General features: G+C 62.5%; 56 protein-coding genes and 2 pseudogenes (2 of these 58 cut by a window edge). 34 read left to right on the top strand and 24 right to left on the bottom strand.

Going from position 1 to position 56,045, the window contains the following annotated elements; genetic code table 11:
• The 3 genes from G6N82_RS10780 to G6N82_RS10770 form a co-directional block, all read left to right on the top strand.
• Window positions 1-1,038: the 3' portion of a VOC family protein gene (locus G6N82_RS10780; protein WP_241255078.1), read on the top strand. The gene continues 90 nt to the left of window position 1, outside the view; 1,038 of the gene's 1,128 nt are visible here — the last part of the coding sequence; its start codon lies off the left edge, out of view; it ends in the stop codon at window positions 1,036-1,038.
• The gene (locus G6N82_RS10775; RefSeq protein WP_165196355.1) at window positions 1,035-1,955 is read left to right on the top strand and encodes a fumarylacetoacetate hydrolase family protein; all 921 of its coding nucleotides are present in this window, start codon (window positions 1,035-1,037) and stop codon (window positions 1,953-1,955) included. Before G6N82_RS10780 ends, G6N82_RS10775 begins: the two co-directional genes overlap by 4 nt.
• A gap of 272 nt (window positions 1,956-2,227) precedes the next feature.
• Window positions 2,228-3,055 carry an FAD-dependent oxidoreductase gene (locus G6N82_RS10770; RefSeq protein WP_165196353.1) on the top strand — a complete coding sequence of 276 codons (828 nt, stop codon included), beginning with the start codon at window positions 2,228-2,230 and terminating at the stop codon, window positions 3,053-3,055.
• Window positions 3,056-3,178: 123 nt separating this feature from the next.
• Here the strand turns inward: G6N82_RS10770 and G6N82_RS10765 are convergent.
• A pseudogene (locus G6N82_RS10765) lies at window positions 3,179-3,972 on the bottom strand (IS5 family transposase).
• Between the two features lie 99 nt (window positions 3,973-4,071).
• Between G6N82_RS10765 and G6N82_RS10760 the strand changes: the two are divergent.
• Both G6N82_RS10760 and G6N82_RS10755 read left to right on the top strand, forming a co-directional pair.
• Entirely contained in the window at window positions 4,072-4,446 is a 375-nt protein-coding gene (locus G6N82_RS10760) for a nuclear transport factor 2 family protein (RefSeq protein WP_165196351.1), read from the top strand.
• Between the two features lie 39 nt (window positions 4,447-4,485).
• The gene (locus tag G6N82_RS10755) at window positions 4,486-5,214 is read left to right on the top strand and encodes an SDR family NAD(P)-dependent oxidoreductase (protein ID WP_241255077.1); all 729 of its coding nucleotides are present in this window, start codon (window positions 4,486-4,488) and stop codon (window positions 5,212-5,214) included.
• Between the two features lie 77 nt (window positions 5,215-5,291).
• Here G6N82_RS10755 and G6N82_RS10750 read toward each other — a convergent pair whose 3' ends face one another.
• Together G6N82_RS10750 and G6N82_RS10745 are read right to left on the bottom strand one after the other, a co-directional pair.
• Window positions 5,292-5,702: a GFA family protein gene (locus tag G6N82_RS10750; RefSeq protein ID WP_165196349.1), complete on the bottom strand. Its 411-nt coding sequence runs from the start codon at window positions 5,700-5,702 to the stop codon at window positions 5,292-5,294.
• Between the two features lie 51 nt (window positions 5,703-5,753).
• A pseudogene (locus G6N82_RS10745) lies at window positions 5,754-7,767 on the bottom strand (3-hydroxyacyl-CoA dehydrogenase NAD-binding domain-containing protein).
• A gap of 214 nt (window positions 7,768-7,981) precedes the next feature.
• Here G6N82_RS10745 and G6N82_RS10740 point away from each other — a divergent pair.
• The 6 genes from G6N82_RS10740 (at window position 7,982) to G6N82_RS10715 (ending at window position 14,084) form a co-directional block, all read left to right on the top strand.
• Entirely contained in the window at window positions 7,982-9,580 is a 1,599-nt protein-coding gene (locus G6N82_RS10740; RefSeq protein WP_241255076.1) for an acyl-CoA synthetase, read from the top strand.
• A gap of 56 nt (window positions 9,581-9,636) precedes the next feature.
• Entirely contained in the window at window positions 9,637-10,419 is a 783-nt protein-coding gene (locus G6N82_RS10735) for an SDR family oxidoreductase (RefSeq protein WP_165196347.1), read from the top strand.
• Window positions 10,420-10,421: 2 nt separating this feature from the next.
• Complete coding sequence (locus G6N82_RS10730) at window positions 10,422-11,774, top strand: MFS transporter (protein ID WP_241255075.1); 1,353 nt, start codon at window positions 10,422-10,424, stop codon at window positions 11,772-11,774.
• A 147-nt stretch (window positions 11,775-11,921) separates the two neighbouring features.
• Window positions 11,922-12,827: a kinase gene (locus G6N82_RS10725; protein WP_165196345.1), complete on the top strand. Its 906-nt coding sequence runs from the start codon at window positions 11,922-11,924 to the stop codon at window positions 12,825-12,827.
• Window positions 12,824-13,168 carry an alcohol dehydrogenase catalytic domain-containing protein gene (locus G6N82_RS10720; protein ID WP_165196343.1) on the top strand — a complete coding sequence of 115 codons (345 nt, stop codon included), beginning with the start codon at window positions 12,824-12,826 and terminating at the stop codon, window positions 13,166-13,168. The genes G6N82_RS10725 and G6N82_RS10720 overlap by 4 nt, the downstream gene beginning before the upstream one ends.
• A 31-nt stretch (window positions 13,169-13,199) precedes the next feature.
• Window positions 13,200-14,084, top strand: coding sequence for a 2-hydroxy-3-oxopropionate reductase (locus G6N82_RS10715; protein WP_165196341.1), 885 nt, complete (start codon window positions 13,200-13,202; stop codon window positions 14,082-14,084).
• 29 nt (window positions 14,085-14,113) lie between these two features.
• Here G6N82_RS10715 and G6N82_RS15200 read toward each other — a convergent pair whose 3' ends face one another.
• The 5 genes from G6N82_RS15200 to G6N82_RS10690 all read right to left on the bottom strand — a co-directional run bounded on the left by G6N82_RS15200 (window position 14,114) and on the right by G6N82_RS10690 (window position 17,278).
• Complete coding sequence (locus G6N82_RS15200) at window positions 14,114-14,248, bottom strand: hypothetical protein (RefSeq protein WP_277601942.1); 135 nt, start codon at window positions 14,246-14,248, stop codon at window positions 14,114-14,116.
• Window positions 14,206-15,249, bottom strand: coding sequence for an MmgE/PrpD family protein (locus tag G6N82_RS10710; protein ID WP_165196339.1), 1,044 nt, complete (start codon window positions 15,247-15,249; stop codon window positions 14,206-14,208). Before G6N82_RS10710 ends, G6N82_RS15200 begins: the two co-directional genes overlap by 43 nt.
• 145 nt (window positions 15,250-15,394) lie before the next feature.
• Window positions 15,395-15,610, bottom strand: coding sequence for a tautomerase family protein (locus tag G6N82_RS10705; protein ID WP_165196337.1), 216 nt, complete (start codon window positions 15,608-15,610; stop codon window positions 15,395-15,397).
• 676 nt (window positions 15,611-16,286) lie between these two features.
• Window positions 16,287-16,625: a metalloregulator ArsR/SmtB family transcription factor gene (locus G6N82_RS10695; protein ID WP_165196333.1), complete on the bottom strand. Its 339-nt coding sequence runs from the start codon at window positions 16,623-16,625 to the stop codon at window positions 16,287-16,289.
• Complete coding sequence (locus tag G6N82_RS10690) at window positions 16,622-17,278, bottom strand: peroxiredoxin (protein ID WP_165196331.1); 657 nt, start codon at window positions 17,276-17,278, stop codon at window positions 16,622-16,624. The genes G6N82_RS10695 and G6N82_RS10690 overlap by 4 nt, the downstream gene beginning before the upstream one ends.
• 75 nt (window positions 17,279-17,353) lie before the next feature.
• Between G6N82_RS10690 and G6N82_RS10685 the strand changes: the two genes are divergently transcribed.
• Genes G6N82_RS10685 through sulP form a run of 6 tightly spaced genes read left to right on the top strand, consistent with a single transcriptional unit; the run spans window position 17,354 to window position 22,589 of the window.
• The gene (locus G6N82_RS10685) at window positions 17,354-18,286 is read left to right on the top strand and encodes an MBL fold metallo-hydrolase (RefSeq protein WP_165196329.1); all 933 of its coding nucleotides are present in this window, start codon (window positions 17,354-17,356) and stop codon (window positions 18,284-18,286) included.
• On the top strand, window positions 18,283-18,732 hold the full coding sequence (locus tag G6N82_RS10680) for a YeeE/YedE family protein (protein ID WP_165196327.1): 450 nt from the start codon (window positions 18,283-18,285) through the stop codon (window positions 18,730-18,732). The genes G6N82_RS10685 and G6N82_RS10680 overlap by 4 nt, the downstream gene beginning before the upstream one ends.
• The gene (locus G6N82_RS10675; protein WP_165196325.1) at window positions 18,729-19,148 is read left to right on the top strand and encodes a DUF6691 family protein; all 420 of its coding nucleotides are present in this window, start codon (window positions 18,729-18,731) and stop codon (window positions 19,146-19,148) included. Before G6N82_RS10680 ends, G6N82_RS10675 begins: the two co-directional genes overlap by 4 nt.
• The gene (locus tag G6N82_RS15025) at window positions 19,145-19,561 is read left to right on the top strand and encodes a TIGR01244 family sulfur transferase (protein ID WP_241255074.1); all 417 of its coding nucleotides are present in this window, start codon (window positions 19,145-19,147) and stop codon (window positions 19,559-19,561) included. The genes G6N82_RS10675 and G6N82_RS15025 overlap by 4 nt, the downstream gene beginning before the upstream one ends.
• 24 nt (window positions 19,562-19,585) lie before the next feature.
• Window positions 19,586-20,815, top strand: a complete 1,230-nt coding sequence (locus G6N82_RS10670; protein ID WP_241255073.1) for an FAD/NAD(P)-binding oxidoreductase — start codon at window positions 19,586-19,588, stop codon at window positions 20,813-20,815.
• 10 nt (window positions 20,816-20,825) lie between these two features.
• Complete coding sequence (gene sulP, locus G6N82_RS10665) at window positions 20,826-22,589, top strand: sulfate permease (RefSeq protein WP_165196323.1); 1,764 nt, start codon at window positions 20,826-20,828, stop codon at window positions 22,587-22,589.
• A 22-nt stretch (window positions 22,590-22,611) separates the two neighbouring features.
• On the opposite strand, the gene G6N82_RS10660 is transcribed toward sulP, so the two are convergent.
• Window positions 22,612-28,149: a putative Ig domain-containing protein gene (locus G6N82_RS10660; protein ID WP_277601974.1), complete on the bottom strand. Its 5,538-nt coding sequence runs from the start codon at window positions 28,147-28,149 to the stop codon at window positions 22,612-22,614.
• Window positions 28,150-28,339: 190 nt separating this feature from the next.
• On the opposite strand from G6N82_RS10660, the gene G6N82_RS15195 reads away from it, so the two are divergent.
• On the top strand, window positions 28,340-28,462 hold the full coding sequence (locus G6N82_RS15195; protein WP_277601941.1) for a hypothetical protein: 123 nt from the start codon (window positions 28,340-28,342) through the stop codon (window positions 28,460-28,462).
• Window positions 28,463-28,558: 96 nt separating this feature from the next.
• On the opposite strand, the gene G6N82_RS10655 is transcribed toward G6N82_RS15195, so the two are convergent.
• A complete protein-coding gene (locus G6N82_RS10655; protein WP_206520170.1) occupies window positions 28,559-29,101 on the bottom strand; it encodes a hypothetical protein in 543 nt (180 codons plus the stop codon).
• Between the two features lie 142 nt (window positions 29,102-29,243).
• Window positions 29,244-29,648, bottom strand: a complete 405-nt coding sequence (locus G6N82_RS10650) for a hypothetical protein (protein ID WP_165196317.1) — start codon at window positions 29,646-29,648, stop codon at window positions 29,244-29,246.
• A 114-nt stretch (window positions 29,649-29,762) separates the two neighbouring features.
• On the opposite strand from G6N82_RS10650, the gene G6N82_RS10645 reads away from it, so the two are divergent.
• Both G6N82_RS10645 and G6N82_RS10640 read left to right on the top strand, forming a co-directional pair.
• Window positions 29,763-30,635: a hypothetical protein gene (locus tag G6N82_RS10645; RefSeq protein ID WP_165196315.1), complete on the top strand. Its 873-nt coding sequence runs from the start codon at window positions 29,763-29,765 to the stop codon at window positions 30,633-30,635.
• A 40-nt stretch (window positions 30,636-30,675) separates the two neighbouring features.
• Complete coding sequence (locus G6N82_RS10640) at window positions 30,676-30,957, top strand: hypothetical protein (protein WP_165196313.1); 282 nt, start codon at window positions 30,676-30,678, stop codon at window positions 30,955-30,957.
• On the opposite strand, the gene G6N82_RS10635 is transcribed toward G6N82_RS10640, so the two are convergent.
• On the bottom strand, window positions 30,929-32,617 hold the full coding sequence (locus G6N82_RS10635; protein WP_165196311.1) for a hybrid sensor histidine kinase/response regulator: 1,689 nt from the start codon (window positions 32,615-32,617) through the stop codon (window positions 30,929-30,931). The two genes, G6N82_RS10640 and G6N82_RS10635, sit on opposite strands and share 29 nt — an antisense overlap.
• Window positions 32,618-32,762: 145 nt before the next feature.
• Here G6N82_RS10635 and G6N82_RS10630 point away from each other — a divergent pair, with 145 nt between their 5' ends.
• Entirely contained in the window at window positions 32,763-33,596 is an 834-nt protein-coding gene (locus G6N82_RS10630; protein ID WP_165196309.1) for a hypothetical protein, read from the top strand.
• On the opposite strand, the gene G6N82_RS10625 is transcribed toward G6N82_RS10630, so the two are convergent.
• The 5 genes from G6N82_RS10625 to G6N82_RS10605 form a co-directional block, all read right to left on the bottom strand.
• Window positions 33,597-35,279, bottom strand: a complete 1,683-nt coding sequence (locus G6N82_RS10625; RefSeq protein WP_165196307.1) for a hybrid sensor histidine kinase/response regulator — start codon at window positions 35,277-35,279, stop codon at window positions 33,597-33,599.
• 100 nt (window positions 35,280-35,379) lie between these two features.
• Window positions 35,380-35,880 (bottom strand): hypothetical protein, encoded by a 501-nt coding sequence (locus G6N82_RS10620; protein ID WP_165196305.1) that lies wholly within the window; start codon window positions 35,878-35,880, stop codon window positions 35,380-35,382.
• 32 nt (window positions 35,881-35,912) lie between these two features.
• Window positions 35,913-36,698 (bottom strand): DUF4189 domain-containing protein, encoded by a 786-nt coding sequence (locus G6N82_RS10615; RefSeq protein ID WP_165196303.1) that lies wholly within the window; start codon window positions 36,696-36,698, stop codon window positions 35,913-35,915.
• Window positions 36,698-37,369, bottom strand: a complete 672-nt coding sequence (locus G6N82_RS10610) for a hypothetical protein (protein ID WP_165196301.1) — start codon at window positions 37,367-37,369, stop codon at window positions 36,698-36,700. The genes G6N82_RS10615 and G6N82_RS10610 overlap by 1 nt, the downstream gene beginning before the upstream one ends.
• A 4-nt stretch (window positions 37,370-37,373) precedes the next feature.
• Complete coding sequence (locus G6N82_RS10605) at window positions 37,374-37,919, bottom strand: DUF4189 domain-containing protein (protein ID WP_165196299.1); 546 nt, start codon at window positions 37,917-37,919, stop codon at window positions 37,374-37,376.
• A gap of 163 nt (window positions 37,920-38,082) precedes the next feature.
• On the opposite strand from G6N82_RS10605, the gene G6N82_RS10600 reads away from it, so the two are divergent.
• Complete coding sequence (locus tag G6N82_RS10600; RefSeq protein ID WP_165196297.1) at window positions 38,083-38,526, top strand: lysozyme inhibitor LprI family protein; 444 nt, start codon at window positions 38,083-38,085, stop codon at window positions 38,524-38,526.
• Here the strand turns inward: G6N82_RS10600 and G6N82_RS10595 are convergent.
• Window positions 38,523-39,185 (bottom strand): response regulator transcription factor, encoded by a 663-nt coding sequence (locus tag G6N82_RS10595; RefSeq protein WP_165196295.1) that lies wholly within the window; start codon window positions 39,183-39,185, stop codon window positions 38,523-38,525. The genes G6N82_RS10600 and G6N82_RS10595 overlap by 4 nt on opposite strands.
• 321 nt (window positions 39,186-39,506) lie before the next feature.
• Here G6N82_RS10595 and G6N82_RS10590 point away from each other — a divergent pair, with 321 nt between their 5' ends.
• On the top strand, window positions 39,507-40,211 hold the full coding sequence (locus G6N82_RS10590) for a Crp/Fnr family transcriptional regulator (RefSeq protein WP_165196293.1): 705 nt from the start codon (window positions 39,507-39,509) through the stop codon (window positions 40,209-40,211).
• Window positions 40,212-40,229: 18 nt separating this feature from the next.
• Here G6N82_RS10590 and G6N82_RS10585 read toward each other — a convergent pair whose 3' ends face one another.
• Window positions 40,230-40,904 (bottom strand): OmpW family outer membrane protein, encoded by a 675-nt coding sequence (locus tag G6N82_RS10585; protein ID WP_165196291.1) that lies wholly within the window; start codon window positions 40,902-40,904, stop codon window positions 40,230-40,232.
• Window positions 40,905-41,189: 285 nt separating this feature from the next.
• On the opposite strand from G6N82_RS10585, the gene G6N82_RS10580 reads away from it, so the two are divergent.
• From G6N82_RS10580 to hemN, 11 genes are read left to right on the top strand one after another with little or no spacing between them, the layout of a single operon-like run.
• Window positions 41,190-41,828: a Crp/Fnr family transcriptional regulator gene (locus G6N82_RS10580; protein WP_206520168.1), complete on the top strand. Its 639-nt coding sequence runs from the start codon at window positions 41,190-41,192 to the stop codon at window positions 41,826-41,828.
• A gap of 11 nt (window positions 41,829-41,839) precedes the next feature.
• Window positions 41,840-43,495, top strand: a complete 1,656-nt coding sequence (ccoN, locus tag G6N82_RS10575) for a cytochrome-c oxidase, cbb3-type subunit I (protein WP_165196287.1) — start codon at window positions 41,840-41,842, stop codon at window positions 43,493-43,495.
• A gap of 11 nt (window positions 43,496-43,506) precedes the next feature.
• Window positions 43,507-44,268 carry a cytochrome-c oxidase, cbb3-type subunit II gene (gene ccoO, locus G6N82_RS10570; RefSeq protein WP_165196285.1) on the top strand — a complete coding sequence of 254 codons (762 nt, stop codon included), beginning with the start codon at window positions 43,507-43,509 and terminating at the stop codon, window positions 44,266-44,268.
• Entirely contained in the window at window positions 44,265-44,429 is a 165-nt protein-coding gene (locus tag G6N82_RS10565) for a cbb3-type cytochrome c oxidase subunit 3 (RefSeq protein WP_165196283.1), read from the top strand. The genes ccoO and G6N82_RS10565 overlap by 4 nt, the downstream gene beginning before the upstream one ends.
• The gene (gene ccoP, locus G6N82_RS10560; protein WP_165196281.1) at window positions 44,419-45,351 is read left to right on the top strand and encodes a cytochrome-c oxidase, cbb3-type subunit III; all 933 of its coding nucleotides are present in this window, start codon (window positions 44,419-44,421) and stop codon (window positions 45,349-45,351) included. The genes G6N82_RS10565 and ccoP overlap by 11 nt, the downstream gene beginning before the upstream one ends.
• Window positions 45,338-46,783 carry a cytochrome c oxidase accessory protein CcoG gene (gene ccoG / locus G6N82_RS10555; RefSeq protein ID WP_165196279.1) on the top strand — a complete coding sequence of 482 codons (1,446 nt, stop codon included), beginning with the start codon at window positions 45,338-45,340 and terminating at the stop codon, window positions 46,781-46,783. The genes ccoP and ccoG overlap by 14 nt, the downstream gene beginning before the upstream one ends.
• Entirely contained in the window at window positions 46,783-47,244 is a 462-nt protein-coding gene (locus G6N82_RS10550) for a FixH family protein (protein ID WP_241255071.1), read from the top strand. Before ccoG ends, G6N82_RS10550 begins: the two co-directional genes overlap by 1 nt.
• Entirely contained in the window at window positions 47,241-49,364 is a 2,124-nt protein-coding gene (locus tag G6N82_RS10545) for a heavy metal translocating P-type ATPase (RefSeq protein WP_165196275.1), read from the top strand. Before G6N82_RS10550 ends, G6N82_RS10545 begins: the two co-directional genes overlap by 4 nt.
• The gene (ccoS, locus tag G6N82_RS10540) at window positions 49,361-49,513 is read left to right on the top strand and encodes a cbb3-type cytochrome oxidase assembly protein CcoS (protein WP_165196273.1); all 153 of its coding nucleotides are present in this window, start codon (window positions 49,361-49,363) and stop codon (window positions 49,511-49,513) included. Before G6N82_RS10545 ends, ccoS begins: the two co-directional genes overlap by 4 nt.
• Window positions 49,510-49,722, top strand: coding sequence for a hypothetical protein (locus G6N82_RS10535; RefSeq protein WP_241255070.1), 213 nt, complete (start codon window positions 49,510-49,512; stop codon window positions 49,720-49,722). Before ccoS ends, G6N82_RS10535 begins: the two co-directional genes overlap by 4 nt.
• 31 nt (window positions 49,723-49,753) lie before the next feature.
• The gene (gene hemN, locus G6N82_RS10530) at window positions 49,754-51,067 is read left to right on the top strand and encodes an oxygen-independent coproporphyrinogen III oxidase (protein WP_165198171.1); all 1,314 of its coding nucleotides are present in this window, start codon (window positions 49,754-49,756) and stop codon (window positions 51,065-51,067) included.
• 2 nt (window positions 51,068-51,069) lie between these two features.
• On the opposite strand, the gene G6N82_RS10525 is transcribed toward hemN, so the two are convergent.
• The 5 genes from G6N82_RS10525 to G6N82_RS10505 form a co-directional block, all read right to left on the bottom strand.
• Window positions 51,070-52,239, bottom strand: coding sequence for a hypothetical protein (locus tag G6N82_RS10525; protein WP_165196271.1), 1,170 nt, complete (start codon window positions 52,237-52,239; stop codon window positions 51,070-51,072).
• A 90-nt stretch (window positions 52,240-52,329) separates the two neighbouring features.
• Window positions 52,330-52,896: a VOC family protein gene (locus G6N82_RS10520; protein WP_165196269.1), complete on the bottom strand. Its 567-nt coding sequence runs from the start codon at window positions 52,894-52,896 to the stop codon at window positions 52,330-52,332.
• Window positions 52,893-54,011: a 4-hydroxyphenylpyruvate dioxygenase gene (gene hppD, locus G6N82_RS10515; protein ID WP_165196267.1), complete on the bottom strand. Its 1,119-nt coding sequence runs from the start codon at window positions 54,009-54,011 to the stop codon at window positions 52,893-52,895. The genes G6N82_RS10520 and hppD overlap by 4 nt, the downstream gene beginning before the upstream one ends.
• Window positions 54,012-54,392: 381 nt before the next feature.
• Window positions 54,393-55,919 (bottom strand): acetyl-CoA acetyltransferase, encoded by a 1,527-nt coding sequence (locus G6N82_RS10510; protein WP_165196265.1) that lies wholly within the window; start codon window positions 55,917-55,919, stop codon window positions 54,393-54,395.
• Between the two features lie 13 nt (window positions 55,920-55,932).
• Window positions 55,933-56,045: the end of an acetyl-CoA C-acetyltransferase gene (locus tag G6N82_RS10505; RefSeq protein WP_165196263.1), read on the bottom strand. It continues 1,156 nt past the right edge of the window; only the last 113 of its 1,269 coding nucleotides appear in the window; the start codon falls outside the window, past its right edge — the gene reads right to left on this strand; its stop codon occupies window positions 55,933-55,935.

The raw sequence follows: 56,045 nt of genomic DNA, 5'->3' as shown, positions 1-56,045 counted from the left end.
CTGATCCGAGAGGATCCAGGAGAATTGACGATGTCTGTTATCAAGGTACAGGATATAGCGCACGTCCGGTATGCGGCGCCGGACCTTGCTGCCATGCGAATGTTCCTCGAAGATTTCGGCATGAAGTGCTTCGAGGCGGGTGGCCGACTTTATGGCAAGGGCACCGATGGCAGGCCCTTTTTTCACGTGACCGAACCGGGCAAGGCAGAGTTCCTCGCCGTTGGCTTCTTCGCCCGATCAATCGAGGATCTGGAAATTCTCGCGACGCACGATGGTGTTGCGGTTGAGGATTCAACCGAACCGGGCGGTGGCAAAATCGTGCGCCTGATCGATCCCGACGGGTACAGGGTCGAGATCGTGGCCGGACAGGAGTGCGCAGAGCCCTCGATCCCGACGATCCGCGATCCAATCAATACGCCAGAGGAGAAGCCCAGGCTGAACCGCCCGGTCCGGATGAAGGCCGGGCCTTCGCACCCGCACCGCATCGGGCACACCGGGCTTGCGGTCAGAGACTTTCGTGTGAGCGAGAAATGGTACAAGGACCGCTTCGGCTTGCTGACCACTAATGAATTCGAGATTGCCAAGGATGTAAGGTCTGGCGCGTTTTTGCGTGTAGACCTTGGCGATCAGCCCGCAGATCACCACGCGCTGGCACTGCTTCAGTTACCGGGCGGACGCCGCAACTTGCATGCCGCATTCGAAGTCCCAAACATCGACGACCTGATGTTGGGGCACAACCATCTCAAGGCAAAGAAGCACAAGGCTTTCTGGAGCCTTGGGAAGCACATTCTGGGCAGCCAGGTTTTCGACTACTGGAAAGACCCGTTCGGCAATGAGCTGGAACATTGGACCGATGGCGATGTCTACACTGCTGACGATCCGCCCACCGTCGAGACCTTGCAAGCCCTGGTCGGTGCCCAGTGGGGCCCATCCTTGCCAACCGGCGTGGTTCCTGTTGGCGCCGCCGGCTGGCTACTTTCAACGTCCGTTCGTCTGCAACGCTTTTTCTCTCGCCAATCCGAAGGACAAAACGCATGAAACTTTGCACTTACACCGCCAATGGCCAGACCCGCACTGGTATTGTTGTCGGAGACTCGGTTGTCGACACCGGCGTTCCCGGCACCATGATCGATCTCATCCGCGACTGGGACAGCCTCAAGGCCGGCCTTGAAGCGAAGGCTGCTGCGGGTGGCGGTGTGCCGCTTTCGTCTGTGAAGCTCGAGGCACCGATCCAGCGCCCCGGAAAGATTTTTGGCGCGACCCTGAACTACCATTCGCATATCGAGGAAGGCAGGAAATTCGGCGCCGACACCCAAGTTCCGAGCCGCCCCGGATTCTTCACCAAGGCCCAGACAAGCATCAACGGCCCCTATGACCCGATCCTGATCCCCAAGGGAACCAAGGTTCCCGCCGAGCATGTCAGCCACTTTCCTGACAAGATCAAAGGGATCTTCGCTATCGCCGAATCCAGCACGGACCACGAGGTTGAACTTGTCGCAGTGATCGGCAAGGGCGGCAAGCATATCGCCGGGACAGATGCGCTTGGTGCTGTCTTCGGCTACTGCGTGGGCAACGAGGTAACCGAACGCACCTGGCAGATTGCCAGCCCGCAATGGTCGCTCGGCAAGAGCTTCGACACACACGCGCCGATCGGCCCCTGGATCGTGACCGCTGATGAGGTGGGCGATCCGCAGGCACTGGGTCTGCGCTGTTACGTCAATGGCGAACTGCGCCAAGACAACAGCACCAGCGACATGGTCTTCCCCGTCGCCACACAGGTGGAGCATCTGTCCGTCGGCATGACCCTGGAACCGGGCGACCTCATCTTTACCGGTACGCCCGCCGGCGTCGGTGTCGCCAACATGCCGCCCAAGTTCCTCAAACCCGGCGATGTGGTGCGCTGCGAGATCGACAAGCTGGGCCATATCGAAGGCACCATGGTGGCTGAAGCGTAAATCATGGGCACAAACAATCCATACCGGGTCGCAATTGTGGGCGGCGGCTATGCGGGATTTTCCCTGGCGCGCCGCCTGGACCCTCATGTCGATGTGACGCTGATCGAGGCGCGCGAGGCTTTCGTCATGATCCCGGCCACATTGCGCGCTGTTGTGGAAACACAGTGGCTTGACGAGATTGTAATTCCCTATGACCGCCTGCTGAAACGTGGACGGGTAGTTCGCGGGCGCGTTGTCGCAATCGACCAGGGGGGGTATCGCTCGCCGATGGTGTGCGGATCGAGGCGGATGCCATCGTCGTCGCCACGGGATCGAACTACGCCGCGCCGTTCAAGCCCCAGGATGATAGTATCGCTACCTTCAAAAAGACGCTGATTGACACCGCGAGTCAGATCGCCGCGTCAGACAGTGTCGTTATCGTGGGCACCGGCGCGGCGGGCGTGGAATTGGCCGGCGAAATCAAGGTGGCTTATCCCGGCAAGTCAGTGACGCTGGTTGGCGATCAGGCGCGACTGTTCCCGATGTATGCCGAAAAGCTGCACAAGGAATTGTCTGGGCGGCTTGAAACGCTTGGGGTGAGAGTCCGCCTCAATTCTCCGGTGAGCGGTCTCAGGCAAACCAATGCGCCCTATGACGGTGAGATCACACTGGTTGATGGAACCAAACTGTCCGGCCTGATTGTCCCGGCGATCGGCGCGCGCCCAGCTGACAGCCCTGCGCATGAACTTCCCGGTGCCCGGCGCGAACCCAACGGGCAATTGGCGGTCGATGCCTGGCTGCGCCCGTCGAGCCTGCCCAATGTCTTTGTCGCGGGGGATCTTGCGGCAACCGGCGATGGCATGACCATCGTCACCATTGGCAAGCATGTGCCCTGGTTGAAGCGCACCCTGCTCAAGCTCTCTGAAGGACAAGCGTTGGAGAATCTCGCGCCCTACAAGGGCTGGCGCATTCCGCCGATCCTCGTTCCATTGGGCCCTGAACTGGGCGTCAGCCTCGTTCCTTTGGGCAAGAATGGGACGACTCTTGGAGATTGGTTCACCAGCAAGCTCAAGGGCAAGAATCATTTCGCTCCGCGCTACCACAAGGAATTCAACCGATAGCGCATTTCGGCAGGCCCCGACTGGCCTGTGGGCAGACGAAGCCTGGCGCCACAACTCAGCATTGGTAAGGAATGGTATGCTGAATGATCTGGAGCACCCGGCCAGGAAGGAATCTACCCTAGGTCACCGACTCATAAAGCGCATCCAGATTCTTGCGGCGGCGAGTTTGATGAGGGCGATGTAGTTTTCGGGATGCTTTTCGTATCGCGTGGCGATGGCGCGGTAGTGTTTGATTTTGCTGAAGAAGCGTTCGACGGCGTTGCGTAGTTTGTAGAGCGGGGCGCTGAAGGTGGGGTGGCGGACCCGGCCCGGCATAGGCTTGATGTTTGCCATGACGCCGCGCTCTTGCATTGCGGCGCGCAGGGCGTCGGAGTCGTAAGCCCGGTCGGCGAGCAGGACATCGCCGGCCTCCAGGCTGTCGAACATGTCGGCAGCGCTGCGCCCGTCATTGGCTTGGCCCGGCGTGATCTTGAGCAAGATCGGCAAACCGTTGGCATCGACCAGCGCATGGATCTTGGTCGTCAGCCCGCCTCTTGAGCGCCCCATGCATCGGGGGTCAGCTGTGTCCCCGGTCTCGGTTTGCGGACCCCCTTTTTACTGTTCGCGGCGTGCTGGTGAACCCGGATCGACGAACTGTCGATCATCTGCACGTCGCCTTCATAAGCAGCCGCAACCGCCGCAAACAGCCGGTCCCACACCCCCTCTTTGCGCCAGCGCACGAACCGGTTGTAGCAAGTCATCGCCGGGCCATAACGCTCGGGAATATCCGCCCAGGGCGAACCCGTGCGCAGCCGCCAGTAAATCCCGTTCAATACCCGCCGGTCATCGACCCGCGGAACCCCGCGCGGCTTGTTCGGAAGCAGTGGCTCGATGATCGACCACTCAAAATCGCTCAGCTCATATCGACGTGAACTCATCCCCAATCTCCTCTCGGAAACTGAATCAGATCACGACGGCTATGGGAATCCCATTTATGAGTTTATGACCTAGAGTATTTTCGCCTTGTTGACGCGGGGATGCCTGTTTTTCACCTGTTTACCGAAGACTTCCAGTTCTACTTTCCCAAGTTCGGCATTGGCCGCGGCGTCGAAGAGTTCATGGAACTCGCGATCGGCGCCCAAACGTCCATCGGCAAGATCGCGCACCGGATCGACAATCTTCTGGCGCCTAGCGGCAGCAACTTAGTGGTTGCAGAAGGTGTAACCACAGGGTCTGACGGCCAAGGCAAGGAATGGAGCGGTGGTGAAACCCCTGGCGGTCGGTTCTGCAGTGTCTTCTCTTTCAATGCAGACGGCCAAATTGATCGAATGCATGTCTACCTCGACCCTGACTACACTGGAGAGCATCAGGAGGGCTTCCGTTGGCCAAATCGCAAGCGGCAGGAATGGTAGCACTGGGGAGGACGCTAAGGGACAATAGCCAACCGGAGAGTGACGGATTTGGAAACGCTGGAGGGCAAGGTTGCCATCATCACTGGGGCCGCGAGCGGAATGGGCGCGGCGAAGGCGAAACTGTTTGCCGCCCGCGGCGCGCAGGTCGTCGCCACCGACATCGCCGCGTTTGCATCCGAACCTTCAGACAGCGAGGCACTTGTCGTCGAAACGCTGCACCATGATGTCGGAGATGAAGCCAGCTGGGATAGCGTAGTCAGGTATGCGCTGGACCATTTCGGACGGATCGATGTGCTGGTGAACAACGCGGGAATCTACAAGCCCTTAAGCCTTGTCGATACCGACCTCGCGAACTGGGATGCCCACTACCGGGTCAACCAGCTGAGCGTGTTCCTGGGGATGCGCGCCTGCATGGCGCACATGCCGTCCGGCAGTTCGATCATCAATGTTTCGTCGGTGGCGGCGATGGGCGGAAGCCCCGGTTCGTTTGCCTATGGTTCGAGCAAATGGGCAGTCCGCGGGATGACCAAGCTTGCGGCATCCGAGCTCGCGCCGCGCGGCATCAGGGTAAACTCGGTGCACCCCGGTCTGATTGACACGCCGATGATCGCGGTGAACGGCGAGGAAATCAATCGCATGGTCTCGGCACAGATTCCACTTGGCCGGTTGGGCTCACCCGTAGACGTTGCGCGATTGGCGCTGTTCCTCGCGTCAGACGCATCAAGTTACATCACGGGTGCTGAAGTTGTTATAGGTGGCGGGATCTGATCCCATCGTCTGTCAACCACTGGGACGCGCCGGCAACATTCTTTTCGAATTTGGGCAAACAAGAAGAGCAGTGCCTGCTACTGGCGTTCCATCATCACCGCATCATCGGGAAAGTTAAACCATTCCTGCGCACTGCTGGTCCACCAATGGCTGGTGGGAGAAGCACCTGAGGTATCATCAAGCGTGCCTGTCTTGATGAACAGGAATGCCGCCGATTGCCCCTGTGGGATTTCCGAGATCAGCGGCGAGCCGCACTTGGCGCAGAAACGCCGGATGACAGAGCCGCCGCTTTCAGCCGTATCGTGAAAATCGGTCAGGACGCCCGTCATCTTCAACGCTTCGCGCGGCACACGGGCGATGACAGAGAGCGCCGATCCTGACTGCTTCTGGCAATGGGTGCAATGGCAGGCGCTCACGCCCAGCGGTGGCCATGCGACCTCGTACCGCACCGCGCCGCACAGGCATCCCCCTGATCTCGTCTCGCTCATGCTAGGTTCCTCACTAACTGGGCTGATATTGATCCGAAAGCAGCGGCACCCCTAACCTGCCATCGCCTTCAAACTTGCCGCGACCGGGATGCCCTGCCTCTCCAGCGCTGCAACAATCTTGCCCGAACCCTCCAGTTCACCCCAGAACATCGGGCCGCCGCGATAGGCGGGCCAGCCATAGCCATGGACCCAGACCACATCGATGTCGGACGCGCGCTGGGCTATTCCTTCTTCGAGGATTCGGTGGCCTTCGTTGACCATCGGGTAGAGCGTGCGCTCGACGATTTCCTGGTCGCCAATGTCCCGCTTGGGCAGGTTCGATCGTGGAACGGAAGGCCTCGATGATCGCGAGGGCTTCGGGCGAGGGTGTACCGTTACGCCGTTCGTCGTAGTCGTAGAACCCCTTCCTGTTTTTCTGACCAAGCCGACCCGCAGCACAAAGCGCATCGCGGATCGTTTCGACCCGCGAAGGATCGCGGTGCCAGCCCACATCGAGCCCCGCCAGATCGCTCATCTGGAATGGCCCCATCGGCATGCCGAAGGCGAAATGGACCTGGTCGATCTGCTCGGGTGAGGCGCCTTCAAGCAGCAGTTGCAGCGCCGCCTGCTGGCGCTGGGCAAGCATGCGGTTGCCGATGAATCCGTGGCACACGCCTGCCACAACCGCGATCTTGCCGATCCGCTTGGCCAAGGCCATCACGGTCGCGAGCGCATCGTCCGAAGTCTTGTCGCCGCGCACCACTTCGAGCAGCTTCATCACGTTGGCGGGCGAGAAGAAATGCATTCCCAGCACGTCCTGCGGCCGCGATGTCGCCGAAGCAATCTGGTTCACGTCAAGGTAGCTGGTGTTGGTGGCAAGGATTGCGCCTGGCTTGCAGATCCGGTCGAGTTTGGCGAACACCTCTTGCTTGAGGTCCATCGCTTCATAGACGGCCTCGATCACCAGATCGCAGTCGGAAAGATCTTCGAGAGCGAGCGACGGGCTCAAGAGGCCCATGATCTGCTCGACCTGCGCCGAGGTGAAACGGCCCTTGCCAGCCGAAGCTTCGAAGCTCCTGCGGATCACCCCGACACCACGGTCGAGGTTGTCCTGCGCCTGCTCGACAATTGTGACCGGAATGCCCTTTTGCAGGAAGTTCATGGCAATGCTGCCGCCCATGGTTCCCGCGCCAACCACGCCGACATGCTTGATCTCGCGCAGTGGGATGTCCTTGGCCAGACCTTCGATCTTGGCCGCCTGGCGCTCGCCAAAGAACATGTGCCTCTGCGCCTTGGTCTGTGTTCCCTCTCGCAGGCGCACGAACTCCTCACGTTCGAAACGCAGTCCATCCTCTGGATCCTGCACCTTGGCCGCAACCTCGATGCATTGGAGCGCCGAATAGGGAGCGTCAAAGCCCCTCCATTTCCTGGCATTCTCAACCTTGAGCCTATCGATGGAGGCAAGGTCGCCACTGACCGGCAGGCTACGGGCCGAACGCGGGCCCTTGGCTATACATTCGCGGGCAAAGGCGATCGCGTCGGCCTTGAGGCTGGCTTCGCCAGCCAGCCTGTCGATCAGCCCCCTTGCATGCCCTTCGACTGCCGAGATCGGTTCGCCAAGCGACACCATGATCGCCGCCTGCTCGATCCCGACGATGCGCGGCAAGCGCTGCGTGCCGCCGGCACCCGGCACCAGGCCAAGCTTGACCTCCGGCAATCCTAGCTGGGCTGAAGGCACCGCGATGCGGTAATGGCAGACCAAAGCCAACTCCAATCCGCCGCCCAGCGCGGAGCCGTGAATTGCAGCCACGATCGGCTTCGCCGCATATTCGAAGGTGTCGAACACTTCGAGAAAGGTGAGGCCGCTCGGAATATTGGGGTTGCCCATTTCCGATATGTCGGCGCCGGCAATGAAGGTGCGGCCAGCGCAGATCAGCACGATCGCCTTGACGCTCTCGTCCGTTACCGCCTTACCAATCTCTTCGCCGATCCCGTTGCGGACATGCCAGCTCAAAGCGTTAACGGGCGGGTTGTCGACCGTGAGGATCAGAACTTCGCCATCACGCGTTGAAGTCACTGATTGCATTTGCGCCCTCCAATCTCGTTCGCTCAAATCGTCTGCGCATTCCCACAACGACCTGCACTTGACAAGAAAAACTTACCCGTTAGTTTCATATCAAAGATGGCGGGACTGAGGCTGCGCGGCGCTTGAGAAATAGTGAAGGGTTTCCCGTTGCGATGCCCAACTCGACACTGCCTGCTATCGTTGATTGCTGGCTGGCAGCAGGTCGTCATCATTCATGGATCGGCACCTGAAGCTGCGCCAGCTGAAAGACCGTTTCACCTTCGGAGGTTCAATGCATCCGTCTGTCTACGCCAAGTCTCACCCGGATAGAGCCGCGTATGTCATGGCAACCTCTGGCGAGGTGGTCACGTATCGCGACCTTGATGAGCGCTCGAACCAGGCCGCGCATCTACTGCAGTCGTTTGGACTCAAGACCGGTGACGTGGTTGCCGTGTGCATGGACAACAACCCTCGCTTCTTCGAGGTCGTCTGGGGCGCGCAGCGTTCAGGTCTCTATTATGCCTGCATCTCGTCCAAGCTCTCGGCGGGGGAAATTAACTACATCGTGCGGGATTGCGGTGCTCGGGCCTTGGTAGTTTCACCCGGCATCGGTGCTGCTGCAGACGAGCTGCCCGGTGTCTTGCCCGGTGATGTCAAGCTGTTCATGACCGGTGCGGGCAGCGCTCCTTATACCAGTTGGGAAAAAGCGCGGGATGTGTTTCCGACAATCGCCGTGCCCGACGGGACCGCTGGCGGATCGATCCTCTATTCCTCCGGAACGACCGGAAAGCCCAAGGGAATCAAGCGCCCACTGACAGGCGGCTCGATCCTCGACAAGACTTTCCTCGATCACCTTATGCAGGGGCCTTTCGCTATAGGCGAAGCGTGCACCTACCTTTCACCGGCTCCGCTCTACCACGCTGCACCCCTTGGATGGGCACTTGGAATTCACCGCCTGGGCGGCACGGTAATCGTGATGGAGAAGTTCGATCCCCAGCATGTCCTACAACTGATCGAACGCTACCAGATCGAAGTCGCCCAATTCGTGCCGACCCATTTCGTGCGGATGCTCAAGCTTCCCCCCGGAACAGCCGAGAAATACGATATCTCAAGCTTGGTGTCTGTCATTCATGCCGCCGCGCCATGCCCGGTTCCCGTCAAGGAGCAGATGATCGAATGGTTCGGACCGATCATCCACGAATACTACTCCGGCTCCGAAGGCATCGGATTCTGCCATCTCACTTCCGAAGAATGGCTGGGGCACAAGGGTTCGGTTGGCCGGGCGATAGTCGGCAAGATCCAGATCTGCGACGAAGATGGGGAGCCGCTGCCGCCGCGCAGCGAAGGGGTTGTCCACTTCTCCGATGGACCGCCGCTGAGCTACCACAACGCCCCTGAGAAGGTGGCCGAGAACAGCAACAAATATGGCTGGACCACATTGGGTGATGTGGGTTGGGTGGACGAGGAAGGCTACCTCTACCTTACTGACCGCAGGAGCTTCATGATCATTTCGGGCGGGGTCAACATCTACCCCCAGGAGATCGAAAACCTCCTGATCATGCACCCCAAGGTTGCCGATGCAGCCGTTGTCGGCGCACCGAACGAAGACATGGGCGAGGAAGTGGCTGCCGTGATCCAGCCGCAGGACTGGAACGACGCAGGGCCCACTTTGCGGGACGAACTGCTCGCCTATGCCCGGGCGAACCTCTCGCACGTCAAGACGCCGCGCCGGCTGGATTTCATGGAGGAGCTCCCCCGCCACCCGAACGGCAAGCTTTACAAGCGGCTCCTACGCGACAGCTACTGGGGCAAGGGTCAGACGACAATCGTCTGAAGCGCCGGCCCGCCCAATCGAGATTCGGACAGAAACAAGGAAGGCAGACAAGAACCATGAAGCTAAACAATTCGATCTCCGCAGTCGTCACCGGCGGGGCCTCGGGGCTTGGGCAGGCAGCGGCCGAAGCGCTTGCAGCCCAAGGCGTGAAGGTTGCCATCTTCGACATCAACGAGGAACGCGGCGAGGCGGTTGCCAAGGCGATCGGTGGCATCTTCTGCAACGTCAATATCATGAGCGAGGAAAACGCGGTCGCAGGATTCGCCAACGCACGTGCGGCGCATGGCCAGGAACGCATCCTGGTCCATTGTGCAATGGCATCACGGCGCGGCAAGACTCTGGCTTTCGACAAGGAAACCGGTAAGTTCAAGCGGACGTCCACCGAAGACTATGAATTCGGGGTCCAGGGCATCCTCGTCGCGTCTTACCGCATGGCATCGCTCTCGGCGCTTGGCATGAGCGAGCTCGAGCCGCTCGAGGATGGCGAACGGGGCTGCATTACCCTGACCGCTTCGGTCGCCGCCCAGGACGCGCAGATCGGTCAGGTCATCTACGGCTCGGCCAAGGCCGGCGTGAACGGACTGGTTCTGCCGATCGCCCGAGACCTGATGGACCTCGGCATACGCTGCAATTCGATCATGCCGGGAATTTTCGCAACGCCGCTGGTCAGCAACATGCCGCAGAACGTCATCGATGCCCTGGGCGCTGCAGTTCCTTTCCCCAAGCGCCTTGGCAAACCCGAAGAATTCGGCAGCCTCGTGACAGAGCTCAATCGCAACACCTATTTCAATGGCCAAAGCATCCGCCTCGACGGTGCGATCCGTATGGCACCGAAATAAGCGTGGAGCGGATCTCGCACCCCACTGCGGACCAGTCTCCATTCGGCGCTCCAGAGTTTGTTTACCCGCCTGAATGGCAGGGCTGGTTCACCGTCGGGATTCTCACGACCTTGATGACCCTGTCGGTGCTCGACCGCAATCTGCTTTCGCTGCTGGTCATACCGATTCAGGCCGATCTGGGTTTCAGCGAAATCCAGATGGGAGCACTGATGGGGCTCGCCTTCGGCCTGTTCTTCTGCCTTGGCGCTTTGCCGATCGGCTGGGCTCTTGACCGATATAGCCGCCCCTTCGTGATCTGGGCGGGGGTAACAGTCTGGAGCATCGGCACCATGGCCTGCGGCATGGCGCAGAATTTCTGGTCGTTTTTTGCGGCACGAGCCACGATCGGCACCGGCGAAGCCGTGCTGGGTCCGGGATCACAATCGCTCCTGTCCGACTTCTTCCCGCCCAAACGGCTGGCACTTCCGATGGCGGTCTATTCAACAGGCATCAAGATCGGGGCAGGAGTTTCCCTCGCGATCGGTGGGGCGTTGACCCTCCTCATTACACCGGGCGCAACTTATAACCTTCTTGGGCTGGTGACTTTACGAGGCTGGCAGGCGATCTTTCTGATCGTCGGGGCACCCGGCCTTCTTGTGGCCTTCCTTGCCTTTACCATCCGAGACCCCCGCATCAGTCAGCGCCGGGCAGTCCCGAAAGTGGGCTACGCCGATTACGCACGGGTGGTAATGGCCAATTGGCGGTTTGTCGTGCCGCATCATCTTGGTCTGGTGCTGGTGGGTATCGTTGCCGTGGGCCTCCAAGCTTGGATGCCGACTTTCTTTGAGCGCGTACACGGTCTCTCCACCGCCCAGATCGGTCCATCGCTGGGGCTGGCAATTACAGTTGGGACGGTCATCGGGCTTCCCTTGCATGGCAAACTGGTCGATCATTGGTTCTCGCGGGGTGTCACAGATGCACATCTGCGTTATGTTGCGGCAACCACGCTGATCGCAACGCCCGTCGCCATTGCGATCTTTACGGTTTCGGACCCAGGCCACGCGTTGGCCCTAGTCGGGGTCTATTTCCTTATTGTCTCGGGATACCTCAGCCTTCCTTTGACGATCTTGCCGATCGTTATGCCTGCAGAGATGCGCGGCAAGGCAGCATCGGTCGTCGTCGCGATCAATGGCGTTCTGGCACTTGGGGCCGCCCCGCTGCTAGTGGCGGCTGTCACCGAAGCACTGGGCGGCGGCCAGGCGGTCGGACAGTCACTGATGCTGTGTTCGCTCGTGATACTACCGCTCAGTGCATTGCTTTTCTGGCTCGCCTTGCCTTCGGTTCGATCGATCATGGCGTCCCGGACCGAGACCTGATCATCATGAAGCGCGATACCCAGAACGCCAGATCCCTACGCTACGCTTCAGGCCGCCCAGCAGGGTGACCACAACCGCCGGGACTCTAACTTAACCGGTGGACCACCCTAATGGGGCAGGTCATGATCCTGACAGAGATGGTATTCAATGCTTTTAGTCAATAATCCCGAGCCAGCGCAACTGCTCTCCCAAGCGCAAGGTCGCGTGCCCGCGAATGAATCATCCTGCGCCCTGTCCCTGGCCTGCCTCGATCTGGTGGACAGCGGGGAGCCCCGCCATGGCTTCCCGCCGTTGCTCGGCATTTGCGGCGCGCAGGGCTCGGGCAAGTCCACCCTTTGCGAACTGATCGCGCTGGCCATGGCCGAATGGGGCACACGCCCGGTGGTCGTCCTCTCGCTCGACGATTTCTACCGGACGCGGGCCGAGCGTCAGGCCCTGGCCGCCACAATCCACCCGCTCTGCGCGACCCGCGGCGTCCCCGGAACCCATGACGTCGCCCTGCTCGACGAATGCCTCTCGCGCCTGCTCGGAGCCGGCGATGACGAGATCATCGCGATCCCCCGCTTTGACAAGCTCGCGGATGACCGCCTGCCGCGCGAGAAATGGGCCGAGTTCAGAGGCCGCCCGGGCTTTATCGTCATCGAAGGCTGGTGCATCGGCATCACCGCAGACCGGCTGCCGCCATGGCAGGGTCCGCTCAACGCGCTCGAGAGGGAATGCGATCCACAGGGTGAATGGCTCGCCTGGTCCCGCGAAGAATTGAAGCGGGGCTACGCCACCTTGTGGAAGATGCTCGACGGCCTCGTCGGCATCCGCCAGCCTGACATGGAAAGCGTGATCGCCTCGCGCATCAGACAGGAAGAAGGACTGCGCGCCGCCCGCGGCCCCGGCGCCAAGGCGATGAGCCCCGCCAATGTGCGTCGCTTCGTCGAGCACTACGAACGTTACACCCTGGCGCTCGCCTCCGCCCTTCCGGCCATCGCCGACCTGCTGGTCGAGCGCGATGCCGATTTCAACTACCACATCCAGACAGCGCAAGGCCACATCCGATGATAATTCCCGTGTCGCAGACCTGTCGCATCGCCGTCAAGACCGCACCCGAGGCCACCGAGGTCCTCGAATTCCCGATCCCGCCCATCGGCGAGACCGAGGGCCTGCTGCGGATCGAGGCCTGCGGCGTCGGCGGGGCCGAGCCGGAGCACTACCGGTCGCCGCGCCGGGTGCCGATCGCAATGGGCCACCAGATCGTTGGGACGATCGTCGCCCTTGGGGCCAAGGCCGGGCGCATGTGGAACGTGGAACTGGGCGAGCGGGTAGCCCCGCTGGATTCTGCTGCGCGCGAAGCGATCCTCGGAGGGAATGCGGCGCGTATTTTCTTCGGACAAACGGTCTGACACCTGACCTCAAGAAACGGAGACGATCACCATGAAGACTGGATTCATCGGCCTTGGCATCATGGGCCGCCCCATGGCCCTAAACCTGCTGGCCGCCGGACACGAACTGTTCGTCCTTGCCTCCAGCGGCGCTGCCGAGGAACTGGCTGGGGCCGGCGCCAGACTCTGCGCCGATGCCGCCGAAGTGGCTGCCCTGTCCGAGGTGGTAATCATGATCGTGCCCGATACGCCGCAGGTCGAAGAAGTGCTGTTCGCCTCGCGCGGCGTGGTCGAGGGGCTTGGCGCGGGGAAGCTGGTTATCGACATGAGCTCGATCTCGCCGATCGCCACCAAGGACTTCGCCGCGCGCGTGGCCGAGGCCGGCGCAGGCTATCTCGATGCCCCGGTTTCGGGCGGCGAGGTCGGGGCCAAGGCCGCCAGCCTGACGATCATGGTCGGCGGCAGCGAGGCGGACTTCGCGCGCGCACGGCCCCTGTTCGAGGCCATTGGCAAGAATATCACCCATGTCGGCCCCGTTGGCGACGGGCAGACCACCAAGGTCGCCAACCAGATCATCGTCGCGCTGAACATTGCCGCCGTGGGCGAGGCCCTGCTGTTCGCCCGCAAGGCCGGCGCGGACCCGGCTCGCGTGCGCGAGGCGCTGCTCGGCGGCTTCGCCAGTTCGCGGGTGCTGGAGGTCCACGGTCAGCGCATGATTGAGCGCACATTTGCCCCCGGATTCCGCATCGACCTGCACCACAAGGACCTCGCCCTCGCGCTCGACGGCGGCAACCGGTTGGGCATGCCCCTGCCGCAGACGGCCTTCTGCCAGCAGCTGCTCAACATCGCGCGCGGCGCGGGTAATGGCGGCCTGGACCATTCCGGCATCGTAACCGCGCTCGAGCAGATCGCCGGAAGCAGCCTGCAACGGGATTGAGGCCCGCCGGCACGCGCGGGCAGGGCCGTTCAGCCCGAGACCCGCGCCTCCAGCCCGGCCTCGTTGCCGGGCTCGCCCGCGGGAACCACGCTGAAATAGCCTGTCGCGCGCAGCTTAACGTTTACCGGCTCATCGGACTGGTTCTGGAAATACCAGCCGTGCATGCCCTTGAAGGCCGCCGAAAATGATCCGCCATCGCGGGCCCCCATGCCTTCCCGGTAGCTCGTGGCGGAAACCGGGGCATTGCCCTTGGCAACCGTATGGCCATGAAAGTCGGTATAGAAGGCATCTCCATAGCGGGAAAGTCCCTGCCGAGCCCGTCGAACATGAGGGCGCGGGAATAGTTGCCCTTGTGGTACTGCTGCCACCAACCCTTCTTCCCCTCGAGCACCCCGGCCGGGCCGGAAACGCCCTTCGCCGCGAGTCGTGCCGCAAGGACCCCGGCGGACGAGGCAAAGCCCGGGCCCAGCCGCTTGGTCAGCGCACTGTCAATATGGGACTGCGAATTCCCGGCCGCCTGGTGATAGGCAATGCCGACGGCATTGATCGTCTGCTCGTCGCTGAGCTTCATCAACCGCGCGGCCAGGAGGGCCGTCGACAGATAGCCGATCATAGTCGTGTTGTGCCAACCCGCGGTAAATCCATCCACGCCGGGCTGCGATGCAATTGACAGACGGCAGGCGACGTCGATCGCCGCCGTCGACGCGGCCAGGAACTCGCGGCCGCTGATCCCGCCCACCATGTCGTCGACAGCAAAGGCCGCCGGGAACGTGATGGCCGAGGGGTGAAGGAAACCGCACCCGAACGTATCGTCGAACTCAAGCGAGTGAACCATCGCGGCGTTGATGCGCACGGCATCATGGGCGGGCACCCTCAGGGGCGAGCCCCATATTACCGCCTCACCCTTGCCCCCCAGTTCAGAGGCCAGCTCGCGCAGTTGGCGCATGCCGTCTTCGTTCCTGCCGCCCAGACCGACACTGACCGCACCGAACAGTTCAGTTCGGGTAACCTGCAGGACGGCACTCGAGATGGCCTCGTAGCGCAGGCCCAGCATGTAATCGGCGACCGCCACGATGGCGTCAGATGCCGGCGGCGGCGGCGCACCGGCACCAGCGGCCGTGCCGCCTGTCGCGGGTGAGGTGGCCGGGGCAGGATTTGCCAGCAAGGCACCGCCACTCGCGGCAACTGCGCCAAGAAAATGACGTCAATCCAGCATTGCCTATCCCTCATGATCTGCGCGCTGCAACACGCGCGCTTCATCTACCCGGCACATGGCTGGCCCTCGGGACAACTCCTTGGGCAAGCGGCATTTAGCCGGGATCGCGGACGGTCAGGGCCGGAGCACGCTCGCTATAAGGGATGCCGCCCTTCGACTTGAACTCGGGCGATGTCTCGATGATCTGGACCGTCACAAGGTCAGGCACCACGCCGGTATTCGCGACGACAGCCGACGTGACATCCCGCAGCAGACCCTTTTTCTGTTCTGGGGTACGGCCAGCGGCCAGATAGATCGTAACTTCGGGCATTGCCCAATCTCCTTTGACGCAGCGCGTTCGAATCGAGCTCTGATCCGAAAGATTTTGCCTACAATACAGTAGTCGCACAAGCCCATAGCCCGCACTTGACCATCGATCGGGCACACTTGGGATCAAATGTCTTTCTCCGGGCATCCCCGGCCCAGGTGGCAAATCCATGGCAATTGCGCTTCATTATGCATTTAATTTGTTATAGCGAATTCAAGGCTGCAGTCGCACTGACCTGCCCCCAAGAAAGTGGTCCGTTTTGAGAGTTAGAGAACCGGCTATTTACGGCTTGAAAGGAGCTGCTGAATGGCACGGAAAAGATATACGCCAGAACAGATTATCGGGATGCTGCGATAGGCCGAGGTTCGGCTGTCGCAAGGAGAGAACGTTGGCGAAATCAGCCGATCGATGGGGATCTCGGAGCAGAGCTATTATCGCTGGCGCAAGGAATATGGCGGGCGACCAAGAGCGGGCGCGCTCCTCGCTTACCTGAGATTGTCCCAACACTCCAAGTCGTCGCGCTGACTTGGCTTGAGCAACCAGATTCGTTCTTGTGGGGCAATTGAGGGGGCAGAAGACCATAAGCCTGAGAATGGGTTTATCGATCAGGTCATTATGCGAAAACTCTTGTCACCTCCGTCTCCGCCATTTTGCTTTTCGCCGCGCCAGGTAGCGAAATTCAGGAGATTCGCGCGAAATTGGCCACGCCTGGTGCAGGAGTCCGGGCCGCGGGCTGCAGCGCCGGCTTTCGCTCCCGCCCCGATCCGATCAGGCTGGCAAGCGCATCAAGCTGCGGTTCGACCCGGCGATAAAAGACCAGCTTTGCTTCCTTGCGGGTTTCTACAAGGCCTGCCTTCCGCAATACGCCGAGCTGTTGCGACAGCGCGGGCTGGCCGATACCCGATGCCTGCTCGATATCGCCGACATTGAATTCGCCCGCGCGCAAAACCTCGAGGATCTGCAGCCGCAACGGATGCGCAACCGCCTTCAACTTGTCGATGGTCGCTTCGTCGCTCATTTCCGCCTGGCCTTTCCGGCTTCGCCCAGGAACCATGCCGAAGCATCCCTGGCGGCATAGACATCGTCCAGCTTTTGCGATGGCGGCTTGAGCAGCGGATCGCCGGGCTGCCAGTTCGCCGGTGCAAGCCCGTGCTGGGCATCGACAGCCTGGAGCGCGTCGAGCATCCGCAGCATTTCGGGAATCGAGCGGCCCATATTGGCGGGATAGCAGGTCATCGCCCGGATCGTTCCCGCAGGATCAATGAAGAAGGTGGTGCGCACCGTGGCGCTGTCGCTGTCTTGCGGAGCGACCATGCCGAAGGCGCGCCCGATCACTAGCGTCGGGTCCTCGACTATCGGGAAACGCACTTCCACGCCAAACCGGTCCCGGATCATGCGCAGCCAGGCGAAATGCGAAAACAGGCTATCGACCGATAGCGCCATCAGCGCACAGTCGCGCCGCTCGAATTCTGCCGCCATGCGCGCCAGCTCGACGAATTCGGTGGTGCAGACTGGGGTAAAATCCGCCGGATGCGAAAACAGGATCAGCCACCGGCCCCGGAAATCCGACAGCCTGACGTCGCCAGTGGTGCTGCGCGCGGCGAAATCTGGCGCATGATCGCCAATGCGCAAGCCGTGAATTGAGGCGGAAGTAGCTTCGTTTTGGTCCATGCAAACGGCTTTAGCACTTGACAGAATGAAATCAAGTCATATACACATTTTATGTAAATAAATGGAGAATATGTGATGGCAAGCCATGACGCAGGCCTCGCCGCAGCGACCGCCCAAGTCGAGCAGGCCTTGGCCGATCCGGCAAAGCGCCCGGTAATCAAGGGCTTCTTCGACCATGACACCTTCACCGTAACCTACGTCGTGCATGACCCGGCAACGCTGGAGGCAGCGGTGATCGATTCGGTGCTCGATTTCGATCCGGCATCCGGCCGCACCAGCCACACCTCAGCCGATGAGGTTATAGCATACATTACTTCTCATAATCTGAAAGTGACGTGGCTGCTGGAAACACATGCCCATGCCGATCATTTGTCGGCGGCGCCCTATCTCCAGCAGCAGCTCGGCGGCAAGATCGCGATCGGCGAGCATATCACCACGGTGCAACAGGTGTTCGGCAAGCTGTTCAACGCGGGCAGTGAATTCCAGCGGGACGGTTCCGACTTTGATGCACTCTTTGCCGACGGGGCCACGTTCCAGATCGGCAGTCTGCCGGTCACCGTGCTGCATGTCCCGGGGCATACGCCGGCCTGCATCGCCTATGTGATCGGCGACGCGGTGTTCACCGGCGACACGATGTTCATGCCCGACTATGGCACGGCCCGGGCCGATTTCCCCGGTGGTGACGCGCGCACGCTGTTCCGTTCGCTGCGCCGGATCCTTTCGCTGCCACCGCAAACGCGGCTGTTCATGTGCCATGACTACCTGCCCAAGGGGCGCAGCGAATATGTCTGGGAGACGACCGTCCAGGCCGAGCGTGAAGGCAATATCCATGCGCATGACGGGGTAACCGAGGACGAATTCGTCGCCATGCGCGAAGCGCGCGACGCCACGCTCGACATGCCGCGCCTGATCCTGCCCTCGGTGCAGGTCAACATGCGCGCGGGGCACATGCCGCCCCCGGATGAAAATGGCGTCATTTACCTCAAGCTGCCGGTGAACGCTGTATGATGCTGCCAGGCTTCCCTGACGCCGCCCCGCTGGCTGGGCTTGGAGGAGGAGTCCTGATCGGCTTTGCTGCAGCGCTGATGTTGCTGGGCGCGGGCCGTATCGCGGGAGTTTCCGGCATTGCTGCCCGCGCGACAGGCATTGCGGACAGCGGGATCTCGCGCGACGGTGCCTGGGCATTCCTGATCGGATTGCCGCTGGGCGCATGGATCGTCGCCTTGGCATCAGGCGGGGTCGAAGCCAGCTTTGCGAGCCCCGGCTTCCTGATCGGCGCGGGCTTGCTGGTCGGCATCGGCACGCGATTGGGCAGCGGCTGCACCAGCGGCCACGGGGTTTGCGGGGTCAGCCGCCTGTCGCAGCGCTCGATTGTCGCGACGCTCACCTTCATGGCCGCCGGAATTGCTACAGTCGCCCTGATGAACACGCTCGGGATTGAGGTACTGCTATGATCAGTCGCATCCTTCCCCCATTGGTATCGGGCACCTTGTTCGGAGCCGGGCTGACGCTGGGCGGGATGACCGATCCGGCGCGCGTTCGCGGCTTCCTGGATCTGTTCGGCGCATGGGACCCAACTCTGGCCTTCGTTATGGGCGGTGCAGTGATCGTGATGGCGATCGCCTGGCGTTTCGTGCCGCGCATGGCCCATCCCCTGTTCGCAGAGAAATTCGCCCTGCCCACCCGCACCGACCTGACCCCGCGCCTGGTTGGGGGTTCCGCGCTGTTCGGCATTGGCTGGGGCATTGCCGGGCTGTGCCCGGGACCAGGTGTAGCCGCGCTGGTAATCGAGCCGTTCTCTGCCGCCATATTCGTGGTCGCGATGCTGGCTGGCATGGGTCTGGTCCGCCTTGTGGAAGGAGCGGGATGATGGATATCCGTGAAGTGTCAGGACACATCGCCGTCGCGCCACAACCGCAGCCGGGCGAGCTGGCGGATCTGGCGAGCCGGGGCTTTACCGCAGTGATCTGCAACCGCCCGGACGGCGAGGAACCGGGCCAGCCGAGCGTGGCGGAGATGCGCGCGGCTGCCGAAGCGGCGGGGCTGGCATTCCACCACATCCCAGTCAGCGGCGGCAACTTTCCTGCCCCGACCGTCGCTGCCTTTCGCGCGGTGCGCCGCGGGACCGAAGGCAAGGTGCTGGCCTATTGCCGCACCGGCACACGCTCGATCACGCTGGAAACGCTCGCCAATCCGGACGGGCTGAGCGCGGCGCAGCGCCTCGCAGCGGCCCATACTGCCGGATACGATCTATCCGCGCTGGCTGACCGGCTCGGCGCGTAGCATGCCCTTTCAGGAGACCAGACGATGAGCCAGCCAACTTCGCATCAGGTCGTCATCATTGGCGGCGGGGCAGCGGGCATCGCCACGGCGGCGTCCATGCTCAAACGCCAGCCGACACTCGACATCGCCATCGTCGAACCCGCCGATGCGCATTACTACCAGCCGGGCTGGACCATGGTCGGCGGCGGGGTTTTCCAGCCCGAAGTGACCCGGCGGACCATGGCCAGCGTCATGCCCAGGGGCGTGACCTGGCTGAAAACCGCCGCAAAGAGCTTCCAGCCAGACAGCAATGAGGTGACGCTCGAGGATGGCTCGACCGTCCGCTATGACGTCCTCATTGTCGCGCCGGGCATCCGCTTGGCGTGGGAGAAGATCGACGGCCTCGAGGCTACACTCGGCAGCAACGGCGTTACATCCAATTATCGCTATGACCTTGCGCCCTACACTTGGGAACTGGTCCAGCAGCTGAAATCCGGTCGCGCGATTTTCACCCAGCCGCCAATGCCGATCAAATGCGCCGGCGCCCCGCAGAAGTCGATGTATCTGTCATGCGACCATTGGCTCCACGCCGGAGTACTGGGGGACATAGAGGTCGAGTTCCGCAATGCCGGCGGCGTGCTGTTCGGTGTGGCCGACTATGTCCCGGCACTGATGGACTATGTCGGGAAATACCACATCGCGCTCAAGCTCGGCAGCAATCTGGTCGCAGTCGATGGCCCGGCACAAACCGCGACGTTCAAGACCGAGGAAGGCGAAGTGACGCAGCAGTTCGACATGCTCCATGTCGTCCCGCCGCAAGTCGCACCGCAATTCCTCGCCGACAGTCCGCTGTCGAATGAGGCTGGCTGGACTGATGTCGACCAGCATACGCTGCAGCATGTGCGCTATCCCAATGTCTTCGGCCTGGGCGATGCCGGATCGATGCCCAACGCCAAGACCGCCGCCGCCGCCCGCAAGCAGGCGCCGGTGGTGACAGTCAACGCGCTGCGCCAGCTCGCAGGCAAGGGGCCGACCGCCGGGTACGATGGCTACGGTTCATGTCCGCTGACAGTCGAACGCGGCAAGATCGTGCTCGCCGAATTCGGCTATGGCGGCAAGCTCGCCCCCAGTTTCCCGAGCTGGCTGATCGACGGGACCAAGGCGCAGCGGCTACCCTGGCTGCTCAAGGCGGACTTCCTGCCGTGGCTCTACTGGAACGGCATGCTCAAGGGCCGCGAATGGCTGGCGGGGCCCGGCAACATGATTGCGCAATAGGCCCAGGCCGGTGCCAGCGCTTGCCCGCTATTTCCCGATCCTCGAATGGGGGCGCAGCTATAACCGATCGGTGCTGACCAATGATCTGATGGCGGCGGTGATCGTCACCATCATGCTGATCCCGCAAAGCCTGGCCTATGCCTTGCTAGCGGGCTTGCCGCCGGTGGTGGGGCTTTACGCTTCGATCATGCCGCTGGTGCTCTATGCCATCTTCGGCACCAGCCGCACGCTGGCGGTTGGGCCGGTTGCGGTGGTTTCCCTGATGACGGCGAGTGCAGCAGGCGCCATCGCGGCGCAGGGCACGGCAGAATATCTCGAAGCGGCGATCACGCTGGCGATGCTGTCTGGCGTGATGCTGGCGGCGCTCGGCCTGCTGCGGGCGGGATTCCTCGCCAACCTGCTATCACACCCGGTAATCAGCGGCTTCATCACCGCCAGCGGGATCCTGATCGCAACCAGCCAATTGAAGCATATCCTGGGGGTGAAGGCAGGCGGCGACAACTGGCCAGACATGCTGGGTTCGCTGGCGCAAACGATCGGCGACACCAACCCCTGGACGCTGGCCATCGGCATTCCTGCCACGCTGTTCCTGTTTTGGGTGCGCAAGGGGGCCAAGCGCGCGCTGCAACTGGCAGGCATGCCGCCCCGTGCTGCCGATATGGCGGCGAAGGCCGGGCCAGTGGCGGCCGTAGCCCTGACGATCGTCGCCGTGCTCGCCTTCGATCTTGCTGCCAAGGGTGTGAACCTGGTCGGCGCGATCCCGCAGGGCCTGCCGCCCTTCGCCCTGCCCTCGACCGACATTGCGCTGATCCAGCAGCTGTGGGTGCCCGCGCTGCTGATCTCGATCATCGGTTTTGTCGAGAGCGTCTCGGTGGCGCAGACGCTGGCGGCCAAGCGGCGCCAGCGCATTGCCCCCAATCAGGAACTCATCGGGCTTGGCGCAGCGAATGTCGCCAGCGCCTTTTCCGGCGGCTATCCGGTGACTGGCGGCTTCGCGCGTTCAGTCGTGAATTTCGATGCAGGCGCCGAAACCCCGGCGGCGGGTGCCTTCACCGCGGTGGGGATTGCGCTCGCTTCCCTGTTCCTCACCCCGCTGCTGTTCAACCTGCCCATCGCCACGCTCGCCGCCACTATCATCGTTGCAGTGCTGAGCCTGGTGGACCTGAAGACCCCGGGTCAGCTGTGGCGCTATTCCAAGGCCGATTTCGCCGCGCATGTGGCGACCATCGGCATCACCCTGCTGGCAGGCGTGGAACTGGGCGTGATCGCGGGCGTGGCAGTGGGCCTGTTGCTGTATCTGTGGCGCGCCAGTCGCCCACACGCCGCTGTGGTGGGCCGCGTGCCTGAGACCGAGCATTTCCGCAATGTCGAGCGGCACAAGGTAATCACTGTGCCGCATGTCCTTTCGATCCGGATCGACGAAAGCCTGACCTATCTCAACGCGCGCTGGCTGGAGGAATATGTGCTGGAACGCGTCGCCGAGCGGCCCGAACTGCGCCATGTCATCCTGATGTGCAGCGCGGTGAACGAAATCGACGCGTCCGGGCTGGAAAGCCTGGAAGCGATCAATCACCGGCTGGGCGATGGCGGCATCGGCATGCACCTGTCCGAAGTGAAGGGCCCGGTGATGGACCGGCTCCATCGGACCCATTTCATCGAGGAACTTAACGGCAAGGTGTTCCTGTCGCAGGATCGTGCCTTCAGCGAACTGGCGCGCGACGATGGCGCCCCGCCGCCGCCGGTCGACCATTACCTCGCGCGCGGGATGATCTAGCGCCTTCCCTTCGCGTCCGGCGCTAGAACTTCTGCGAAATGCCGATCTCGATCCCGTTGTCGCTGCCCGCCCCGCTGTTGCGGCGATTGTTGTATTCGAGGTCGAGCGACGTCAGGGCACCGATCTGGATCTCCGTCCCCGCCCCCATCAGCAGGCGGCTGCGCGAATATCCGTTGAAGGCGATCGGGTTGAAGATCCCGCCGTTCCCACCATCGAAATAGCCGACCAGCGCCTCGCCCTCGCGGGCGATGTCGCGCTGGAATTCGAACCGCAGCCGCGGCAGGAACAGCACGTCGCCAGACTTGATGCGATAATCGGCGCTCGCGCCCAGGCTGATCGCGGTAAACGCAATGTCCTGGTCAAGGAACTGCAGGTCGAACACCGATCCGCTTTCTTCGACATAGCCATCCAGCTGCCCGCGCTGGGCATCGATCCGGGCATAGGGCGTCAAGCGCAAGTCACCCGCTTCGATGTCGGCCCCGGCCGATACCGCCCCGAACCACTGGTGGCCGCTGCGGGAAGAGCGGATCAGCTCGCCCGTCAGCCCGACATAGCGCTGCAGGTCGAAATCGAGCCACTGGTAACCGGCCAGCCAGTCGATGAAGAACCCGCCGCCGAGCAAGTGACTGCCATAGATCGCCAGGGCCGTCGCATCGCCGCGGCTCTCCGAGCCATTTTCACCCACATCTGTGGTATCGCGGGCCAGGCCAAGCCCGAGCCCGGCCGTGAACGCGGGGCTGAAGCGATAGTCGGCGCCGATCGTCAGGCCTTCGGTTTCGAATTCCTGCGAGGCCAAGCCGGCTTCGCCGTCGCGGTCACCATACCGAACCGTACCGGCCGCCCACAGCGTGAACGGGCTGGCGCTGTCCGATCCGTTGCCGGTAGCGGCCTGACGTGGCTGGTCGGTGCTCGCTTGCTCGCCTCCGATGGCGCCACCGCCAAATCCGAAGGCGGCGGCATCGAAGCCTTGCTTGCGAGCGAGATAGCCCTTGCCCGACTGTTCACGCCCGAACCCGGCGAGCTCGCCAGCAAACGCATCGCACTGCCCCTCAAGCCAGCCATAGCCGGCTTCGAGGCATGAATCGGGGGCCGAGAGGTTGATCGAGTTGCGGAAACCGCCCGAACCGCCGCCGCGCCGGATCCCTTCGAGACGACGCCCGAAGTTGCGGACCTGGCTATCGGCAAAACGGCGGGCCGTGGTGACCTGCGCCTGCGCCAGGCCGCGGACTTCCTCGTCATTGGCCGGGTTGGGCCGCGCCGCCACTGACAGCGTATAGTTCACCGCCACGGTCGACCGCGTGCCGCCAGTGCTGTCGGTCACAGTCACCGTGAAACTGGTGCCGGTATCGGTCGTGGCAGTACCGCTGAGCAGCCCTTGCGCGCTGAGCGTGAGGCCAGCGGGCAGGCTGCCGGAGGTCACAGCGAAGCTGTAAGGCGCAACCCCGCCCGCCGCAGTCAACTGCTGGCTGTAGGCGATCCCGCGGATGGCGCCCGGCAACTGGGTGGGGGTGACGGTGATCGTGGCATTACCGACAGTCAGCGTGACCGGCGCGGTTCCGATCTGGCCGTTGGCATCGGTGACTTCGATGACCAGCGCAAAGCTCCCTGCGGCAGTTGGCGTTCCGGAAATCACCCCGACTTGCGACAATGTCAGCCCGGTCGGCAAAGTGCCGCTTTGCAGGCGATAGCGATAGGGCGCCACCGCCCCGCTGGCCGAAAGGGTCGCCGAATAGGGCGCGCCAGCGGTCGCGACAGGCAAGGCGGTTTGCGCAAGCGCGATCGTCGGCGTGGCGATGGCGATCGTGTAGTTCTGCGCGATCGAGAATGGCGCTGCACCGCCAGTCGCCACAGTATCGGTTGCGGTGACGGTGATCGGGAAGCTGCCCGAAACAGTCGGCGTGCCCGACAGCGTGCCATTGCTGAACGTCATTCCCGCCGGAAGCGTTCCGCTGAGCGCATAGCTGTAGCTGCCCGTGCCGCCGCTGGCTGTGAATGCCTGGCTGAACGGCGCAGCATAGGTCACGGTCAGCGCTCCTGCCCCCGGCGTCAGTGCCAGGTTCGGCGCGGCGATGGTGAGCGAATAGGCCTGCGAAGCGGTTTGCCCATTGGCGTCGGTCCCGGTCAGCGTGAGGTTGAAAGTCCCGGCCTGCGTCGGCGTGCCGGTGATCGCCCCATTGGCGAACGACAGGCCAGCGGGCAGCGTGCCAGCAGTGATCGCGACAGTGTGCGTCCCGGCCCCGCCGCTGGCGCTCAAGGCTTGCGTATAGGCAGCCCCGACCTGCCCGTTTGGCAGCGCAGCGGGCGTGATCGCAATCACCGGACCGGGCACGTCGATCGTGTAGGTACCGGTCACGCTGAAGGGAGCGCCAACACCGGTGACCGTCTGGTCGGTCGCCGTGACGGTGATGGCATAACTGCCCGGCGCGATCGGCGTGCCCGAGATCGTGCCGTTGCTGAAAGTCAGACCAGTCGGCAACGCGCCGCCCATCGTGTAGAGGAAGGTACCGCTGCCGCCACTGGCGGTGAAGGCCTGGCTGAAGGGCGTGTTATAGGTCGCAGAGAGCGTGCCGGAGGTAGGCGCGATGGCATAGGTCGGCGGGGCAATGGTGATGCTGTAGGCGCGGCTGCCGCTCTGGCCATTGCCATCGGTCACCGTGATGGTGAAGTTGAACGTGCCCACTTCGAACGAAACGCCGGCAATCGTTTCCCCGATCAGCTGGATTCCGTCAGGCAGGCGACCCGCCGTGACTGCGTAGTCCAAGGATATCGCTCCGCCCGACGCGGTGATCATCTGGCTGTAGCTGCTGCCCAGCAGCGGATCGGGCAGGCTGGCCGGCCCCACCACGATATTCGCAGGCTGGACCTCGATCGTGTAGTTTTCGGTCACGCTGAAGGGTGCGCCCGCGCCGGTCGCACCGGTATCGGTCGCGGTAACGCTGAAGGCATAGGTTCCCGGCACATTGCCGGTCCCGGTGATCGCGTTACCGCTGAAGCTCATTCCCGGAGGGAGCGCACCCGTCACGGCATAGCTGAAGCTACCCGTTCCGCCGCTGGCCACAAAGCTCTGGCTGTAGGCCAAGGCATAGGGGGTGGTGAAACCGGTCGAACCCGGCGCCAGCGTGAGGGTTGGCGCGGCCACGTTGAGGGTGAAATTGTCGGAGAAGGTGAAGGGGCCGTTACCGGTGCTGGAATCCGTGCCGGATACGCCAAGCGTAAAGCTGCCGGCCTGAGTGGGCGTGCCCGAAACCGTCACCGAAGTCGCACTGTTGCCGGTGATCGCCAGGCCCGCGGGAAGCCCCGTGACCTGATAGGATCCGAACGGTGTTGCGCCGCCGCTGAAAGTGAAGGTCTGGCTGTAGGATGCCCCGACCGCGGTCGAGAGGCTGCCCGAGGCAACGATTGCGATCGACGGATCGGCGACCGTCACCGATACGGTCGCGGGTGCTGAAGTGCCGCCGCTGTTGGTGGCGGTGTAGGTAAAGCTGTCAGGCCCGGAATATCCGGCGTTCGGCTGGTAGGAGATGGTCGTGCCGCTGACCGTGGCAGTGCCATGGGCGGGCAAGGTCGCCAGCGCCAGGCTGACCGCAGGGCCACCAGACAGGCTGAGCGGGACGTTGGTCGCACCCGCGCCATAGGCGACCGAGAGCGACGATGCACCTGCGACCGGTGCGACGTCATTGATCGTGATCGCATAGCTTTGTGTTGCGGTGAAAGGTCCGGTGCCGGTGCTGCTGTCGGTTGCCGTCACGCTGAAGTTGAATGTGCCAAGCGCGCCAGGAGTGCCGGTGATTGCCCCTGTCGAGGCATTAAGCGTGAGACCACCGGGCAAGGCACCTGCGGAAACAGCATAGGTGAACGGTGAAGTGCCCCCCGATGCCGGCGAAATCGCATCCGAATAGGCTGCGCTCAGGGTTCCGGCTGACAAAGTGGTGGCAGGCAGCGCAATCGCTGGCGCAGCAATGGTGAGGATGTAAGCCTGGCTGCCGCTATAAGGACCGGGGAAGGCGCTGCTGTCGGTTGCGGTAATGGTAAAGGTGAAGCTTCCTCCAGCTGTCGGTATACCCGACAGCACCCCACCTGAGGACAGCGTCAGCCCGGCCGGCAGCGCGCCTGCCGACGTGACATAAGTGTACGGCCCGGTCCCGCCCGAGGCGGTCACGGACTGGCTGTAGGCCACGCCCACGGTGCCGCCGGTCAGTGAGCCGGGCGAAACGGTGACCGGCACATCGTCATTGGTGATCGTCCCGACGCCCTGGTTGTCGGCAATGGTGGCATTGGTCGCGCCGCTGAGGTTCACGAGGAAGGTTTCGTTGGCTTCGGGCAGGTTTTCGCCGACCACGGGAACGCCCAGCGTCCGCACCGTCTGGCCGGGAGCGAAGGTTACGGTTCCATTGGCGGCCGTATAGTCGCCCGGCTGCGTTGCCGTGCCATCGGCCGTCGCATAATTGACCGTGACGGTCTGCCCGCTGGCCGCGCTCAAAGTAACGGTGAACACCGCGTTGACGGTGCCTGCGTTACCTTCAGCCACGGTGACATCGTTGATCGAAAGGCTTGGCAGCGGATCGTCATTGGTGATCGTGCCCACACCTTGCGCGTCGACCACGGTCGCATTGGTGACATTGGTGACGTTGACGAAGAAGGTCTCGGACGCCTCGTTGAGCGAATCGCCGTTGATCTGCACAGTGAAGGTGTAGGTGCTCGATCCCGCGGCAATCGTCTGCCCGGTCAGGCTTTGCGCGACATAGTCCACCCCGGCCGTTGCGGTGCCATTGGCGGTGGCGATGTCAAAACTGACGCCCCCTGCCGGTGCGGGTGCGGAAAGGCTGACAGTGAAAGTGGCGTTGGTGGTGCCGCTGTTGCCTTCGCTGATGGTGACATCGTTGATAGTGAGGTTGGCGACGTCGTCATTGAGTATCGTGCCGGTCGCCGCATTGGGCGCTCCGACCGAGTAGCCAGTGCCCGCCGCCAGAGTCAGGACAACGGTTTCGTCCGCTTCAATGGTAGCGTCCGCGGTCGGATTGACCGTGATCGTGCCAGTGGTGTTGCCGGTGTTGATGACCAGCGGCGAGGTGATCGTCGCATAGTCCGTGCCATTGGTGGCCGTACCGCCGACCGTGTAGTTGATCGAAACGGGAGCGTTGGGCGCGCTGTTGAGCGTAACGGTATAGACCAGGTTGGCCGCGCCATCCTCCGCCACCGAAGCAGGCGACACCGCGATCGACGCGCTCGGCACGTCGTCATTCAGGATTGTCGTCGTGGCGTTTGAGGGAGTTCCGATGGTGTATCCGGTCCCCGCCGCAATCGACAGGGTGACCGTTTCGTCCGGCTCGACCGTGGTATCGGCGGTCGGATTGATCGTGATGTTGGCGCTTGTGGCATTGGCCGGGATGGTGACGCTTGTCACACCGCCGGTGTAGTCGGTTCCGGATGTGGCCGTGCCGAATGTCCCGATGTTCACGGTTGTCGCGTTCGGCAAGGCCGATCCGCGCGAAACGGTAAACACTGCGTTTGCCGCACCATCTTCGGTCAAAGTCGCGGGGGTAGCCGTAATCGATACCACAGTTTGACTAGCGACGTTGAACGTCAACGGGATGAACTGCAAATATCGGTTTCCTGGCTGCCCAGGAACTGCACTGGCATCGCGAATTACAAATTGAGTGTTGATCGTACCCGCAGTGGTTGGCGTTCCTGAAATTAGCCCGGTCGGGGATAGCGTGATCCCGGCCGGGAAGGGGTAAACGCTTTCATAAATGAAATCATACGGCGCAACCCCGCCGCTCGCCACCAGTTGCAGCGAGTTCGAGACTCCTTGCACCAGATTGATGGTGTTCGGAGAAACGCTGATCGTTGGTGTCGCGATGACACCGGAATAACCTTTGAAGCCCTCACTCCCGGATGCATCACGCGATCGGACCGTGAAGTAGTAGCTACCTCTGATCGTCGGGATGCCAGAAATCGTACCCGAGGAACTAAGGGACAAGCCGGTTGGCAGTTCGCCGTCGGAAATGCTGTAGGTGTAAGGGCCCGTTCCGCCAGTTGACGAGAGCGTTTGAGAAAAGCTCGCGCCCGCTTTGATCGTGGGCATCGCAGTCGGCGTGATTGTTACGGCTGACGGGGGGTGCAGTGATGGTCACCCGAACCTGCACCCACCTATTGTCGAGGTCCTCGAATTCAAACACATCCGAAGTGGCTGAATCGCCATTGTGGGTATAACGCAGGAACGATTGTGCCGTGCTTGGTGGAACGAAGGCCTGGCGAACCAGTACATCGCCCGAGTTAGGCCCGTTCCTGGTTAGAGGGACGCCGAAACCGTAACCGAAATTGTAATCGTCACAGTCGGTGATGTCGATTTCGACTGACCCGCCGCGCTGGACGCTGGCGGTCTGGACAGGACAAGCGAGCGACGTATGTTGCGCCATCGCCGGGGCGGAGAATACAAGCTGGCCCAGCAGGATCGCGAACAGGGCCAACAAGGCCCGGACCGACACCATCAAAGCTGATTGCCGCAACATCGCATTCCCCCCAGGATGCCCGGGCGCGATAAACCGCGCGCAAAAATACGGACATTTCCTGATGATAGGGGCGCGCCGAGGTTGAGCGCTATCGATCCGGTGTACTGCTACATCTTTGTCGGCGTCTGCCCCGTATGTCCGGTCAACCGGCGGGGCAACGCACCATGATCTCCGGATTTTTCTGGCTGCGCGCGATCGAGAGATATTGCCCGTCGAGCGAGAGGTCGAGAAACACCTGGATCGGGCGCGGCTCGTCAAAATCGACCCACACGATCACCGCGGGATGGTCGCTATAGCCCCACACCTCGGTCACCCGCGCCTCGCCAATCGCGGAGGCGGCGATGTGCGCCTGTCGCCCGAAATCGCGGGTGACCCCGCAGCTCTCGGGCTTGTCGGCCCACAAGCCACGATAGGCTTCGGGTATTTCGGCAATGCCGCGATCGAACGGCATTCCCTTCGCCTCGGCGCTTTCGAAACGCGGTCCGCCTGCGCAAGCGGCCAGCGCGCCGCACGCCAGCAACAATCCGGCCGATCTCCACTGTGCCAAGCCCATTCTCCTAGCCCGCGAAGCTAGCTGCACATGGCGCGGCTGGCGCGCCCCGGCTGGTACTAGTGCAGATTAGCAATTGTGCAGCCGCCGCGGATTATCCACCACGCGGGAATGAACCAGCGCAACAACCAGCATTCCCCGCTGCCGGACGGGAGCAATCGCTCGGGGCGGGGCTGGTGGATCGCTCTGATCCTTGGCGCAGTCCTGCTGGCAGCCGCGGCCGGGTGGTGGATCGCGCGGGATATGGTATCGGCCACTGCGGTGGATGACGGCTTGGCACCCGCTGGCGTCGGCGCAAAGGCCGAGCCTGCGGCAAACGATCAGGATGTCGCCGCCGGTGCGATCCGTGACCTGGGCGACGCACAGCAGCTGGCGCTGGCAATGGAGGCGGTGTTCGGAGCGGGGCGCCCCAGCATTCGTGCCAGCGAAGACGTGGTGTTCGACTATAGCGACGGGCGGCTGGTGTGGACCGAATTCGGCCCCGTGCTGGTCATGGCAGGCGCCCATCCCGATGCCTCGCCGGTCGTCACCGGCACGCTTGGCATCTTCTACCTGCGTGAAACACAAGATACCCGGTTCGAACTGGTCCGCAGCTGGCCGGACGAGGTGCTGGGCGGCATCATGAGCAATCCGCCCGAATGGTCGATCCGGAACGATGTCGCGCGCAACCCCGTGATCACATCGCAGGCCGGCGGGGTGTGGCAGGGATACGCCTGCGATACCGGCGAATTGACCGAGTTGGCGCCGGACGGGCCGCGCCAATTGCTGCTTTATCCGGCCTATTACGACAATTCCGGCGCGTTAGACGAAACCGGCGAGCGCGAATTCTATCGCGCGACAATCCGCAACGTCGTGCCGGGCCAGGCATTCGATGTGCAGTACGCAGGCTCAGTCAATGTGACGCATCGCTATGCCCGCAAGGGCGGCAGCTATCGCCGCACGATCGACACCGCATCCGGCGATGCCGAGCTGCCGCAGTGCTAGCCGCCGGGCCGATTGCCCAACCCTCAAAGGATCATCGACGATGCAAGACGAACAGCCGCTAGACGAAATGGCCGAAACGAAGCCGAAATCCAACCGCCGCCTGCGCTTGGCAATCGGCGGCGTAACGGCGGCCTATGTGATCTTGGTTATCCTTGAGACGGAGCACAAGGTCTCACGGCTCCGCGATGACGGCTTTGACGGTTTCGTGATCGAAAGCACCCGCAACCACGCCTATTTCCCGCTGATCGGTGCAATGCTGGGCGCCGCCCTGGCGATCGGGCTCGTCCGCCTGATCAAGAAGCTGATGGCTGGCGCGGATTAGCAAACAGACCCAGCTTGATCGCGGATAGTGCAGAGCGCAGCGTGGCCGGCTGCACCGGCTTGGGCAGAACCATCACATCCTGCTGGTCGATCAGGCCGCGCACCCGCTCCAGGGCGTGTCCGGTGATAATCAAGGCAGGGACCCGCCAACCAAACTGAGCGCGAATGTCTGCGATCACTTCTACCCCCGTGGCACCACCGCCCAGGTCGAAATCGGCGATGATGATGTCGGCGTAGGAAACGATTTCCGGCGGCGCACTGAATGCCTGGACGTCACACCCCCACCGCTCAAGCAATTGGTATGTGGCTTCCAGTACGTCTACGTCATCTTCGATCAGGATAACGCCAAGGCCGCCCAAGGGGCCGATAGCGCTGGTCCGCTGAGCTTCCCGAACGGCTGGGCTGCGCTTGGCGGCAGCCATGGGGATGCCGGTCAGCCGCGCCGTGGTACCCCGGCCCCGCACGGACTGCAGATCGACCGCGAAGCCGCAATGCATCGCGAGCCGCCGCACGATCGACAGGCCCAGGCCGACCCCTTCGACATCGTGATCGCCGGCTTCGTGGCCGCGGTAGAACTCCTCGAAGATCTTGGGCAAATGCTCCTTATCGATCCCGATACCCTGGTCATGCACCTCGATCGAAACTGTCGCGCCGCGCCGCCGCACGCCCAGCAGGACCTGGCTGCCCTTGCTGTATTTGATGCCGTTGGTCAGCAGGTTGAGCACCATCGTCGTCAGCAATGTCGGATCGGCGCGCACGGATAATCCGGTCGGCACCACCCGCAATTCGACCTCGTGCCAGTCGAGCTGCTCTTCCACCTGTTGCGCGATCTCTGCCAGCAACGGGCCAAGCGCCACTGTGCTTTCGCGCACCTCGACATTGCCGCTGTCGAGCTTGGAGATATCGAGCAGCGACTTGAACAGCCGCGCGACCCCGCCCAGCGATCGCTCGATGCGGTCCACCACCTGCCGCTGCGGAACGTCCAGCTGGCCGCCGCGCAAAGCCTCGATATGATAACCGATTGCATGGATCGGCTGGCGCAAATCGTGGCTCGCCTGGGCCAGGAAACGGCTCTTGGCCAGCATCGCTTCCATCGCAGCATCGCGGGCGCGGGCGGTATATCGCAACAGCACCAGCGCATAGGTTGGTAGGGCGAGCGCTGTGATCGAAAAGGTGAGCATGAGTTCGAACTGGCCGCGCCAGTAAGTGCTGAACACCAGCAGCGCGACGAGCGTCAGCTGCGCCATTGCGGTCGCCATAAGCAGGTAGCGCTGGCCGAAGCGCATCCCGTTGCCCACTGTCACCCAAAGGATCAGCGCGTAAAATGGCATGCTCGGCGCCCCGCCCACGATCATTATGTAGGCAAGCGAGCCATAATCGCCCACCATCGAGGCAATCCGCCGCAATGGGTAATGGCCGGGACGGCGCAGGATATCCGCAAACATCAACAGGGAAAAAATTGCAAAGCACCCGAAATATGTGAGCGAATGGATTGCAATCTCGGGATCCAGCAATGTGGGGCCAAATCCGGCCCAGCGCAGCGCCAGATAGCAGGACGCAGCCACAATCATGGCCAGGCGCACTTTGGCCTGGCCAATCTCGGCCCGATATTCGTCGAAAATCTCGGCCGGTGCAGCCGCCGGCAGCGACGTGGACGTCATGCTATCTCATCGACCCTGACAAGTGAGCACAGCTAACCGCGCGAGAAGCTTTGCGAAAGTCCTTCGATTAACCAGTACACCGCAATTGCTGCAGCGCCGCCTCCAGTCCTTTAACCAGCAAGCCTGTTTGTACCGGAGGCAAGCCATGAAGATGCTCGATCGCAGCCGTCACTTTGCACCGCGCTTACTGTTCTCAGCCCTGCTTTGCTTCGCGCTGACCGGCTGCCTGCTGATCCCCGGGCAGTTCAAGTCAAGCCTGGATATCCGCCGCGACGGGCAATTCACCTACAGCTATGTCGGCACCATCATCTTCACTGCCGGCGATCTCAACGAAGACAGCGAAGCCGTCTGGGATGACAGCATGGCCGATTGCCGTCATGAGGAAAGCTGGGAGACAATCCCTTGCAGCGCGGAAGAGATCGCCAGGCAGCGCCGGGAATTCGAGTACAACCAGCGCAAAGGGTTGGAGGCTGCGGCCAATTTCGCCACCTTGATCGGGTATAATCCGGTTGAACCGGAGGCCAACGAACAGATTGCAAAGGAGCTGATGCGGCACCCCGGCTGGAAGAAGGTGACCTATCTGGGCAATTCCACTTTCGATGTCGAATACGAGCTGTCAGGCCGGCTCGATCGCGATTTTTCCTTCCCGATCCTGCCGCAGGCCCACCTGGCGATGCCCTTCATCAATTTGTCGCGCGACCGCGACGGCGTGATTGCCATGTCGGCTGGCGGGCTTGCCTCGCAACCCATGCGGCAGATGATCTTCGGTGAACAGGGCGCGAAAACCAATTTCGGCTCTCTGTCCAACGAGGAGCGGGCCTTGCTCCTGCGCACCAGAGGTGATTTCACCATCACCACCGATGCGAAGGTGCTGTCGACCAACGGGACACGGACTGCCGCCACCGACGCGGAGCAGATCAGCTGGCGGATCGATGCCGAGACGGTCGAGACACCACAGTTCCGTGTGCAACTGGACTAGCTAACCAGTCGGCACGGGCTGAATCGCAAACCGGGTCGCGCTGATGGCTGAGCGCAGTTCAGCCGGGCGCAGCGGTTTCCGGAGGATGGCGATCGACGGATCCCCGATCGCCTGGCTTATCCCCTCGCCTTCATGGCCCGTGATGATGATCGCCGGAATGCTGGTGCCGACAAGTTGGCGGACCGCCTGGATGCAATCTGCCCCGGTTCGCCCCCCGCCCAGGTCGTAATCCGCGATCAGCAAATCCGGCTTCTGCGCGATCTGCGCAGGAATTCCATCAAGTGCGATCACCGCACAACTCCACCCCTCGATCAGTTCCTTGGTGGCGCTGCGGATATCGGGATCGTCTTCGACGAGCAGCACCTGCATTCCGGCGAGCGGGGAAGGCAATCGCGCCGATGTATGTGGCGCGCTGGTCAGTGCCATTGGCTGGGCCGGGCGCAACCCGTCGATGCTGAAGCAGGTGCCCTCCCCCGGTTGCGAGCGAACAGCAACCTTCAACCCCATCAGCTCTGACAGGCGCGCGACGATATTGAGCCCAAGCCCCACGCCCTGCCGGTCTGCCCCGCCCTGTTCCCTGATCTGGTAGAACTCGTCGAACAGGAACGGCAGATGGGCGGGATCAATGCCCTTGCCCTGGTCGAGCACCTGGAGCGACACCGTATCGCCGTGCATCCTGGCCCCAACCAGTACCTTGCCGCCTGGCGCGAATTTGAAAGCATTGCTGAGCAGGTTCTGCACCATCGTGGCGAGCAGGCTTTCGTCCGCCAGAACGGTCCTGCAAGTCGGCACATACCGCAGTTCGCAGCCGTGCCATGCTGCCAGCTGTGCATTCTGCTGGACCAGTTCGCTGAGCAATTCGCCAAGCGCAACCGGCCTCAGCGCAGGCTTGACCGATCCACTGTCCAATGTGGAAAGGTCAAGCAGCGAACGGAACAGGCGGCTGAGGCCATCGAGCGAGCGGTCGATCCGATCGACAATGCCGCGCTGTTCCGGCTTGAGCCCGCTTTGCTGCAGGCCGGTAACGAACAGGCTGATCGCGTGGATCGGCTGGCGCAAATCGTGACTGGCACGAGCGAGGAACAGTGACTTGGCGACATTGGCACGGTCAGCCTCGCGGCGTGCATCCTCAACTCGCCTCAGCAGTGCAGAAGCATACAGCGGGATAGCCAGCACCGCCAATGCCATCGTCGCGGTGATGAAGACCTCGATCGGCGACGAATCGAGCAGCAGTCCCACGCTCAGAACAATGGTCAGCGCGAACAGGGCGGCAAAAACCAGATATCGCCGCCCATAGCGCATGCCGTTACCCAGCGTGACCCAGATGAAGATCGTGTAGATCGGCATCATCAATGTCCGGTCGGTCGCCAGCGCAAGCCCCAGGAACCCGATGTCTGCGGCAATACCGATAATGCGGCGGATCGGAACGCGCCCGGGCTTCAGGCGCGACGCAATGAACAGCCAAAGCACAATCGGCAGATAGAATGCGTAATATGTGATGACCTTCATTGCCCATGGCGCGAGCGCCGGGGCCTGGCCGAAGGAAGAACCCAACAACAGGACATAGACCACGATCAGGTGGGTAATGATCAGTCGCTGCTTCGACTGGTTCTGTTCTGATGCGATCTCGTCCTGGAGCGAAAGATCGTCGGCTTCACCGGCTCTTGCAGACGATTGCATCATGTCAGCCGAAATCCCGCGACTATCGAATCCGGCGCTTTTTCACGCAAAATCAAGGTAATGCAATCGAATTGATGTGTTCGTGTCAAGGATTTCGCAGCGATCAGCTGGCGTACATGCCTTCCGGCACCGGGGCGCAGCGGAACAGCCGCTGCTCGTCCCAGCTATCGACCGGCGTGCCGTCAAAACTTTCGAAGACCCAGGTGAGGATGCCCTTGTCGATCCGGAACCGGAAGGTCGCTTCTGCCGAAAATTCGGGGTCGGGCATGGTATCGATCCCGGTCAGCGTGCTGACCCTCCAGCTACGCTTGCCGATCTTGCCGAGCGTCCGGATTTCGTAGAAATTCCCTTCGCCATATTCGGCATAGCTGTGCCACATCCCGGCCCGGATGACTTCCGCCCCGACGAGGAAGTTGTAGGCTTCGCCATCATCGGCTGCGAGCCCACCGAGGAATGCCTTGCAGCGCGCACGCCCTTCCGCGTCATCGCTGTACCAGATGCCCTGCACCTGGCGCGGGAAGGCTGCGGGTGTCTCACGCGCTGACACGGCAGACACCGGAAGCACGACCAGACATGCCAGCCACGGAGCCAGTACCCCGCCCAAAACGGGCTTCCTGAAACCTCGGCTCTTGCCCGTCACCTGACACCTTCGTTTACGTAATGATGGACATAATCCTTCAGCCGATCGGTCGGATAGGCGGCCTGCAAGCGGCAGTCTGCGCCGATTTCGCCAAGGCACAATTGCTCGACCGCCTGCTTGGCCCGCTTGACGCTCGTCTCAGGGACCATGCCGAAACGACGGCCTTCATAGTCGAAGGCCTGCAGCACCCCGTTCGCGCCCCAGGCCATGACCTTGCAGGCCTGCACCGCATGCAGCCGCTGGCAACTGGCGAGCGCATCCGCCTCGGCCTGCGCATAGCTCGTGCGGCCCGCCGCAATCGCCAGCGATGCATGGCCCGGCCCGCTATCGGGAGCGGCAGCGGCGGCAAAGCGCAGCCGCGCTCTGCGAAGATCCGGTGCATGCTTTCTTGTCGCTGCCGAGATCACCAGCACGGTATCGCACTCCATCTTGGTGCGCTCGTTGCAGATCTTGGGCGTGTTGGCGATCGCGGCTTCGCGGGTGTTTCCGGAACCGAACGCCAGTTGCCCCTGCTCAGTCCGGACCAGCGCCAGATAGCCGATCTGCCAGCTGCCGACCGGTTCGCAGCCTTCCCCCATCGCCTTGCGACAGGCGGCGAGCGCGGCATCCTGTGCATCCTGCGCTCCGGTCAATCCCACGAACCCACCCGCAACCCATACATCGAGCACGTCGGGATGGCGGGCAAAGGCAGCATGGGGCACGGGGACAGTATTGGCCGACGCCGGCATCGCGATAGCCAGGAGCGCTGCGGCGCCGAGCACGGGGAAAGCACGCAGGCTCATCAATCGACCCGCTTGTTCTGCGCCGGATCACTCATCGCGTAATTGGCCATCATGCGCAGGTAGCCGTTGTCAGGTATACTGACGCAGTCCATGCCCAAAGGCTCGATATACTTTTCCAGGCATAAGAACCCTGCCCCAACCGAACGCCAGCGCATCTGGTTGCAGGCATTCTCGAACACCACGCCGTGCCACCGCTCGCCGGTCGGGACCGAGCGATTCTCGGCAATCCGCGTATAGCTCTCCGCGCGCTTGGCTGGCGGTTTCGACGGGTCCGCGACCTTGCGGATCCGATCGCTGCGGATGGTGAAGAGCGCGCCGCTGGCGCAGTCGATCGTCATCCGCATGTCATGGATGTCGCGCAGTTCGACCGTCGGCTGGTTGCCTTCGAACACGCGCAGCACGTTGAAAACCCAGATGTTGGTCTTCGCCAGTTCCCGGCTGAGTGCGGCGGTATTGCTGTCAGCCGGCGCATTAGCGAGTATTTCCGCCTGTTCCGACGTATGCACCAGGCTAAGGCTGCTGAGGCTCATGTAGGTGACCACGCGATTGGGCGCGGTGCCAGCCACGTCGATCTCGACCCAGCCAATATTGGCACGCGCCATGGCGGGCATGGCCAGCAATGCCAGCCCCAGGCCCAGCCTGCGCAACAGCCGCTTTGAAAGAATGTTCATACCGTCACCCAGTCCTGATCGTTTCTGCGACGGTGCAGCCGCTCGCTTCGCGGGCGCAGCGCTCGAGAGCGGCCTTTTCGGCTTGCTTCTTCTTGCGTCCGAATGCGGCAAAGAAGCTGCCGTCCGCCGCCTTGCTGATCCCCAGCCAGCCATTGGCAACGGTCAGCCCCTCGCGGCAATTTCGCGCACCATAAGCCTCACATCCGGCCACCGCCTCTTTCATCGCGCCCCATGAATTAAGGCGCGCGGTGACATAGAAATAGGCCGGCGTGCCATCGGGCAAATTGCCCCAGGCGAGCGCGGCATTGAGTGGCATGTTCGGGATTTCCGGCGCTGCTGCCTCGCCACTTGGCATGCTGGAATTGTCCGGCGCGCAAACGGGGATGCGCATCGGCGCGGTCCCTGCAGCCCCCGGTACGCTGTGCTCGCCCACCATGCGTTGTCCGGGCCCGCAGGCGCTGTCAGCCCGCGCCGAAGGGCCATAGGCCAGCGCAAGCAGGCCCAGCGCCAGCATGGCGAGCCGCGCTGTCAGCAGTCGTCGTGGGTGCATCGGTTGCTCCGAAGATGATAACGAGTGTGCCCGAATGATAACCAAGCCACGCCGCCTGCACCTGCCCTTATTTGAATTAGTTCATTTTTCTCCGTTACATCGGAAATCGACGCGCTTTAGATTTGTTCGATGTTTTTCGGCCCCCTTCCGCCCGCTGCAATTGATGCGCAATCCCGCCATGATCGTCGCTGCCGCCGTGTCGGTCGCGCTTTCTCCGCAAGCGGTGCAGGCGCAGGCTCCAGCCAGCGGGTCGGGCCGCACCGCCGAATTTCATGCCTGCATGAAGCGGGCTGGCGGCGTGACCGCCGACATGCTGATTTGCCTGCGCAGCGAATACGGACGCCAGGATCGCGAACTCAACCGCGTCTATCGCGAGGTCAGGGGCAAGTTGCGGACAACAATCCTGCGCAATCGGCTGCTCCATTCGCAGCGCGCATGGATCTGGCGGCGTGACTACGACTGCCAGCTGAAGGTGGACGGATCGGGTGCGAAGGGCGGCACTGCAGGCGATCTCATCTACGAAGATTGCCGCGTGACGATGGTCACCAACCGGATCGCCTGGCTGAAGAAAGTCCCGAAGAACCCCGGCTATCTCAAGAGAGTTTAGCTTTGGCCTTGAGGAACAGTCTCATCCGTTTCATCGAGCAGGCCCAGCGCCTTCGCCTTGGCCACAGCCTCCTTGCGCTTGGTCACACCCAGCAGCCGCAAGACGGCGGACACATGCAACCGCACCGTCAAATGCGAAATGCCCAGTTCGCGGGCAATTTCCTTGTTGGAAGCGCCATCGCCCAGCATGTCGAGCACGGTGCGCTGGCGTGCGGTGAGCGATACCTGGACCGCGTCGGCCTGAAGCATGACATCGCTATCGTGGCCTTCCAGCTCGACGACATATTCCCCCGCCAGCACGCGCGCGATGGCGGCTGAGCAGCGCTCGCGCGGAACGGCCTTGTGAATGAAACCGTCGCCACCTGAACTCAGCGCCAGTGCCACTGTCGCTTCATCATCGATCATGGAAATCAGGATGATCGAAGCCAGCGGATATTTGCGCCGCAGCTCTGGCAGGGTCACCTCTATTTCCATCCCGGGAAACATCAGGTCGAGCAGGAACAGTTCCGGTGGCTCGCCCTGGCGCGCATGGCCGCAAACCTCCAGCATGGTTTCAGCGAAATCGATCTGCGCATCCGGAAACATCGCCTGCGCCAGATGCCCCATGCCCTCGCGGAACATGGGGTGATCATCGCCGATCACGATTCGTTTCAACTGCATCGGGTGCCCGCACTCATCCATTGCCGACCCGGCCTTGCTGGATCGGGCATGTCCATCGTTGGACAATGCCAGCGTGTCAAGTCACGCGTCGTCGGAACGTGCAATGGCGTCGATTGCGGCAAATTGGCCCCCTTTCGCCAATAGCTTACACAGCCAACCTTGCCGCAAGATGACTCGCGATCGGTCGCAACGTGATCCCGATCCAGGGCCGTGGAAAGATTTCAAAGATGGTCCCGAAACTCCCAAAGCAACAGGTTTGGAAGACAAACATGTAGCAAAGTCCAAGTTTGAAGTCTTTTCAAGCTGCTGTATGAAGCTCTCATGGACGGGATTGTGAGCGCTGCACCTTCATCCTTTTGCGATACCTGCACGGTGCGAAACCGGGCGATATGTTCTGACCTGTCTCGCGAAGAGCTGGGCGTGCTCAATGGCATCGGCCGCATGCGCAAGCTGCGGGCAGGCGAACAGCTGATCTGGGAGGGCGACGAAGCGGTGCTGGTCGCCAATGTCATCGATGGGCTGCTCAAGCTGTCCAGCCAGACTTCCGACGGGCGCGAGCAGATCCTTGGCATCGCCTATCCTTCGGATTTCCTGGGGCGGCCGTTCGGCGGTTCGACCCCCTATGGCGTTGAAGCCCTGACCGATGCGCAGGTTTGCGTGTTCGAGCGGCGCGATTTCGACCGCTTCGCACGCGAGCATCCCGCGCTCGAACACAAGCTGCTGGAACGCACGCTGTCAGAGCTGGACCGCACGCGCAAATGGATGCTCCTGCTGGGCCGGATGAATGCCGAGCAGAAGCTTGCCAGCTTCCTGCTGCAGAGCGAAGAACGCGCCGGGGGCGCCGATGAAAACGGCAGTTTCGACCTGCAGCTGTCACGCCAGCAAATCGCCGATATTCTGGGCCTGACCATTGAAACGGTCAGTCGCCAGCTCACCCGGATGAAGGCGGAAGGGCTGATTGACCTGCCTTCCCGCCGCACGGTCACGATCCTCGATCGGCAGGCGCTCGAGGATCGCGCCGAATAGTGGCGGCCGCGCTTCGCGTCAGAACGTGAAGCTAACCCCTGCGCTCAGCACCCAGGGATCGAGCTTGTGTTCGGTCTGGATCACAGTCGTGCTGCCCGCGCGCCAAGTTGCGGTCGTATCCACGAAATAGCGCTTGGCGTCGAGCGACAGGCCAAAGCCGCTGTCCGACAGCGGAATGTCCACCCCTGCTTGCAGGACAAAGCCGAATTCGTCCGAAAGATCGGTATCGGTGACGCTGAACGGCGCAGGCGTGGTTGCCGCACCCGGCTTGTCGCTGACCCACAGGAAGTAGGTTGCCCCGGCACCGACATAGGGCTTCGCGCCGCCGACATCGAAATGATACTTGGCGGTGAAGGTCGCCGGAATGACCCGCGCATTCGAAACGAGCTCGGCACCCGGCAGACCGGAGGTGCCATCGACATCGTGCTGGGTCATGCAGCAGATCGTCTCGACCGAAAAATTGTTGGTGAAGAAATATTCGATCGCGATCGTCGGCACGAAATTGTCATTGGCGGCGGTCTGGGTGCCGGTTGGCAGGCCCGGATCCACCATGACATCGGTGATCTTGCCGTCGGGCAGTACGGCGGTGCCGAGCAGCTTGACCTGGACATCGCCGGCCCGGTCATCTTGCGCCGCGGCTGGGCTGGCCAGTATCGCCAGCGTCGCAGTGGCAGCAGCCAGTAAAGTCTTCATTTCACAATTCCCCGAGGATGCAGCGGCCGCCCCGTGCGGCCCAGGATGTTTGCAACCTGCCGCCGCAATTGGCGCGGGCCTGGCGCACAATCATTGATCTCGATCAAGGACCGCTGCGGCGAGCCATAGCAAGAGCGCAATGTTCATGAGCCCGGAGCAGTTGTGCCCAAAACATCCTTTGACAGATTTCGCCGTTCGATCCTCGCCCGCTGCCCGTCGCGCGAGGTGAGTGAACGCCTGTCGGAGATCGGGCGATTCCAGCATGCCGCCAAAGGGGAACCGGTCGTGCTTCCGAAAGACTGCGACCAGCTCGTTTTCCTGGCTGAGGGAGCCAGCAAGCTGATCGTGCACATGCCGGATCTGAGCGAGCAGGTGCTGGCATTCCACTTTGCGGGCGACATGATCTATCTGCCGCACCACAGCCAGCCGGGATTAGGCATCATCGCGCTGGAAGATTGCCGGATAATCGGCTTTCCGGCCAAGGACTTCCTCGAGATTGCCGAGCTTGAACCGTCGGTCCTGCGGACTATCCTCGATCGCAGCCTGCTTGCGCTCCAGCGCAGCCGCAACAAGGCGATCCGGTTGGGCCGCAAGTCTGCCCAGGAACGGATTGCCGACTTCCTGCTGGCGATGGCAGACCGGATCGGGGAGCCGGAAGGCAATGCGATCCGGCTGATCCTGCCGATGTCCCGTCGTGACATCGGGAACAGCCTTGGCCTCACCATCGAAACCGTCAGCCGCCAGTTCACCGAACTGCGCGACGAAGGGGTGGTCTCGACCTCCGGACGATCGCTCGTCCGGCTCAATTGCCTTGGCGAACTCGCTGTCAGGGCCGGTCACAAGCATCACGCGGAAGAACCCTGCGAATTTTGCGCTGGATCAAAGAACGACCTTCAGCCCGTCGCTATCGCCACGGCAGACTAAAGGAAAACATCATGCAAGCAGTCCTTGGCCGTATCGGCATCTGGTCCGTCGTCCTGCTCGCCGCACTGGCGGCGATGGTGGCCGCGAAAGACGCCGCATTTGCCGTCCATATGACGATCGTCGGGATTGTCGCATTTCTTCTTATCGTCGTCACAGCGCGGGATTATGATCCGCTAGCGCGGGCGCAGAGCATCTTTCGCATGCCCGCAGGCCCGTCACGCTACGACGACGATCCGATTCGCTGGGGTGTGATCGCCACGATCTTCTGGGGCATGGCCGGTTTTGCCGCCGGGCTGTTCATCGCCTTGCAGATGGTGTTCCCGCAGCTCAACCTTGAGCCCTATCTCAATTTCGGGCGGCTGCGCCCGCTTCACACCAGCGCGGTGATCTTCGCCTTCGGCGGCAATGCCCTGATCGCGACCAGTTTCTACGTCGTGCAGCGCACCTGCCGCGCCACGCTGGCCTTCCCCTCGCTCGCGCGTTTCGTGTTCTGGGGCTACCAGCTGTTCATCGTGCTGGCCGCGACCGGCTACCTCCTCGGTGTCACTCAGTCCAAGGAATATGCAGAGCCTGAATGGTATGTCGACCTGTGGCTCACGATTGTCTGGGTGGCTTATTTCATCGTTTTCGTCGGCACGATCGTAAAGCGGCACGAACCGCACATCTACGTCGCCAACTGGTTCTATCTCGCCTTTATCCTGACGGTGGCCATGCTGCACATCGTCAACAATCTGGCGATGCCGGTCAGCCTGGTCGGCTCGCGCAGTTACAGCGCCTTTGCCGGGGTGCAGGATGCGCTGACGCAGTGGTGGTATGGCCACAACGCCGTGGGCTTCTTCCTGACCGCAGGCTTCCTGGCGATGATGTATTACTTCGTGCCCAAGCAGGCGGAACGGCCGGTCTATTCCTATCGCTTGTCCATTATCCACTTCTGGAGCCTGATCTTCCTCTATATCTGGGCGGGTCCGCACCATCTGCATTACACCGCCCTGCCCGACTGGGCGCAGACGCTGGGCATGGTGTTCTCGATCATGCTGTGGATGCCCAGCTGGGGCGGGATGATCAACGGGCTGATGACGCTCAACGGCGCGTGGGACAAGATCCGCACCGATCCAATCATCCGCATGATGGTGATGGCACTCGCCTTCTACGGCATGAGCACCTTCGAAGGCCCGATGATGAGCATCAAATGGGTCAACAGCCTGAGCCACTATACCGACTGGACCATCGGCCACGTCCACTCCGGTGCGCTAGGCTGGAACGGCATGATTACCTTCGCCTGCATCTATTTCCTGGTTCCGCGGCTGTGGCAGCGCGAGCGGATGTACTCGATGCGGATGATCAACTGGCACTTCTGGCTCGCCAGCGCCGGGATCGTTTTCTACGCCGCCAGCATGTGGGTGGCGGGCATCACCCAGGGCCAGATGTGGGCCGAATACGGCCAGGACGGCTACCTCGTGAACAGCTTCGTCGACACTGTCGCCGCCCTCAAGCCGATGTTCGCGCTGCGCGCCTTTGGCGGGCTGCTCTACCTCAGCGGCGCTGTGGTGCTGGTCTACAACGTCTGGATGACGATCGCGGGCAAGCTGCGCGACGAAGCGCCGATGACGCTGACCCCGCATAACGAAACCGCTGACCGTCCCATTGCCGCAGTTCCGGCCGAATAGGAGCGCGATCCATGAGCAAAGCAAACAACCAGGCCGGTACGCGCCACCAGAAGCTGGAGCGCAATGTCACTCTGATGGCCGTGGCAACGCTGGTCACCGTCGCGATCGGCGGACTGGTCCAGATCACCCCGCTGTTCTATCTCGACAACACGATCGAGCAGGTTGAGGGCATGCGTCCCTATACCCCGCTCGAGCAGGCCGGGCGCGACATCTATATCCGCGAAGGCTGCTATGTCTGCCACAGCCAGATGATCCGCCCGTTCCGCGACGAGGTGGAGCGCTATGGCCATTACAGCCTGGCCGCCGAGAGCATGTACGATCACCCGTTCCAATGGGGATCGAAGCGCACCGGGCCGGACCTGGCGCGCGTTGGCGGTCGCTATTCGGACGCCTGGCATGTCCAGCACCTGACCGATCCGCAAAGCGTGGTGCCCGAAAGCATCATGCCGCAATATGGCTTCCTGGCTGAAAACGAACTGAAAGTGCCCGATCCCTCGGCCACGTTGACCGCGCTCAGCCGGGTAGGTGTGCCTTACAGCGATACCGACATCGCCAGGGCGGGCGCCGACATGATCGCGCAAGCCGATCCCGATGCCGATCCGGGCGACCTCGCGACCCGCTATCCCAAGGCGCAGATCCGCGACTTTGACGGCGACCCGACCCGAGTGACGGAGATGGATGCGCTGGTCGCCTATCTCCAGATGCTGGGCACGCTGGTCGATGTCAGCAGCGCCGCCGCGCAGCAGGAACTGGCCGAGGAGACCGGCCGATGAGCGACTATGAAACCTGGCGCCACTTTGCCGACAGCTGGGGGCTGGTGGCGATGACCGTCCTGTTCCTGGCGCTGTGCGCCTGGCCGTTCCGCCCCGGCGCCAAGAGCCACAACCAAGAAGCCGCCCACTCGATCCTGAAGGACCAAGACGATGGCGAATGATCCGACTGAAACGAAGCGCATTGACGAGCCCACCGGCACCGAATTTGTCGGTCACGAATGGGATGGGATCGAAGAGCTGAACACCCCATTGCCGCGCTGGTGGCTGTGGACCTTCTACGCGACTGTTGCATGGGGCTTGGCCTATTCGGTTGCCTATCCTGCCTGGCCGATGATCGATCAGGCCACCGAAGGCATGATCGGATGGACCAGCCGCGGCCAGCTGGCACAAGACATGGCTGCCGCCGAGCAAGGGCGCGAAGGCGTCCGTGTGCAAATCGCCGCGCTGCCGCTGGCACAACTGGCCGATAATCCCGACCTGTTGCAGAAAGCGGTGGCCGGCGGCGCGGCGGCCTTCAAGGTCAATTGCGTGCAATGCCACGGTGCCGGCGCCGCCGGATCGCCCGGATACCCCAACCTCAACGACGACGACTGGTTGTGGGGCGGCGATCTGGAAGCGATCGAATTCACCATCAAACACGGCATTCGGTGGGATGGCGATGATCGCGCGCGCTTCAGCCTGATGCCGGGCTTCAACGGCATTTTCAGCGATGCCCAGGTAAACAGCATCGTTGGCCATGTCCGCTCGCTCAGCGGGCAGGGACAGCCCAACGCTGCTGGGGCGCAACTTTACGCCGACAATTGCCTGGCGTGCCACGGCGCGGATGGCGGGGGTGACCGGTTCCAGGGCGCCCCGGCGCTGAACGACGCGATCTGGCTTTACGGCAGCGAGGCAAGCGATATTCGAGCGCAGGTGCTGAACCCGCGCCATGGCGTAATGCCCGGCTGGCAGGACCGGCTCGATCCGGTGACGATCAAGATGCTGGCGGCCTATGTCCATTCGCTGGGCGGCGGCGAAGCAACGCCGGTTCCAGCGGCAGAGCCAGCGGCAGAGCCAGCGGCAGAGGGCAATGGACAACCCTGACCCCCAAGCCATCGGCACGCTCTACGAGAAGCACAAAACCGTCCATAACAAGCGGATCGACGGGCCATTCCGGCGGTTCAAATGGCTGGTTATGGTCGTCACCCTGGCGATCTATTACGTCACCCCGTGGATCCGCTGGGACCGGGGGCCTTATGCCCCCGACCAGGCGGTGCTGATCGACTTGGCGAACCGCCGCTTCTACATGTTCGGCATAGAGATCTGGCCGCACGAATTCTATTTCGTGGCCGGACTGCTGATCATGGCGGGGATTGGCCTGTTCCTGGTTACCAGCGCAGTGGGCCGGGCATGGTGCGGCTATGCCTGCCCGCAAACGGTGTGGACTGACCTGTTCCAGCATGTCGACCGCTTCATCGATGGCGATCGCAACGCCCGCATCCGGCTGGACAAGGCGCCGTGGACTGCATCGAAGCTTGCGCGGCGTTTGCTCAAATGGACGATCTACCTCGCGATTGCCTTTGCCACCGGCGGTGCATGGATCCTCTATTTCGCCGATGCGCCAACTCTGTTCCGGGAATTCTTCACACTACAGGCTGCGCCGATTGCCTATGGCACGGTCGCCATCCTGACCGCGACCACCTTTACGCTGGGCGGCTTCATGCGCGAGCAGGTGTGCATCTACATGTGCCCATGGCCGCGCATCCAGACCGCAATGCTCGACGAGAAATCGCTGATCGTCACTTACAAGGACTGGCGCGGCGAACTGCGTGGTAGCGTGAAGAAGGCAGAGAAGAACCCCGATGCCTTCGGCGATTGCATCGATTGCCTGCAATGCGTGGCGGTGTGCCCGACCGGGATCGACATCCGCGAAGGGCCGCAGATCGGTTGCATCACCTGCGCGCTGTGCATCGATGCCTGCGACCGGGTGATGAAAGACATCGGCCGCCCGCGCGGGTTGATCGACTATGCCACGCTGGACGATTGCAAGGCCGAACAGGCCGGCCAACCGCCCCGGCCGGCATGGAAGGCGCTGCTGCGCCCGCGCACGCTGGTCTATTTCACCATCTGGGGTTCGATTGGTCTTGCCCTGCTGTTTGCGCTGGGCGCGCGCAGCCGCACGGACCTGACCGTGTCGCCGGATCGCAACCCGCCCTACATGCTGCTTAAGGACGGTTCGGTGCGCAACGCCTACACGCTCAAGCTGCGCAACATGGAAAGCCGCCCGCGGGCCATGGAGATCGCGCTGGAGGGCTTGCCCGGGGCCGTGCTGTGGACTGACACCATCGGGCAGGATGCTGCCGCGCGGAAGCAGGTGATCGAAGTCCCGGCTGACCTTACCCGTACCGTGCGCGCCTATGTCGCCGCGCCATCTGGCACCAGCGGGCAGAACTTCTCCTTCGTCCTGACGTCGCAGGACGAGCAGGGCGAAAGCGACAGCGAAGCAACCCTGTTCAACGCGCCGGGAGGCCAATGATGCCCAGGAACTCAACCCAAGGCGAATTCACCGGACGCCACATGTTCATGGTGCTGGCGATTGGTTTTGGCATCGTCATCGCGGTCAATTTCTTCATGGCCAGTGTCGCCGCACGCAGCTTTGGCGGCGTGGTGGTCGAAAACAGCTATGTCGCGAGCCAGAAATTCAACGGTTGGCTGGCCGAGGCGAAGCGCGAACGCGAACTGGGCTGGGAGGCTGAGTCATCCCGCCTGGACGATGGCAGGCTTGCAGTCACAATTGCCGGCGTTCCAGCTTCGGCCACTGTGCATGCCAGCGTCCGCCGCCCGCTGGGCGCACCGGAAGCCACCGATCTGGAATTGGTCGCGCTTGACGGCAACCGCTTTGCCTCGGCCCAACCCCTGCCAGAGGGACGCTGGATCGTCCGGCTCACCATCGAGGCAGCAGGACAGCAATGGCGGCAGGAAAAGCATTTGCCATGAGCGCGCACGATCCCATTGCGACAGCCGAGGCATGCGAACTGGTCGATAGCCGCTTTACCGTGCCTGGCATGCGCTGCGCCGGTTGCATCGCCAAGCTGGAGCGGGAGCTGCCCAAGGTACCCGGCGTCGCCGAAGCGCGGGTCAATTTCTCGGCCAAGCGGGTCGCGCTGAGGCATACTGCCGATCTCAGCGACGATGCCCTGATCGACGCCATCGAAGCGCTCGGCTTCGAAGCGCAGCGGGTGGAAGACAACCCGCTGGCACAGGACGATGCCGACCGCCGCATGCTGCTGCGCGCGCTGGCAGTGTCAGGCTTCGGCATGATGAACATCATGCTGCTTTCGGTCGCGGTATGGTCGGGCGCGCCGGGCATCACCAAGCAGCTGTTCCACTGGCTGTCTGCAATCATTGCGATACCCGTGATCGCCTATGCCGGTCGCCCCTTCTTCGCCTCGGCCTGGATGGCGCTGAAGCATCGGCGGACCAATATGGACGTGCCGATCTCCATCGGCGTACTGCTAGCGACCGCGCTGAGCTTTTACGAAACCATGACCGGCGGCGAGCACGCCTATTTCGACGGCGCGGTCATGCTCCTGTTCTTCCTGCTGTGTGGCCGCGCGCTTGATGCAATGATGCGCGGCAAGGCCCGCGCCGGGATCGACGCGCTGCTGGGCCGGATGGGCAAGAGCGCGGCGGTCGTCAGCGAAGATGGTACCACGCATCGGGTGCCCGCCGACCAGCTGGAACCGGGCATGGTGATGCTGGTTGCGGCGGGCGAAGCGCTGGCCGCCGATAGCGAAGTTATCGACGGCTCCAGCGCGATCGACAACTCGATGCTGACCGGGGAAAGCCGGCTCGAACCGGCCAATCTGGGAAGCGTGCTCTATGCCGGGGCGATCAATGTGATGGCTCCGATCCGGGTGCGCGCCACTGCCGTCGCCAGCGACACCAAGCTGGCAGAGATCGCGCGGCTGATGGACGAAGCGGGGCAATCGCGCAGCCGCTATGTCCGCATCGCCGATCGCGCATCACGGCTCTACGCGCCCGCAGTTCACACGCTGGCGCTGCTCGCATTCATTGGCTGGATGCTGGCCGGGGTCGGCTGGCACCAGGCCCTGCTGATCGCGATTGCGGTGCTGATCATCACCTGCCCCTGCGCGCTTGGGCTGGCTGTGCCCGCAGCGCAGGTCGTCGCCAGCAATGCGCTGTTGAAGCAGGGTCTGCTGGTCAAGGACGGGACCGCGCTGGAACGGCTGGCCGAAGTCGATTGCGTGCGCTTCGATAAGACCGGTACGCTGACGCTCGGGGAACCGCGCCCGGACTTGAGCGGTCTCAATACCGAAGGAAAGTCGGTCGCGCTGGCGCTGGCACAGAACAGCCGCCACCCGCTGAGCAAGGGGCTGGCCAAGGCGCTGCTTGCACAGGGCGTTGCGCCCGCCAAGATCGGACAGGTCGAAGAGCGCGCGGGCGAAGGGATCTTTGCCCAGCTGGGTGATCGACCGGTGGCGCTGGCCCGGCCCGATGTGACGTCGGATCACCCGATGAGCGCCCTGCGCATCGGCCAGCAGACGATGCTGATCCACTTTGCCGATCCCCTGCGCGAGGACATCGCCGAAACTGTGCGCCAGCTCGAAGCAATGGGCCTCGACGCGGCACTGCTATCGGGCGATCGCAAGGGTGCGGTCGAAGCTGTGGCGGAGCGGTTTGGCCTTCCCGCGGCAGGTGGCCTCTCACCTGCAGACAAACTTGAGCTGCTCAATAATCTTAAGGCGCAGGGGCATTTCCCGCTGATGGTGGGCGACGGGCTCAACGATGGCCCTGCACTGGCCGCCGCTCATGCAGCGATTGCACCGGGCAGCGCCAGCGACGCCAGCCAGCAGGCGGCGGATGCCGTATTTATCGGCGAGCGGCTGATCCCGGTCGCCAAGGCGGTGCAGGTCGCGCGCGCGACGATGCGGATCGTGCGGCAAAATTTCGCGCTAGCAGTCGGCTACAACATCCTCGCCGTGCCGCTGGCGCTGGCAGGAATGGTCAATCCGATGATCGCAGCGATCGCCATGTCGATGAGTTCGTTGATCGTGGTCGGCAATTCGCTGCGGCTGGCGGGGGCAGCGCGATGACCGGGCTGATGTTCCTGATCCCGGTCGCACTGGGCATGGGCGCGCTGGGCCTGGCGACCTTCTTCTGGGCGATGAAGAACGACCAGTTCGAGGATCTCGAGGGCGCGGCGCAGCGCATCCTGATCGACGACGAGGGACCAGCACAATGATCGCGCGGACGGCCGCATTGGCATTGATCGCCGCATCGCTGCCGGTCACGCCTGCACAGTCCAGCGCGGGCGCCATCGCAGTGCCGCTGTGCAGCGGCGGCGCAATTTCGATCCCGCTAGGCGACGATCCGGCGCCCTTGCCTGAACCCTGCCCGCTCAAGGCCTGCCATGCCGGCAGTTGCCGCAAGCAATTTGACCGATCGCAATGACTGAATGAGCCGGCACCGGCAGGAGGCACTTATGACCTGGCCCTATCACCCTGAGCTGCTGGCAATGCCGGTACCACGCTACACCAGCTATCCCACAGCAGCTGAGTTCGGGCCGATCGACGGCGCGGCCTTCATGCACGAGCTTGAGCGCACCGAAGGCGACATCTCGCTCTATGTGCACATCCCGTTCTGCGAAAAGATCTGCTTCTACTGCGGCTGCAATACAGCAGCTGCAGGGCGACGGCAGCGGCTGGAGACCTATCTCGATGCGCTACACCGCGAGATTGCACTGGTCGCGGAGCATTTGCCACGCAAGGTTTCGGTTCGGCGTCTGTCTTTCGGTGGGGGAAGCCCCAATGCGATCTCGCCGATCGACTTTGCCCGGCTGTTGAGCTGCCTCAGCCTCCACTTCGATCTCGCAAGTCCGGAAATATCGATCGAGGTCGATCCGCGCGCTATGACGCCGGACTGGGCCGAGGTGATCGGCAGTTCAGGTATCACCCGCGCCAGCCTGGGCGTGCAGACTTTCGCTTCGCAGGCCCAGCAGGCCATCGGCCGCGTCCAACCGGTCGAGATGATTGCGCGTACGGTCCGATGGCTGCGCGATGCAGGCGTCACCTCGCTCAATTTCGACCTGATGTATGGGCTGCCGGGGCAGGCATGGAGCGATCTCGAGGATACGCTCAAGCGCAGCTGCGCAATGGGGGCAGACCGGATCGCGCTGTTCGGCTATGCCCATGTGCCGCATCTGATCCCGCGCCAACGCGCGATTCCCGCGGACGATCTGCCCGGGATGCAGGCGCGGTTCGAAATGGCTTCGCGCGGCCACGACTATCTGACTGACAGGGGTTATGTGCCGGTCGGCTTCGACCATTTCGCGCGGCCTGCCGATCCGCTGGCCATAGCTGCAGCACAAGGCCGGCTGCACCGGAATTTCCAGGGCTTCACCGACGATCCGGCCCCGGTGCTGATCGGGCTGGGCGCGTCGGCGATCAGCAGCTTCCCCGGCCTGCTGGCGCAGACGGAGAAAAATAACGGGCGCTATCGCATGCTGCTGTCGCAGGATCGGTTGCCGGTCGCCCATGGCATCCGCCGCTCCGCCGATGACCGCTATCGCGGCGCCGTGATTGAGCGGCTGCTATGCGATGGCGAGGCAAGATTGGGCGCGCGACTGCTGGGCGAGACTCGCGCGGCGCTCCAGCCTTTCGTCGAGCGCGAGCTCGCCGCAATAGATGACGACCGCCTGGTCGTCCGGCCGCACGGCCTGCCTTATTCGCGGAGCATCGCGGCTCTGTTCGATCCCTATCGCCAGGACTCCCAGCGCCGCTTCAGTTCGGCGGTCTGAAACTATTGCTGGGGAGCAGTCCGGAAAACATAGACCGGCCCGATATCGACCACCTGCGCGCTTCCCGCGAACTGCAGCACCACTTGCGTGCTTCCGGCGGGATAGTTGCGCGGTGATCGCGCCCTGAGGCGGATCAGCTGCCAGTCGCCGCCGAGCGGGAATTCGACCTGGGCAAAATCGCCACGCTCAGGGTCGAGATCATCCACCTTCAGGCCCACCACCGCGCGGCCGTCTGCCGCGCTTGATTGCTCGGTGCGTCCAGCCACAGCGATCAGCAGATTGTCACCGCCCGCCATGTCGACCGTGATCGGGATGGCCAGCGACAGCGTGCCCGGATCGGATGCTGGTGTGCCATTGCTGAAGCGCCGCGCCTTGCCCAGCCAAATGGCTGGCTCGTCACGCTGCGCGACAGCATCGGCCGAACCGATCACTTTCCAGTCACCGCCGCGCGGATCGTTGAGCAATTCGCCCACGCCCTCAAGCGGCTCAGGGATCAGCGGCTCTTGCGGCGTTACCGGGATCGGTGTCGGCTCGGGCTTCGGGGGCGGCGGTGCAGGTTCAGGCGCGGCGGCCGGTGCATCAGCGGCAATTCGGCTGGCACCTGAAACCACGATCGTCTGGCCGATTTCGATGATCTGTTTGGTGCGCCCGAACTGGAATGCGACGATCCCGTCCTTGCGGCGCAGGCCCATCTCGACCGGTGCGGTCACTTCGTACCAGTCCCACTCTGTGCCGATTTCCAGCGTCTGCTCGCCAAAGCCGGGATAGGGTACCAGGTCCTGCTGGAAGCGAACCCGGATCACGCCCTTGCCGTTATCGGTTCGCGCTTCGATCGTGCGCGCATAAAAGCCGACAGTGATCGTGTCGCCGCGATTCACATTCTTGATCAGCGGGACATTGGTGCCAGCGACATAGATGAATTCATCGGCGCGTTTGATCTCGAACCGGATCGCTGCACCGCCGCCGGGGATCGACGGATCGACGATTGCTGTGCGTTCCATGTCCGCGCCATAGCTATCCCAGTCGAGCCGCGACGGATCGTTGACCAGCACGCCGGGGAGCTGCGCATCGAGCTGCTTGAGCGCGGCGGAATCCTGCGCGGCCAGCGGTGCAGCGGAAATCCCGGCTATTGCGGCGAGGCCGATTGCACCGGCCATCAACTGACGAAACATCGCTTGTAACCCTCCCAGAAGCTTGTTTTGAGAACGTTAACATGCCTCGGCGCAGGCAGCAAGCCGAGTCAGCCGCAGCGCTGGTACCGATCAGTCGCGCGTTTCCAGCCCGTGTTCGGCGCGGGCAATCTCGTGCAGCCAGGCCGCATGCTGCGGCGCCTTCTTGGTCTGGCTCCATTCCTCCAGCATCACCGGCGCGACGCGCTTCAGCTCGTCATACTGGTCCTGCGTGCCGATATCGGCGGCCAGTTCCACGCGGTGGCCGTTGGGATCGAAGAAATAGATCGACTTGAAAATGCCGTGATGCGTCGGGCCGAGCACGTCGATCCCCAGCCCTTCGATATGTGCCTTGGCCTTGAGCAGCTCTTCTTCCGAGTTCACCCGGAACGCGAGATGCTGGACCCAGGCCGGCGTGTTCTCGTCGCGGCCCATTTCGGGCTGGCTGGGGAGTTCGAAGAAGGCGAGGATATTGCCGTTCCCGGCATCGAGGAAGACATGCATGTAAGGGTCATAGGCCCCGGTAGAGGGCACATGATCCTCGGCAAAGGCGGTGGTGTATTCCATCCCCAGCACCTTGCCATACCATTCGACCGTCTCCTTCGCGTCCCTGCAACGATAGGCGGCGTGGTGGATTCCCGAGGGTTTGATTGCGCTCATTCGGCGGGCTCCTTCTCGTCGACTTCCAGCACACCGCGGCGGATCTGGTCGCGCTCCATGCTTTCGAACAGCGCCTTGAAATTGCCTTCGCCGAAGCCTTCGTCACCCTTGCGCTGGATGAATTCGAAGAACACCGGGCCGACCTGCGCCTCGGCGAAGATCTGCAACAGCAGCCGCGGCTGGCCGCCTTCCGTTGTGCCATCGAGCAGGATGCCGCGCATCTTGAGCTGGTCAACCGGCTCCCCATGGCCGGGCAGGCGCTCGTCGAGCATTTCGTAATAGGTTTCAGGCGGCGCGGTCATGAACGGCACGCCGAGCGATTTGAGCTTGTCCCAGCAACCAGGCAGGTCGTCGCAGATCAGGGCGATGTGCTGGATCCCCTCGCCATTGAACTGGCGCAGGAATTCCTCGATCTGGCCCTTGCCGCCTTCACCCTCTTCATTGAGCGGGATGCGGATCTTGCCATCGGGTGCGGTCAGCGCCTTGGAGGTGAGGCCGGTATATTCGCCCTTGATGTCGAAGAAGCGGATTTCGCGGAAGTTGAACAGCGTTTCGTAGTAATCCGCCCAGTACTTCATCCGCCCACCATAGACGTTGTGGGTCAGGTGATCGATCAGCTTGAAGCCCGCGCCTACGGGATGCTTCTCGACACCCGGGAGATATTCGAAATCGATGTCATAGATCGACAGGCCCTCTCCCGCTTCATCGGGATAGCGATCAACCAGATAGAGGATCGCGCCGCCAATACCCCTGATTGCCGGGATATGCAGTTCCATCGGGCCAGTCTGGACCTGCACCGGCTCGGCGCCCTGCGAAAGCAGATGCGCATAGGCCTGCCGCGCGTCGCGTACACGGAAAGCCATGCCGCAGGCCGAGGGGCCATGTTCGCGCGCGAAGAACCAGGCGGCGCTGCGCGGTTCGTAATTGGCGATCAGATTGATCCCGCCCTGGCGCCACAGGTGCACGTCCTTGCTGCGGTGAGTCGCGACATGGGTGAAGCCCATCGCCTGGAACACCGGCTCCAGCACGCCTTTTTCCGGCGCACAGAATTCAACGAATTCGAAGCCATCGAGGCCAGCAGGATTTTCGAACAGGTCTTTGGGGTGCGTGGTCATGCGGAGCCTTCCCTGAATGCGCGCAAGCCACCCCGATTGTTTGAGCCGGGGACCTGCGCACACGACAAACTAGTTTCGTTTGTAACTATATATAGAATTCCGGCCCCCGAGTCAAAGCCGCAATCTTGCGTCCGATGGAACACATGGAACACGGTCCAAGGGCAAAAATCCCGTCCTGTGACTCTAAACGGCTCAAAGCGTGACTTTGGGGCGCAAAGTGTGACCTTAGCCAGCCGAAGTGTGACCTTGTGGTGCCGTTTGTGTGACGCGCTTGGACGCAATGTGTAACCCATTGGCGCAAAGGACGCGGAGCAGACGATGGAAAAGAGCCGCTCGCGTTCTAGCGCAGCAGGCGCGCGTAGGAAAATCCAGGTCCCGGCCCTAGGCCGCCCGCCCGATATTGCGGCCGCGATCATCCTGCGTGACGATCAGAGTAGCCCCGAACGGCTCACCACTTTCGAACAATGCGCGGGTCGGTTCGTCAGTCATGTCTGGCCGGATCAGTGCCCTTGCACCGCTCTGGGTCCGCACGACAACCGAACTCGTCACCTTGTCGCGGTCCACGGCCAAGGTGTAGGTTTCGACTGTGACCGGACCGTTCGGTCGACTCTCTAACGGTTCGGGCCGCTGTGGCACCGACATCCGTTCATAGCGGACCGAGTTGTTCCAGTCGGCTGGCTCGGTAGAATAGATTCCCGTGGCATACTTGCTGAGCACGCCCCCGTTCGCGCCGACCAGCGCATAGGCGCCGCGATCTGCGCGGCATCTCGCCACCGCTTCGGCAATCGCGTGGGAGGAATAATTATTGCCTGCCCCGCCAAAGAACGGCAGCCCACCGGTCAACGTAAAGCCGCGGGGGTCATCAATCGCCAAATCGAAATGATCGGTGATGTTGAACACCGGGCTGGCAAAACAGCTGTAGAGGTCAAGGTAGCGGATATTGTTCAGGGTCTGACCCGATAGCTCCAGTGCCCGCTTTACCGAGGCGATCGAGGCCGGACTGCGCCCCAGATCTGGCCGCCGCAGCACCTTGAGCTCGTTTGCCGATGTCGACGCATGAATATGAACCCAGCGATCTTCGGGTACGCCGATCTCACGCGCCTTTCGCGCTGAAGCAATGATGATCGCCGCCGCCTGATTGACCTGATCCTTGGCGATGGTCATGCGAGCATAGGGCTCTGTCACGACGCGATTGCGATCGGTAATCGTTGCGAGCTCTTCGGCCGTACGGATTTCGCGCGATGCGGCGTGGGGGTTGCTGGCCGCAACCTTGGTGAAAGGCGCAAACAATTCGCCGACTTTTTGTCGATATTCATCCAACGAAAGGCCGAGCTTGTGTCGTCGTGCATTGTCGCAGCAGGCATAGGCTCCGATGACCCCATGGGTCATGTGCCCAAACCACTCCATTTCGAGAATTCTCTCCGAACCGAAGCCACGGTCATCAAGTTCACCGCCGACCTCTTCGGACCAATCGGGCTTTTCGCCATTCGCCATCAGCGCAAGAACCGTGGAAGTCGCCTCGGCCCCGACAATTGCCCCGATCTCGAATTCGCATTGCGCGATATGCTCTGCGACTTCGCCGACCATCTTTTGAGGAGCCTGCCCGCCGGTTACTTCGAGCACCGCGCGCTCGGGATTGGCCCCCACACGCTTGGCAATCGAACGCGGTTGGTTGTCGGATTTTCCAAAGGGAACCGGAGCCCCGGCATAGGAAACCTCGAATTGCCGGATCGCCGCGATCAGATCGATCTCGGGCGCGACCGGCCTTTCGGCATGGCAATCGTCGATTGCCGCCTGCAGCGCTCGGCCGGCGAGATCCATCGGCGATAGCGCTTCGTAGCCTTCGTCTTGAGGGCGCTCCGAATACTGCCCTACCCCGATAATGACGGGCGTGTTGTCAGCAATCATGCGTGGGCGCTCCTCAGTCGACGAAATCGTCCACGCGCTCGACGATGATCGCCGGAGCCATGCCGCCCGCCGCGCACATCGTCACCAGGCCATAGCGTCCGCCGCGCCGCTCTAGCTCGTCGATAA

It is taken from the genome of Altererythrobacter sp. BO-6 (genome assembly GCF_011047315.1).
GTDB lineage: Bacteria > Pseudomonadota > Alphaproteobacteria > Sphingomonadales > Sphingomonadaceae > Erythrobacter.
This window is presented reverse-complemented; position numbering and strand designations above follow the sequence as displayed.

Coding starts and splice junctions, on each gene's coding strand:
- G6N82_RS10525 (WP_165196271.1), bottom strand. CDS start 52,239: ATGTTTCGTCAGTTGATGGCCGGTGCAATCGGCCTCGCCGCAATAGCC.
- G6N82_RS10655 (WP_206520170.1), bottom strand. CDS start 29,101: ATGTTGCGGCAATCAGCTTTGATGGTGTCGGTCCGGGCCTTGTTGGCC.
- G6N82_RS10630 (WP_165196309.1), top strand. CDS start 32,763: ATGAAGATGCTCGATCGCAGCCGTCACTTTGCACCGCGCTTACTGTTC.
- G6N82_RS10725 (WP_165196345.1), top strand. CDS start 11,922: ATGCTTTTAGTCAATAATCCCGAGCCAGCGCAACTGCTCTCCCAAGCG.
- G6N82_RS10535 (WP_241255070.1), top strand. CDS start 49,510: ATGATCGCGCGGACGGCCGCATTGGCATTGATCGCCGCATCGCTGCCG.
- G6N82_RS10695 (WP_165196333.1), bottom strand. CDS start 16,625: ATGAGCGACGAAGCGACCATCGACAAGTTGAAGGCGGTTGCGCATCCG.
- ccoS (WP_165196273.1), top strand. CDS start 49,361: ATGACCGGGCTGATGTTCCTGATCCCGGTCGCACTGGGCATGGGCGCG.
- G6N82_RS15200 (WP_277601942.1), bottom strand. CDS start 14,248: ATGCACGGCTGGTATTTCCAGAACCAGTCCGATGAGCCGGTAAACGTT.
- G6N82_RS10740 (WP_241255076.1), top strand. CDS start 7,982: ATGGATCGGCACCTGAAGCTGCGCCAGCTGAAAGACCGTTTCACCTTC.
- G6N82_RS10680 (WP_165196327.1), top strand. CDS start 18,283: ATGATGCTGCCAGGCTTCCCTGACGCCGCCCCGCTGGCTGGGCTTGGA.
- G6N82_RS10670 (WP_241255073.1), top strand. CDS start 19,586: ATGAGCCAGCCAACTTCGCATCAGGTCGTCATCATTGGCGGCGGGGCA.
- G6N82_RS10705 (WP_165196337.1), bottom strand. CDS start 15,610: ATGCCCGAAGTTACGATCTATCTGGCCGCTGGCCGTACCCCAGAACAG.
- G6N82_RS10520 (WP_165196269.1), bottom strand. CDS start 52,896: ATGAGCGCAATCAAACCCTCGGGAATCCACCACGCCGCCTATCGTTGC.
- G6N82_RS10645 (WP_165196315.1), top strand. CDS start 29,763: ATGAACCAGCGCAACAACCAGCATTCCCCGCTGCCGGACGGGAGCAAT.
- G6N82_RS10605 (WP_165196299.1), bottom strand. CDS start 37,919: ATGCACCCACGACGACTGCTGACAGCGCGGCTCGCCATGCTGGCGCTG.
- G6N82_RS10735 (WP_165196347.1), top strand. CDS start 9,637: ATGAAGCTAAACAATTCGATCTCCGCAGTCGTCACCGGCGGGGCCTCG.
- hemN (WP_165198171.1), top strand. CDS start 49,754: ATGACCTGGCCCTATCACCCTGAGCTGCTGGCAATGCCGGTACCACGC.
- G6N82_RS10545 (WP_165196275.1), top strand. CDS start 47,241: ATGAGCGCGCACGATCCCATTGCGACAGCCGAGGCATGCGAACTGGTC.
- ccoG (WP_165196279.1), top strand. CDS start 45,338: ATGGACAACCCTGACCCCCAAGCCATCGGCACGCTCTACGAGAAGCAC.
- G6N82_RS15025 (WP_241255074.1), top strand. CDS start 19,145: ATGATGGATATCCGTGAAGTGTCAGGACACATCGCCGTCGCGCCACAA.
- G6N82_RS10635 (WP_165196311.1), bottom strand. CDS start 32,617: ATGACGTCCACGTCGCTGCCGGCGGCTGCACCGGCCGAGATTTTCGAC.
- ccoN (WP_165196287.1), top strand. CDS start 41,840: ATGCAAGCAGTCCTTGGCCGTATCGGCATCTGGTCCGTCGTCCTGCTC.
- G6N82_RS10615 (WP_165196303.1), bottom strand. CDS start 36,698: ATGAGCCTGCGTGCTTTCCCCGTGCTCGGCGCCGCAGCGCTCCTGGCT.
- G6N82_RS10550 (WP_241255071.1), top strand. CDS start 46,783: ATGCCCAGGAACTCAACCCAAGGCGAATTCACCGGACGCCACATGTTC.
- hppD (WP_165196267.1), bottom strand. CDS start 54,011: ATGACCACGCACCCCAAAGACCTGTTCGAAAATCCTGCTGGCCTCGAT.
- G6N82_RS10625 (WP_165196307.1), bottom strand. CDS start 35,279: ATGATGCAATCGTCTGCAAGAGCCGGTGAAGCCGACGATCTTTCGCTC.
- G6N82_RS10590 (WP_165196293.1), top strand. CDS start 39,507: ATGGACGGGATTGTGAGCGCTGCACCTTCATCCTTTTGCGATACCTGC.
- G6N82_RS10610 (WP_165196301.1), bottom strand. CDS start 37,369: ATGAACATTCTTTCAAAGCGGCTGTTGCGCAGGCTGGGCCTGGGGCTG.
- ccoO (WP_165196285.1), top strand. CDS start 43,507: ATGAGCAAAGCAAACAACCAGGCCGGTACGCGCCACCAGAAGCTGGAG.
- G6N82_RS10760 (WP_165196351.1), top strand. CDS start 4,072: ATGCCTGTTTTTCACCTGTTTACCGAAGACTTCCAGTTCTACTTTCCC.
- G6N82_RS10510 (WP_165196265.1), bottom strand. CDS start 55,919: ATGATTGCTGACAACACGCCCGTCATTATCGGGGTAGGGCAGTATTCG.
- G6N82_RS10775 (WP_165196355.1), top strand. CDS start 1,035: ATGAAACTTTGCACTTACACCGCCAATGGCCAGACCCGCACTGGTATT.
- G6N82_RS10720 (WP_165196343.1), top strand. CDS start 12,824: ATGATAATTCCCGTGTCGCAGACCTGTCGCATCGCCGTCAAGACCGCA.
- G6N82_RS15195 (WP_277601941.1), top strand. CDS start 28,340: ATGAAATCATACGGCGCAACCCCGCCGCTCGCCACCAGTTGCAGCGAG.
- G6N82_RS10585 (WP_165196291.1), bottom strand. CDS start 40,904: ATGAAGACTTTACTGGCTGCTGCCACTGCGACGCTGGCGATACTGGCC.
- G6N82_RS10750 (WP_165196349.1), bottom strand. CDS start 5,702: ATGAGCGAGACGAGATCAGGGGGATGCCTGTGCGGCGCGGTGCGGTAC.
- G6N82_RS10715 (WP_165196341.1), top strand. CDS start 13,200: ATGAAGACTGGATTCATCGGCCTTGGCATCATGGGCCGCCCCATGGCC.
- G6N82_RS10685 (WP_165196329.1), top strand. CDS start 17,354: ATGGCAAGCCATGACGCAGGCCTCGCCGCAGCGACCGCCCAAGTCGAG.
- ccoP (WP_165196281.1), top strand. CDS start 44,419: ATGGCGAATGATCCGACTGAAACGAAGCGCATTGACGAGCCCACCGGC.
- G6N82_RS10675 (WP_165196325.1), top strand. CDS start 18,729: ATGATCAGTCGCATCCTTCCCCCATTGGTATCGGGCACCTTGTTCGGA.
- G6N82_RS10600 (WP_165196297.1), top strand. CDS start 38,083: ATGCGCAATCCCGCCATGATCGTCGCTGCCGCCGTGTCGGTCGCGCTT.
- G6N82_RS10640 (WP_165196313.1), top strand. CDS start 30,676: ATGCAAGACGAACAGCCGCTAGACGAAATGGCCGAAACGAAGCCGAAA.
- G6N82_RS10595 (WP_165196295.1), bottom strand. CDS start 39,185: ATGCAGTTGAAACGAATCGTGATCGGCGATGATCACCCCATGTTCCGC.
- G6N82_RS10565 (WP_165196283.1), top strand. CDS start 44,265: ATGAGCGACTATGAAACCTGGCGCCACTTTGCCGACAGCTGGGGGCTG.
- G6N82_RS10690 (WP_165196331.1), bottom strand. CDS start 17,278: ATGGACCAAAACGAAGCTACTTCCGCCTCAATTCACGGCTTGCGCATT.